56 protein-coding genes and 1 riboswitch (2 of these 57 only partly in view) are annotated in these 56,181 nt (G+C 56.5%); of the genes, 38 read left to right on the forward strand and 18 right to left on the reverse strand.

The window, feature by feature from the left end; translation table 11 throughout:
* A protein-coding gene (locus tag ACR0CW_RS18840; protein WP_480788950.1) for a ribokinase crosses the window boundary here: on the forward strand, positions 1-768 show its 3' portion. It extends 105 nt beyond the left edge of the window; 768 of the gene's 873 nt are visible here — the last part of the coding sequence; the start codon falls outside the window, past its left edge; its stop codon occupies positions 766-768.
* Here ACR0CW_RS18840 and msrA read toward each other — a convergent pair.
* From msrA to ACR0CW_RS18860, 4 genes are all read right to left on the reverse strand, one after another.
* A complete protein-coding gene (gene msrA, locus ACR0CW_RS18845; protein WP_480788951.1) occupies positions 765-1,436 on the reverse strand; it encodes a peptide-methionine (S)-S-oxide reductase MsrA in 672 nt (223 codons plus the stop codon). The genes ACR0CW_RS18840 and msrA overlap by 4 nt on opposite strands.
* Positions 1,437-1,530: 94 nt before the next feature.
* Positions 1,531-1,812, reverse strand: coding sequence for an SCP2 sterol-binding domain-containing protein (locus tag ACR0CW_RS18850; protein WP_480788952.1), 282 nt, complete (start codon positions 1,810-1,812; stop codon positions 1,531-1,533).
* An 82-nt stretch (positions 1,813-1,894) separates the two neighbouring features.
* Positions 1,895-2,299 (reverse strand): DUF1810 domain-containing protein, encoded by a 405-nt coding sequence (locus ACR0CW_RS18855; protein WP_480789003.1) that lies wholly within the window; start codon positions 2,297-2,299, stop codon positions 1,895-1,897.
* A 32-nt stretch (positions 2,300-2,331) separates the two neighbouring features.
* Positions 2,332-3,558: an argininosuccinate synthase gene (locus tag ACR0CW_RS18860; protein ID WP_480788953.1), complete on the reverse strand. Its 1,227-nt coding sequence runs from the start codon at positions 3,556-3,558 to the stop codon at positions 2,332-2,334.
* Positions 3,559-3,698: 140 nt separating this feature from the next.
* On the opposite strand from ACR0CW_RS18860, the gene ACR0CW_RS18865 reads away from it, so the two are divergent.
* Positions 3,699-4,472 (forward strand): hypothetical protein, encoded by a 774-nt coding sequence (locus ACR0CW_RS18865; RefSeq protein WP_480788954.1) that lies wholly within the window; start codon positions 3,699-3,701, stop codon positions 4,470-4,472.
* Positions 4,473-4,530: 58 nt separating this feature from the next.
* Positions 4,531-5,757, forward strand: coding sequence for a threonine ammonia-lyase IlvA (ilvA, locus tag ACR0CW_RS18870; RefSeq protein WP_480788955.1), 1,227 nt, complete (start codon positions 4,531-4,533; stop codon positions 5,755-5,757).
* A 1-nt stretch (position 5,758) separates the two neighbouring features.
* Here ilvA and ACR0CW_RS18875 read toward each other — a convergent pair whose 3' ends face one another.
* Complete coding sequence (locus tag ACR0CW_RS18875; protein ID WP_480788956.1) at positions 5,759-6,088, reverse strand: Hpt domain-containing protein; 330 nt, start codon at positions 6,086-6,088, stop codon at positions 5,759-5,761.
* Between the two features lie 162 nt (positions 6,089-6,250).
* Here ACR0CW_RS18875 and ACR0CW_RS18880 point away from each other — a divergent pair, with 162 nt between their 5' ends.
* Positions 6,251-7,522 carry a PP2C family protein-serine/threonine phosphatase gene (locus ACR0CW_RS18880; protein WP_480788957.1) on the forward strand — a complete coding sequence of 424 codons (1,272 nt, stop codon included), beginning with the start codon at positions 6,251-6,253 and terminating at the stop codon, positions 7,520-7,522.
* On the opposite strand, the gene ACR0CW_RS18885 is transcribed toward ACR0CW_RS18880, so the two are convergent.
* Positions 7,519-7,965: an NUDIX hydrolase gene (locus ACR0CW_RS18885; RefSeq protein WP_480788958.1), complete on the reverse strand. Its 447-nt coding sequence runs from the start codon at positions 7,963-7,965 to the stop codon at positions 7,519-7,521. The genes ACR0CW_RS18880 and ACR0CW_RS18885 overlap by 4 nt on opposite strands.
* Before the next feature lie 76 nt (positions 7,966-8,041).
* Between ACR0CW_RS18885 and hslO the strand changes: the two genes are divergently transcribed.
* The 8 genes from hslO to ACR0CW_RS18925 all read left to right on the forward strand — a co-directional run bounded on the left by hslO (position 8,042) and on the right by ACR0CW_RS18925 (position 17,281).
* Positions 8,042-9,028 (forward strand): Hsp33 family molecular chaperone HslO, encoded by a 987-nt coding sequence (gene hslO, locus ACR0CW_RS18890; RefSeq protein ID WP_480788959.1) that lies wholly within the window; start codon positions 8,042-8,044, stop codon positions 9,026-9,028.
* Positions 9,012-9,617 (forward strand): CoA pyrophosphatase, encoded by a 606-nt coding sequence (locus ACR0CW_RS18895; RefSeq protein WP_480788960.1) that lies wholly within the window; start codon positions 9,012-9,014, stop codon positions 9,615-9,617. The genes hslO and ACR0CW_RS18895 overlap by 17 nt, the downstream gene beginning before the upstream one ends.
* Positions 9,614-10,768 (forward strand): CCA tRNA nucleotidyltransferase, encoded by a 1,155-nt coding sequence (locus ACR0CW_RS18900; RefSeq protein ID WP_480788961.1) that lies wholly within the window; start codon positions 9,614-9,616, stop codon positions 10,766-10,768. Before ACR0CW_RS18895 ends, ACR0CW_RS18900 begins: the two co-directional genes overlap by 4 nt.
* Positions 10,769-10,962: 194 nt before the next feature.
* Positions 10,963-12,801: an ABC transporter ATP-binding protein gene (locus ACR0CW_RS18905; protein ID WP_480788962.1), complete on the forward strand. Its 1,839-nt coding sequence runs from the start codon at positions 10,963-10,965 to the stop codon at positions 12,799-12,801.
* A complete protein-coding gene (locus ACR0CW_RS18910) occupies positions 12,798-14,630 on the forward strand; it encodes an ABC transporter ATP-binding protein (protein ID WP_480788963.1) in 1,833 nt (610 codons plus the stop codon). Before ACR0CW_RS18905 ends, ACR0CW_RS18910 begins: the two co-directional genes overlap by 4 nt.
* Positions 14,631-14,669: 39 nt before the next feature.
* Complete coding sequence (locus ACR0CW_RS18915; RefSeq protein ID WP_480788964.1) at positions 14,670-15,899, forward strand: class I SAM-dependent RNA methyltransferase; 1,230 nt, start codon at positions 14,670-14,672, stop codon at positions 15,897-15,899.
* Positions 15,900-15,919: 20 nt separating this feature from the next.
* Entirely contained in the window at positions 15,920-16,705 is a 786-nt protein-coding gene (locus ACR0CW_RS18920; protein WP_155144194.1) for an ion transporter, read from the forward strand.
* A gap of 57 nt (positions 16,706-16,762) precedes the next feature.
* Positions 16,763-17,281 (forward strand): L,D-transpeptidase family protein, encoded by a 519-nt coding sequence (locus tag ACR0CW_RS18925; protein WP_155144196.1) that lies wholly within the window; start codon positions 16,763-16,765, stop codon positions 17,279-17,281.
* 6 nt (positions 17,282-17,287) lie between these two features.
* Here the strand turns inward: ACR0CW_RS18925 and ACR0CW_RS18930 are convergent, their stop codons facing one another.
* The 7 genes from ACR0CW_RS18930 to cysQ form a co-directional block, all read right to left on the reverse strand.
* Positions 17,288-18,721, reverse strand: coding sequence for a nodulation protein NodH (locus ACR0CW_RS18930; protein ID WP_480788965.1), 1,434 nt, complete (start codon positions 18,719-18,721; stop codon positions 17,288-17,290).
* A gap of 6 nt (positions 18,722-18,727) precedes the next feature.
* Positions 18,728-20,428 carry a DUF5927 domain-containing protein gene (locus ACR0CW_RS18935; protein ID WP_480788966.1) on the reverse strand — a complete coding sequence of 567 codons (1,701 nt, stop codon included), beginning with the start codon at positions 20,426-20,428 and terminating at the stop codon, positions 18,728-18,730.
* Entirely contained in the window at positions 20,425-21,411 is a 987-nt protein-coding gene (locus ACR0CW_RS18940) for a glycosyltransferase family 2 protein (RefSeq protein ID WP_480744184.1), read from the reverse strand. The genes ACR0CW_RS18935 and ACR0CW_RS18940 overlap by 4 nt, the downstream gene beginning before the upstream one ends.
* Before the next feature lie 182 nt (positions 21,412-21,593).
* Positions 21,594-22,637 (reverse strand): glycosyltransferase family 2 protein, encoded by a 1,044-nt coding sequence (locus ACR0CW_RS18945; protein WP_480788967.1) that lies wholly within the window; start codon positions 22,635-22,637, stop codon positions 21,594-21,596.
* The gene (galE, locus tag ACR0CW_RS18950) at positions 22,634-23,617 is read right to left on the reverse strand and encodes a UDP-glucose 4-epimerase GalE (protein WP_480788968.1); all 984 of its coding nucleotides are present in this window, start codon (positions 23,615-23,617) and stop codon (positions 22,634-22,636) included. Before galE ends, ACR0CW_RS18945 begins: the two co-directional genes overlap by 4 nt.
* A gap of 61 nt (positions 23,618-23,678) precedes the next feature.
* Positions 23,679-24,479, reverse strand: coding sequence for a 3-deoxy-manno-octulosonate cytidylyltransferase family protein (locus ACR0CW_RS18955; RefSeq protein ID WP_480744192.1), 801 nt, complete (start codon positions 24,477-24,479; stop codon positions 23,679-23,681).
* The gene (cysQ, locus tag ACR0CW_RS18960; protein ID WP_480788969.1) at positions 24,479-25,276 is read right to left on the reverse strand and encodes a 3'(2'),5'-bisphosphate nucleotidase CysQ; all 798 of its coding nucleotides are present in this window, start codon (positions 25,274-25,276) and stop codon (positions 24,479-24,481) included. Before cysQ ends, ACR0CW_RS18955 begins: the two co-directional genes overlap by 1 nt.
* Before the next feature lie 122 nt (positions 25,277-25,398).
* On the opposite strand from cysQ, the gene ACR0CW_RS18965 reads away from it, so the two are divergent.
* Positions 25,399-26,220, forward strand: a complete 822-nt coding sequence (locus ACR0CW_RS18965; protein WP_209016041.1) for an ABC transporter permease — start codon at positions 25,399-25,401, stop codon at positions 26,218-26,220.
* Here the strand turns inward: ACR0CW_RS18965 and ACR0CW_RS18970 are convergent.
* Complete coding sequence (locus ACR0CW_RS18970) at positions 26,217-26,819, reverse strand: alpha-ketoglutarate-dependent dioxygenase AlkB family protein (RefSeq protein WP_480788970.1); 603 nt, start codon at positions 26,817-26,819, stop codon at positions 26,217-26,219. The genes ACR0CW_RS18965 and ACR0CW_RS18970 overlap by 4 nt on opposite strands.
* 213 nt (positions 26,820-27,032) lie before the next feature.
* Between ACR0CW_RS18970 and dnaK the strand changes: the two genes are divergently transcribed.
* The 13 genes from dnaK to radC all read left to right on the forward strand — a co-directional run bounded on the left by dnaK (position 27,033) and on the right by radC (position 38,593).
* The gene (gene dnaK / locus ACR0CW_RS18975; RefSeq protein WP_155144211.1) at positions 27,033-28,940 is read left to right on the forward strand and encodes a molecular chaperone DnaK; all 1,908 of its coding nucleotides are present in this window, start codon (positions 27,033-27,035) and stop codon (positions 28,938-28,940) included.
* A 74-nt stretch (positions 28,941-29,014) separates the two neighbouring features.
* A complete protein-coding gene (dnaJ, locus tag ACR0CW_RS18980; RefSeq protein ID WP_155144212.1) occupies positions 29,015-30,163 on the forward strand; it encodes a molecular chaperone DnaJ in 1,149 nt (382 codons plus the stop codon).
* 128 nt (positions 30,164-30,291) lie between these two features.
* Positions 30,292-30,397, forward strand: a riboswitch (TPP riboswitch).
* Positions 30,398-30,439: 42 nt separating this feature from the next.
* Positions 30,440-31,243, forward strand: a complete 804-nt coding sequence (thiD, locus tag ACR0CW_RS18985) for a bifunctional hydroxymethylpyrimidine kinase/phosphomethylpyrimidine kinase (RefSeq protein ID WP_155144213.1) — start codon at positions 30,440-30,442, stop codon at positions 31,241-31,243.
* Positions 31,240-32,217: a glycine oxidase ThiO gene (gene thiO / locus ACR0CW_RS18990; protein ID WP_480788971.1), complete on the forward strand. Its 978-nt coding sequence runs from the start codon at positions 31,240-31,242 to the stop codon at positions 32,215-32,217. The genes thiD and thiO overlap by 4 nt, the downstream gene beginning before the upstream one ends.
* The gene (gene thiS / locus ACR0CW_RS18995; RefSeq protein ID WP_170335720.1) at positions 32,201-32,395 is read left to right on the forward strand and encodes a sulfur carrier protein ThiS; all 195 of its coding nucleotides are present in this window, start codon (positions 32,201-32,203) and stop codon (positions 32,393-32,395) included. The genes thiO and thiS overlap by 17 nt, the downstream gene beginning before the upstream one ends.
* A 2-nt stretch (positions 32,396-32,397) precedes the next feature.
* Positions 32,398-33,168: a thiazole synthase gene (locus ACR0CW_RS19000; RefSeq protein ID WP_480788972.1), complete on the forward strand. Its 771-nt coding sequence runs from the start codon at positions 32,398-32,400 to the stop codon at positions 33,166-33,168.
* Positions 33,165-33,761 carry a thiamine phosphate synthase gene (locus ACR0CW_RS19005; RefSeq protein ID WP_480788973.1) on the forward strand — a complete coding sequence of 199 codons (597 nt, stop codon included), beginning with the start codon at positions 33,165-33,167 and terminating at the stop codon, positions 33,759-33,761. Before ACR0CW_RS19000 ends, ACR0CW_RS19005 begins: the two co-directional genes overlap by 4 nt.
* Positions 33,758-34,720, forward strand: a complete 963-nt coding sequence (locus ACR0CW_RS19010) for a HesA/MoeB/ThiF family protein (RefSeq protein WP_480788974.1) — start codon at positions 33,758-33,760, stop codon at positions 34,718-34,720. The genes ACR0CW_RS19005 and ACR0CW_RS19010 overlap by 4 nt, the downstream gene beginning before the upstream one ends.
* 19 nt (positions 34,721-34,739) lie before the next feature.
* A complete protein-coding gene (locus ACR0CW_RS19015) occupies positions 34,740-35,675 on the forward strand; it encodes an ABC transporter substrate-binding protein (protein ID WP_480788975.1) in 936 nt (311 codons plus the stop codon).
* Positions 35,672-36,346, forward strand: a complete 675-nt coding sequence (gene tenA, locus ACR0CW_RS19020) for a thiaminase II (RefSeq protein WP_480788976.1) — start codon at positions 35,672-35,674, stop codon at positions 36,344-36,346. Before ACR0CW_RS19015 ends, tenA begins: the two co-directional genes overlap by 4 nt.
* Positions 36,343-37,071 (forward strand): ABC transporter ATP-binding protein, encoded by a 729-nt coding sequence (locus ACR0CW_RS19025; RefSeq protein WP_480788977.1) that lies wholly within the window; start codon positions 36,343-36,345, stop codon positions 37,069-37,071. Before tenA ends, ACR0CW_RS19025 begins: the two co-directional genes overlap by 4 nt.
* Complete coding sequence (locus tag ACR0CW_RS19030; protein ID WP_480788978.1) at positions 37,068-37,802, forward strand: ABC transporter permease; 735 nt, start codon at positions 37,068-37,070, stop codon at positions 37,800-37,802. Before ACR0CW_RS19025 ends, ACR0CW_RS19030 begins: the two co-directional genes overlap by 4 nt.
* A 35-nt stretch (positions 37,803-37,837) precedes the next feature.
* Positions 37,838-38,593 (forward strand): RadC family protein, encoded by a 756-nt coding sequence (gene radC / locus ACR0CW_RS19035; protein ID WP_480788979.1) that lies wholly within the window; start codon positions 37,838-37,840, stop codon positions 38,591-38,593.
* A 3-nt stretch (positions 38,594-38,596) separates the two neighbouring features.
* Here the strand turns inward: radC and ACR0CW_RS19040 are convergent, their stop codons facing one another.
* From ACR0CW_RS19040 to secA, 3 genes are all read right to left on the reverse strand, one after another.
* The gene (locus ACR0CW_RS19040; RefSeq protein WP_480788980.1) at positions 38,597-40,153 is read right to left on the reverse strand and encodes a phosphate ABC transporter substrate-binding/OmpA family protein; all 1,557 of its coding nucleotides are present in this window, start codon (positions 40,151-40,153) and stop codon (positions 38,597-38,599) included.
* A 24-nt stretch (positions 40,154-40,177) separates the two neighbouring features.
* The gene (locus tag ACR0CW_RS19045; RefSeq protein ID WP_480788981.1) at positions 40,178-41,101 is read right to left on the reverse strand and encodes a hypothetical protein; all 924 of its coding nucleotides are present in this window, start codon (positions 41,099-41,101) and stop codon (positions 40,178-40,180) included.
* Between the two features lie 100 nt (positions 41,102-41,201).
* Positions 41,202-43,907, reverse strand: a complete 2,706-nt coding sequence (gene secA / locus ACR0CW_RS19050; protein ID WP_480788982.1) for a preprotein translocase subunit SecA — start codon at positions 43,905-43,907, stop codon at positions 41,202-41,204.
* Positions 43,908-44,083: 176 nt separating this feature from the next.
* On the opposite strand from secA, the gene ACR0CW_RS19055 reads away from it, so the two are divergent.
* The 3 genes from ACR0CW_RS19055 to mutT are packed head-to-tail and all read left to right on the forward strand — an operon-like array spanning position 44,084 to position 46,559.
* Positions 44,084-44,932 (forward strand): peptidylprolyl isomerase, encoded by an 849-nt coding sequence (locus tag ACR0CW_RS19055; protein ID WP_480744234.1) that lies wholly within the window; start codon positions 44,084-44,086, stop codon positions 44,930-44,932.
* A 5-nt stretch (positions 44,933-44,937) separates the two neighbouring features.
* Positions 44,938-46,164, forward strand: a complete 1,227-nt coding sequence (argJ, locus tag ACR0CW_RS19060) for a bifunctional glutamate N-acetyltransferase/amino-acid acetyltransferase ArgJ (RefSeq protein WP_480788983.1) — start codon at positions 44,938-44,940, stop codon at positions 46,162-46,164.
* On the forward strand, positions 46,161-46,559 hold the full coding sequence (gene mutT / locus ACR0CW_RS19065) for an 8-oxo-dGTP diphosphatase MutT (RefSeq protein WP_368669716.1): 399 nt from the start codon (positions 46,161-46,163) through the stop codon (positions 46,557-46,559). The genes argJ and mutT overlap by 4 nt, the downstream gene beginning before the upstream one ends.
* Positions 46,560-46,691: 132 nt before the next feature.
* On the opposite strand, the gene ACR0CW_RS19070 is transcribed toward mutT, so the two are convergent.
* Positions 46,692-47,066: a hypothetical protein gene (locus ACR0CW_RS19070; RefSeq protein WP_155144233.1), complete on the reverse strand. Its 375-nt coding sequence runs from the start codon at positions 47,064-47,066 to the stop codon at positions 46,692-46,694.
* Between the two features lie 494 nt (positions 47,067-47,560).
* Between ACR0CW_RS19070 and ACR0CW_RS19075 the strand changes: the two genes are divergently transcribed.
* The 9 genes from ACR0CW_RS19075 to ACR0CW_RS19115 form a co-directional block, all read left to right on the forward strand.
* On the forward strand, positions 47,561-49,504 hold the full coding sequence (locus ACR0CW_RS19075) for an AMP-binding protein (protein WP_480789004.1): 1,944 nt from the start codon (positions 47,561-47,563) through the stop codon (positions 49,502-49,504).
* A gap of 78 nt (positions 49,505-49,582) precedes the next feature.
* Positions 49,583-50,401, forward strand: coding sequence for an ABC transporter ATP-binding protein (locus tag ACR0CW_RS19080; protein ID WP_480788984.1), 819 nt, complete (start codon positions 49,583-49,585; stop codon positions 50,399-50,401).
* Between the two features lie 29 nt (positions 50,402-50,430).
* The gene (locus tag ACR0CW_RS19085) at positions 50,431-51,417 is read left to right on the forward strand and encodes a branched-chain amino acid ABC transporter permease (protein WP_155144239.1); all 987 of its coding nucleotides are present in this window, start codon (positions 50,431-50,433) and stop codon (positions 51,415-51,417) included.
* Complete coding sequence (locus ACR0CW_RS19090; RefSeq protein WP_480788985.1) at positions 51,418-51,672, forward strand: hypothetical protein; 255 nt, start codon at positions 51,418-51,420, stop codon at positions 51,670-51,672.
* Positions 51,669-51,926, forward strand: a complete 258-nt coding sequence (locus tag ACR0CW_RS19095) for a hypothetical protein (protein ID WP_155144243.1) — start codon at positions 51,669-51,671, stop codon at positions 51,924-51,926. The genes ACR0CW_RS19090 and ACR0CW_RS19095 overlap by 4 nt, the downstream gene beginning before the upstream one ends.
* A 3-nt stretch (positions 51,927-51,929) precedes the next feature.
* The gene (locus ACR0CW_RS19100) at positions 51,930-53,006 is read left to right on the forward strand and encodes a branched-chain amino acid ABC transporter permease (protein WP_170335688.1); all 1,077 of its coding nucleotides are present in this window, start codon (positions 51,930-51,932) and stop codon (positions 53,004-53,006) included.
* Positions 53,007-53,081: 75 nt separating this feature from the next.
* A complete protein-coding gene (locus tag ACR0CW_RS19105) occupies positions 53,082-54,365 on the forward strand; it encodes an ABC transporter substrate-binding protein (protein WP_170335686.1) in 1,284 nt (427 codons plus the stop codon).
* Positions 54,366-54,479: 114 nt separating this feature from the next.
* A complete protein-coding gene (locus ACR0CW_RS19110; protein ID WP_155144248.1) occupies positions 54,480-55,313 on the forward strand; it encodes an ABC transporter ATP-binding protein in 834 nt (277 codons plus the stop codon).
* Positions 55,314-55,332: 19 nt separating this feature from the next.
* On the forward strand, positions 55,333-56,181 hold the 5' portion of the coding sequence (locus ACR0CW_RS19115; protein ID WP_480788986.1) for a phenylacetate--CoA ligase family protein. 369 nt of this gene lie beyond the right edge of the window; the window shows 849 of its 1,218 coding nt (coding positions 1-849); its start codon is at positions 55,333-55,335; its stop codon lies beyond the right edge, outside the window.

The raw sequence follows: 56,181 nt of genomic DNA on the forward strand, positions 1-56,181 counted from the left end.
CTGGGCGGCAAGGGTGCGAACATGTCCGTTGCCGCGGCACGTGCCGGATCTCAGGTCAGCCATATCGGAGCTGTCGGACCTGACGGGCGCTGGGCCAAGGACCGTCTGACCGAGTATGGCGTGGATACGCGCCATATCACCGAAGTGGATGTACCAACCGGGCATGCAATCATCGCGGTCGATGCCGAAGGTGAGAACCTGATCGTTCTTTACCCGGGGTCCAACCACGCGCTTGAGGTTCAGCAGCTGGAACAGGCGCTGTCTTTGGCCAAATCAGGTGATCTGCTGGTTATGCAGAATGAAACCAATGCACAGGTCGAGGCTGCCCGACTGGGGCATGAACTTGGTCTGACAGTCTGCTACGCAGCAGCGCCGTTTCAGGCGGATGCGGTTCAGGCTGTCTTGCCCTATCTGGATTTTTTGATCCTGAACCAGATTGAAGCGGAGCAGTTACAGCAAGCCACCGGTCTCAGCGCTGCAGACTTGCCGGTCGAGCATGTGGTCGTGACACTTGGTTCCGATGGCGCCCGCTATCATCAGCGCGGCAATGATCCGGTGGAGTTTGATGCCCACAAAGTTCAGGCCGTGGATACGACCGGGGCAGGTGATACCTTTACCGGCTATGTCCTGGCCGGGATGGACCGAGGCATGCCGCTGGCGCAGGCCATAACACAGGCAAACCGTGCCGCAGCTTTGATGGTGACGCGACACGGTACCGCTGATGTGATCCCTGATCTCAAGGAAGTTCAGGCGGCTCGTTTCGATTAGGAACCGACAAAGGGTGCTGCACTGCCCCAAAGCTGTTTTACCCGGGCGTCGCGACCGCAGGCCTTGCGATAGGCTTTGTATGCATTCTTTTGGCGCTTTGGACCAAAACGGGTGAAGACCAGTTTGTCTCCCTTGTAGTAATCCTGGTGATAGGCTTCAGCCGGATAAAAGGTTGATTGTTGCAGGATTGGCGTCACAACCTTTTGTCCCAATGCCTGCTGTGCATTTGCCTTAGCCTTCTGCGCCTGTGCTTTTTCGCCTGCGTTAGAGACGAAAATTGCCGTCCGATAGCTTTCCCCACGGTCACAAAACTGGCCACCTGAATCTGTTGGGTCGACCGAGCGGAAGAACATGTTCAACAGTGTTTCACGTGAGACGCGGGCGGGGTCAAAGGTGATCTGTACGGCCTCGTAGTGGCCTGTACCGCCTTTGGAAACTTGATCGTAGGTCGGGTTCGCAGATTTGCCGCCGGTATAACCCGAGACTGCGCCGATCACGCCAGGTACCGATTCAAAATCGGACTCAACGCACCAGAAACAGCCGCCGGCAACGGTCAGTGTTTCGGTGCCCGCCGCAGGTGCAGGCATCGCGCGTAACAACGCAACCAGAGCAATCAGAACAAACAGAAGAGCGGACTTGAAATGGTCGAAACTGTAATTCCGGGTCATGGCAGATCTCCTTTGAGATCAGGCTGCCGTGCGACCCGGAAGTTGGCAATCCACTGACATCATTTGTCACGTGCTGGTGAGACGAGTTTATCGGTCAGCCCAACAACTGCCCCAGTTTCATCGCGACACCCATGTCGCCTGAAATCTTGAGCTTGCCCATCATCACACCCGTCATCGGGTTCAGTTTACCGGTCAGCAACTTGCCCAGATTGTCACGAGAGATGCGAATGGTGCAGTCGGTATCTCGATCCTGTGTCGTCGCAGTGTTGTCGGCGAGGACGATGACACCATCCTCACCGCAATCGAACTTGAGCGATCCGTCAAAGGTTTTGTCGCCCAGACCCTTTTGGATACCGTCTGCTATTTCCTGAAGCATATGAATTCCTTTCGCAGTTGTGCCCTGCGTAAAGAGAAGTCTCAGCTTCAGGCAAGCATGACCCTACTGGAACCAGCCAGGGCTAGCCGTTGATCAACGCCTGTTTGGTTGGCTCACAGATCTGACCGTCATAAAAAGCTGTCAGGACATCCTGAAACTCGGATGGTGCATCGGGTACAGCCGCAAACAAAGTCATGGACGAGCGTAGCTTCTTGGCATCGACCTTTCCCAGAATACCAGCCGGGTCCGAGCCCTTGTGCGACAGCATCAGGCGGGACACCTGAATCAGGCGTTCACGCAGGACCGGATGCCCAAGATAGGCGGTTGCCTCATCCAGATCTTCGATTCCGTAAAGCTGGGCCATATGAGATTGGCCCAATTCTGCCAGTTGCGGAAAAACGAACCACATCCAGTGACTGGTTTTCTGCCCCTGTTCAAGTTCACGCAGGACATCCGGCCAAACCGTGTCCTGCGCTTCGATGAACATTTCGAGCTCTTCGTTTATGCCTTCGTCTTCAGTCACTTGGACAAACGCTTGTCACGAGCGGCCAGAAGTTTCAGACGCAGAGCGTTCAGCTGGATGAAACCAGCCGCATCGGTCTGGTCATAAGCACCGGCGTCTTCCTCAAAAGTCACGTGCGCTTCGGAGTACAGCGAGTGATCCGACCAGCGGCCCACGGTCGAGGCCAGACCTTTGTACAGTTTCACACGGACGGTGCCGGTGACATGTTCTTGCGACTTGTCGATGGCTGCTTGCAGCATTTCCCGCTCGGGCGAGTACCAGAAGCCGTTATAGATCAGCTCGGCATATTGCGGCATCAGCTGGTCTTTCAGGTGCATCGCGCCACGGTCCATGGTGATGGACTCGATACCGCGGTGCGCTTCCAGCAGGATGGTGCCGCCGGGAGTTTCATAGATGCCACGCGATTTCATACCGACGAAACGGCCTTCGACCAGGTCCAGACGGCCAATGCCGTGCTTGCCGCCATATTCGTTCAGCTTGGTCAGGATAGTGGCAGGGCTCATCGCTTCGCCATTGATGCTGACTGCGTCGCCTTTTTCAAATCCGATTTCGATGAACTCGGGCTCGTTCGGCGCGTCTTCGGGATGGACGGTGCGCTGGTAGACATAGTCGGGCGCCATATCGGCGGGGTCTTCCAGAACCTTGCCCTCGGAAGAGGTGTGCAGCAGGTTGGCATCGACCGAGAAGGGGGCCTCACCGCGTTTGTCCTTGGCGATCGGAATCTGGTGTGCTTCGGCCCATTCGATCAGACGGGTACGGCTGGTCAGATCCCACTCGCGCCACGGGGCGATGACCTTGATTTCGGGGTTCAGTGCGTAGGCGGCCAGCTCAAAACGGACCTGATCGTTGCCCTTGCCGGTGGCACCATGCGCCACAGCGTCGGCACCGGTTTCTTCAGCGATCTCGACCAGGCGCTTGGAAATCAGCGGCCGCGCGATCGAGGTGCCAAGCAGGTACAGACCTTCGTATTGCGCGTTGGCGCGGAACATCGGGAAGACGAAGTCGCGAACGAACTCTTCGCGGATATCCTCGATATAGATGTTCTCGGGCTTGATCCCCAGCATCTCAGCCTTTTGGCGTGCCGGCTCAAGCTCTTCACCCTGACCCAGATCGGCGGTGAAGGTGACAACCTCACAGCCATACTCGGTCTGCAGCCATTTCAGAATGATCGAGGTATCAAGGCCACCGGAATAGGCCAGAACAACTTTCTTGGGCGCGGACATCTGACTTCCCTTTATGCGTAGAACGATTGGCCCCTAGCGGGTTTTCGACCCGGGGGCAAGTTGCGAGCATTGACGCAGGACGGGAATTGGGATGAAACGATTGCAAAGATAACAAGGATTGGTTGAGAGGGCGGTTCAGAATGCTTGGTTGGCAGATTTTCATCCATTCAGTTCGAATGGTGTTCAGTAATCTACTGGAAGCTCTGCAGATTGGATTGGTACCATCAGTTGCCGCCGCAATATTCAGTACCCTCGTCTTGGGCCTGGCGAGTGCGAACGGGATTGATGCGGGTGATCCAGCAATGCACTTGACTGCGAAAGACGCGCTGAACGTCGTTGTAGCAGCGTTGATCAATATCCTAGTGAGCTTGTGGATTTTCGTCGCCTGGCATCGGTTCGTACTGCTCGAAGAGTATCCCAAAGGTTGGATCCCATCGTTCAATTTAGATCGGATAGGGGCCTACATCTGGTGTACCGTCCAGCTTATTGTCGTTTGCGTGATTGCATCGGTGGTAATTCTGGTGCCGTTGCTCTTGGTTGGCTCAATTTTGGCCGCCATCGTGCCGCCATTGGGTTACCTGCTTCAACTTTTGCCGTTTGCCGCCTTCTTTGTTGTCTATGTGCTTTTCATAAGGCTTGGCGCAGCCTTGCCAGCAGCGGCGATTGGGGAACCGCTTGGTTTTATGGACGCAAAAAAAGCAACTGAAGGCTCTAACGGCACCATCACAATTGTTGTGTTGATTCTGGCGTTTGTTCAGGTTGTCCTCAGTCTTCTGATCTTTCAGGCCAGTCAGATCTTGCCTATAGTGGGAATAGCAAGCCAAACGATTATCGGGCTGGTCATTTCACTGGTAAATGTCAGTGTTTTGACCACGGTGTACGGTATTTACGTCGAAAAACGCGAGCTGGCCTAATACCCGTACACATATGTATTCCTTGCCCTTTGGGCAGCGATACGACACTGAGACCGATATGACCGATTTCATGACCCGCGCCCGCGCTGCCGAACAGGCGATGCGCACTGTGTTTCCTGCAACGCCACTGCAGCGGAATGCTCATCTGTCCGATCGCTACGGGGCCGATATCTGGCTCAAGCGCGAAGACCTCAGCCCGGTGCGGTCCTACAAAATCCGCGGGGCGTTTAATGCCATGCGTAAGCAGCAGGGTCAGGAATTGTTTGTGTGTGCCAGCGCAGGCAATCATGCACAGGGTGTGGCCTATATGTGTAAGCATCTGGGCGTAAAGGGCGTGATCTTCATGCCGGTGACGACCCCCCAGCAGAAAATTCAGAAGACCCGGATTTTCGGCGGGGATAACATCGAAATTCATCTGACCGGCGACTATTTTGATGACACGCTGGCGGCCGCGCAAAGTTGGTGTGCGCAGCAGGGCGGGCATTTCCTGTCTCCTTTTGACGATGATGACGTGATTGAAGGCCAGGCTTCGCTGGCGGTTGAGATCGAAGCCCAGTTGGGTGCTGTCCCGGATCACGTAATCCTGCCGGTGGGTGGGGGCGGTATGTCCTCTGGTGTTGCGACATGGTTCGGGGATCGCTCGCATTGCCTGTTTGTCGAACCTGCAGGTGGGGCGTGCCTGCGTGCTGCGCTTGCTGCTGGTCATCCCGTTGCTTTGGATCATGTGGATACCTTCGTAGACGGCGCTGCCGTCGGTCGCATTGGAGCGAAGCCATTTGAGCTTTTGCGTTCACGACACCTCTCAGACGTACTGGTCATGTCCGAGGATCGCATCTGCGCAACCATGATCGAGATGCTCAATGTCGAGGGCATCGTTCTGGAGCCAGCAGGCGCTTTGGCCGTCGAAGCGATAGGTGACGTTCAGAGTTTTGTTCGCGGCAAAACGGTTGTCTGTGTCACCTCGGGCGGGAACTTTGATTTTGAGCGTCTGCCCGAGGTCAAAGAGCGGGCGCAGCGTTATTCCGGTGTGAAGAAGTACTTCATCTTACGTCTGCCGCAGCGTCCGGGTGCACTGAAGGAATTTCTCGGCATACTCGGGCCGGAAGATGATATTGCCCGCTTCGAATACATGAAGAAATCGGCTCGCAATTTTGGTTCGGTCCTGATCGGAATCGAAACTCGCAAACCTGAGAATTTTATGCGCCTGTTTGCTCATCTGGATGAGGCCGGATTTACCTATACGGATATCACAGAGGATGAGACGCTTGCCCAGTTCGTAATCTGATTCACTTCAGATTATCTGCCAGACCTGCCTCGAACACGGATCTGGACTGGTCAAACTCAGAATAGATTTCGGCAAGGTTGACGTCAGAACCTTCCCCGGCCGCGGCTTTTCTTTCCCCGTCCTGACAGAGCTTTGAGAATCTGTCGAAACCCAGGCTCAGTGCGCTGCCTTTGAGGAAATGCAGGTTCTGCTCAATCTCGGTTCTGGAGGTGTCCTCACGCAGTTTCGAGATCACTTCCTGCACCTCGTCCATGAAAATCTGGACAACCTCATCAAACTCATCTGCGCCCACTTCGTTGCGCAGCTGATTTACCCGGGGCCAATGTATCATCATGCCCTCCGTCTGGACCTGCTTACCTCTCTGATAGGGCGCAACGCGTAAACAGCTGATTAAAATCGCTCAGGCGAAGTGGCCAATCTGCTTTCACTCAATTTTAAGCTGCAGATTTTAGCTTCTCCAAATCTCGGTTTCAGGGAATGCGTGGGGTAAAGGGTGACGCCAGCCAGTCAGACAGACACTGTGGGCAAGCCGAAATTTGGTGCAATCCAAAAAGTGCTGGTTGTTGATGACAGCCGCCTTCAACGAAGAATTCTTGTGGCCTCGCTCAAAAAGTGGGGTTTTGAGGTTGTCGAGGCTGACAACGGCGAAGACGCGATCGCGTTGTGTAAGGTTGATCCACCTGATCTGGTGCTCAGCGACTGGGTGATGCCTGGCATGGGTGGGCTTGAATTTTGTCGGGCTTTCCGTGCGTTGGAAATGGATCAGTACAAATATTTCATTCTTCTCACTTCCAAGAGCGAAAAGCAGGAGGTTGCGCGGGGCCTTGATGCGGGTGCAGATGATTTCCTGATCAAACCGTTAGAGGCGGATGAGTTGCGGGCCCGGATTTCCGCAGGCGCCCGTATTTTGGATATGCAGCGCGAACTCTCAGACAAGAACCGGCTGATCGAAAGCGCCTTTGAGGAGTTGCGGTTGGCCCATGATGCCATCGACAAGGATCTGATGCAGGCGCGTAAAATTCAGGATTCACTGGTGCCCGAGCTTCGGCGCGACTTCGGGAACTCGCGGGTCAGTATGTTGCTGAAGCCCTGTGGCCATATTGGCGGTGATCTGGTCGGTATGTTCTCGCCCGGTCCAAACCGTCTGGGATTTTATAGCATCGATGTTTCGGGTCACGGTATTACGTCGGCCATGATGACGGCGCGCTTGGGCAGCTATCTTTCCAGCAAGCATTTTGATCAGAATGTCGCGATGGAGCAGCGATTTGATAAATTCTATGCACTGTTGCCGCCCGAGAATGTTGCCGCGACACTGAACTCGCGCCTGATGGCTGATGCCGGGATCGAAGAATATTTCACGATGGTCTACGCCATCGTCGATTTACGCAACGGTCACCTCAAAATGGTTCAGGCCGGGCATCCACACCCGCTGCTGCTGCGCAAGGATGGCAGTACCGAGTTTCTGGGCACAGGTGGTTTGCCTATCGGTCTGATTGAAAACGCGGTTTTTCAGCAAACGGATGTCTACATGAAGCCGGGTGACAAGTTGTTGCTCCATTCAGATGGATTTACCGAGTGTCGGTTGGCGGACGGCAGCCTTCTGGATGAAGAAGGTCTTCAGGCCATGGCGCAGGACTGTCTTTCCGATGGTGGCGGCTCGGATTTTCTGGACGACATGTTCTGGCGATTAACGCAGGTCATGTCGCCTGATGATGGTATGGGAGACGATGTTTCAGCCGTCTTCTTCGAATACAATCAGCCCTAAAGCCCCTGCATATGACGTGTGGCAAAGTGGCGGTCACCTTCATTTCCCAGCATTCTGGTGGCGTCTGACGTCTCCATCCACACGGCCTCGTGGAATTCTTCGGTGGGCGGTCCCATTGGGCGGACTGGCCGCGCGCGGTATATATAGCAGACTTTCTCGGCCCAAAGATCGTATTCCGGCATATAGGTGAAACGCCGAAATGCACCGACACGTCGCGGTGCCGTTATCAGCCAGCCGGTCTCTTCAAAAACCTCTCGGTGAAGGGCCGTTATCGGAGATTCACCCGGATCAATTCCCCCGCCGGGAAGCTGGAGTTCGGGGTTCAGACCGTCATCATACCAGGTTACGAGCAATGAGCTGCCCCGTGGTAACAAAGCATACACGCCGGGCCGCCGAATGTACCGTCGCCCCGGTTCCGGGGTTTCACCGAACCTTCTGATCATGTATGGCCCCTTTCAACCCGGTTTGTTCGACCTATATGGTGGCGGTATGCCAACCTGTGGCGTGTAAGGAAACCCCATGTCTCTTGGAACGAAAATCGCGTGGGACGATACCGTCCTGCCCTTTCAACTTGATGTATCGGATATGCGTGGCCGTGTGGCGCGTTTGGACGGGGTGCTGGACGGCATCCTGAGACAGCACGACTATCCGGAACAGGTCGAAGCCCTAGTGGCCGAGATGGCCCTGCTGACCGCATTGATCGGCCAGACTGTTGCGCTGCGCTGGAAGCTGTCCCTTCAGGTTCAGTCCAAGGGCGCGGTACGCATGATTGCGACCGACTACTATGCGCCGCAGAAAGACGGTGAGCCAGCACAGATCCGTGCCTATGCCAGCTTTGATCGGGATCGCCTAACCGATGGCGCACCCTTTGACCAGGTGGGCGAAGGGTATTTTGCGATCATGATCGACCAGGGTGAGGGAACCCAACCCTATCAAGGGATCACTCCGCTGGCGGGCGGTTCGCTTCGCGCCTGTGCCGAAGCCTATTTTGCGCAGTCCGAGCAGCTGCCGACCCGCTTTTCGCTGAGCTTTGGCAAATCGACCGAGCCTGGCGTGGGTGAGCATTGGCGCGCCGGAGGCATCATGCTGCAGCATATGCCCAAGGCGTCCCCTTTTGTGGCATCTGGCGAAGGTAGCGGCGAGATTCTCTCGGCTTCGGATCTGGTTGATGGCGATGAAGGTGAAAATTGGGGCCGGGTCAACATCCTGCTCGATACGGTCGATGACCTTGAGCTGATTGGGCCATCGATTGCACCAACTGACTTGTTGATCCGACTGTTTCACGAGGAACAGCCGCGTGTCTATGATGCGCAGATGGTCAAGTTCGGCTGCACCTGTTCCGAAGATCGCGTGCGTCAAAGCCTGTCGATCTATTCGGCGCGGGACATCGCCAAGATGACCACTGACGAAGGAACCGTGACTGCCGATTGTCAGTTCTGCGGTGCCCATTACGTGTTGGACCCAAGCACGGTTGGCTTCGACGCCGAAGATGCGGATCGTGCCTGATCCGATTTCACAACTGACGGCGGCGTTGAACCGCCCCGGTGACGGGTCGAGTGACTTTGATCTGAACCCTGAAACTGTTTTGCCAGCGGGACGCAAGCTGCGCCCCGCTGGTGTTCTGGTTCCGGTGTTGTTGTCTGGTGATAAACCGCGCCTGATCCTGACCAAGCGATCTTCGGCCCTGAAACATCACCCGGGCCAGATTGCGTTTCCCGGCGGAAAACAGGACGAAGGCGATGCAGATGTCACTGCAACAGCCTTACGTGAAGCGCAGGAAGAGATTGGTTTACCGCCAGATCTGCCGCGAATTCTGGGCCACTTGCCAACCCATGAAACCGTAACGTCCTTTACCGTGACGCCTGTCGTGGCGGTGTTAGAGAATGGTTTTGATCCAATCCCGGAACCCGGAGAAGTGGAAGAAGTCTTTTCAGTTCCACTTGCGCATGTTCTGAACCCAGCGAATTATGTCGTCGAGTCGCGTCGTTGGCGCGGCCAAAGACGTTACTATTTCGCTGTGCCTTACGGCCCCTATTACATTTGGGGCGCAACGGCACGGATGCTTCGGGGTTTGGCGGCGCGAGTGAGTGAATGACGCAGATCACAGAAGACTGGATCAGGGTTGAAGCAACACAGGATGTATGCTCGGCTTTGACCAACGCCGGTGCGCAGGCCTTGTTCGTGGGTGGTTGTGTGCGCAACGCGCTTTTGAATGCCCCGGTTTCCGACATTGACATAGCCACGGACGCGCATCCCGAACAGGTGCTGGAGTTGACCAGTAAGGCTGGTCTGAAAGCCGTTCCCACTGGTATCGATCACGGTACAATTACAGTGGTTAGCGGTGGTATCCCGCACGAAGTGACGACTTTCCGCCGCGATGTCGAAACCGATGGGCGGCGCGCGGTCGTTGCGTATTCGGACGCAGTCGAAGAAGATGCCGCCCGGCGCGATTTCACAATGAACGCGCTTTATGCGCAGCCGGATGGAACCATTCTGGATCCGCTAAATGGTCTGCCCGATCTATGGGCGCGCCGCGTCAGGTTCATCGGGAATGCAGAGGACCGGATCAAAGAGGATTATCTGCGGTCATTGCGGTATTTTCGGTTTCACGCCTGGTACGGCGATGCAGATGCCGGGTTTGACCCTGAGGCACTGTCTGCGATCGCCTCGCACCTCGAGGGGCTCGAGAAACTCTCACGAGAAAGGGTTGGGGCTGAAATGCTCAAGCTGCTTGGTGCACCCGATCCCGCGCCTTCGGTGGCAGCGATGCGAAGTGCAGGCGTTTTGGCCCGAATTCTGCCCGGTGCTGACGACAAGGCCCTGCCAATTCTCGTGAAACTTGAAGGGGATGCCGGAGCACCCCCCGACCCGATTCGCCGATTGGCTGCAATCGCGCCACCGGAAGTTGCCCGAACTCTGCGGCTCAGCAAAGCTCAACTGCAACGCCTGACCCGTATGCGGGACGAGGCCATGGGAACCGCAGGTGTTGCTGAACTTGGCTTTCGATATGGTTCAACAGGGGGGCTGCACGAAACACTTCTGCGTTGCGCGTTTCTGGAACAACCCTGGACCGATGATCTTGCCATTGCCCTTGAAAAAGGGGCTGCGGCCAGCTTTCCGATCAAGGCAAATGATCTCATTCCGAAATACAGCGGTCCGGCGCTGGGCAAAAAACTGGCCGAACTTGAGGCGCGCTGGATTGCGTCGGGTTTCCTTTTGGACCGCGATGAATTGCTGGCGGAATAAAATGAAGTCTCAAAAGGGGATGACAAAGCGGATCATTTGTGGCTAGGGTGCGCGTGTCACATGGATGGAGGAATGCGAATGTATTACGGGATCTGGTTCGGCTAAGGCTGGAACACTTTACCCGTTGGGGTGGTGTTCTGACGCCATCTTCTTTCGCATGACTTATTTTGACTCGCTCAATCGGAGCACTCTCCATGTTTCGCTATTTCGAAAACCTCGTAGACCCTTTTGTCGCTTATGACGAAGTAGACACGCCGCCAACGCGGCTGTGGCCCTTCATGCTGGACTACTCGCGCCCATTCGTGCGCGTGTTTGTCTGGGCAGCACTTCTGTCAATCATCGTGGCAGGGGTCGAGATCGGCTTGATCTATTATATGGGCCGCGTCGTCGACCTGCTGTCGGGTTCACCGACCGAAGTCTGGCAGGCGCACGGCACAGAACTGCTGCTGATGGCAGCCTTTGTTCTGCTATTGCGGCCCGCGCTGCACGTGATTGACGTGCTGTTGCTGAATAACGCGATCTTGCCGAATTTTGGGACGCTGATCCGCTGGCGCGCGCATAAACACGTTCTGCGTCAATCGGTTGGCTGGTTCGAGAATGACTTTGCCGGACGTATCGCAAACCGGATCATGCAGACACCGCCCGCAGCGGGAGAGGTGATCTTTCAGGTCTTTGACGCGATTTCCTTCTCGCTGGCCTATCTGATCGGTGCGGCCATTCTGTTGATGGCAGCTGATCCTCGGTTGTTGGTGCCGCTGCTGATCTGGCTGGTGTTCTATGGGCTGCTGGTGCGCTGGACGGTGCGGCGGGTTGGACCGGCCTCGCAGGCCGCATCTGATGCGCGTTCAACGGTAACCGGGCGTGTGGTGGACAGCTATACCAATATCCATTCGGTCAAGATGTTTGCCCATGCGGATCAGGAACTGGACTATGCGCGCGAGGCTATCGAGGCAACGCGCCGAACATTTCAGGTCGAGATGCGCATCTTCACCATCATGGACGCAGTTCTGGTCACGCTGAACGGCCTGTTGATCATCGGTGTTGTAGGTTGGGCGATTGCCTTGTGGATGCAGGGCAGTGCATCGGTTGGCGTTGTTGCAGCTGCAACTGCCCTGACGTTGCGGCTGAACGCGATGACCGGATGGATCATGTGGGCGCTGACCAGCTTTTTCCGCCAACTGGGTGTTGTCGCCGAGGGAATGGAAACCATCGCGCAGCCTGTTGATCTGTTGGATGTCAAAGGCGCACGGCCCTTGCAGCTGACTTCGGGCGAGATCGAAATTCGCGATCTGTCTCACCACTACGGTCGTGAAACGGGTGGTCTGGATCATATCAACCTGACTATCCAGCCAGGTGAAAAGATCGGTCTGATCGGGCGTTCAGGTGCCGGGAAATCGACTCTGGTAAAGCTGCTTTTGCGGTTTTACGACGTCGAACGCGGTGCAATCCTGATCGATGGCCAGGACATCAGTTCTGTTACTCAGGACAGTCTGCGTCAGCGGATCGGGATGGTTCAACAGGACAGTGCGTTGCTGCATCGGTCGGTGCGCGACAATATCCTGTACGGTCGCCCCGATGCGACCGAAGAGCAGATGATCGCCGCCGCCAAACAAGCCGAAGCGCATGAGTTCATTCTGGACCTTCAGGATCCGCAGGGCCGGACAGGATATGACGCGCATGTGGGTGAGCGTGGTGTCAAACTCAGCGGTGGTCAGCGCCAGCGTGTGACGCTTGCGCGGGTGATCCTGAAAGACGCACCAATCCTTTTGCTGGACGAGGCGACATCTGCGCTAGATTCCGAGGTCGAAGCATCGATTCAGGAGACCCTCTACGGCATGATGCAAGGCAAGACCGTGATCGCGATTGCGCACCGGCTGAGTACCATTGCTCAGATGGACCGGATTCTGGTGATGGATGGTGGTCGGATCGTCGAAGAAGGCGCCCATGCGGAATTGTTGTCGCACGGTGGTCTTTACGCTCAGTTCTGGGCGCGGCAATCTGGCGGCTTCATGAACCCGGAGGCCGCTGAATGAGAATCGCAGATCTGATTTATCCGTTCACGGACACCGAAACGCCCCCACCGCAGACGTTGGGGGCGTTTATTCGCTGGTGCCTGTCCGGCGCATGGCCGATGTTGTTTGTCGCCGCCTTCTTTTCCGCCACCGCAGGCGCGATGGAGGCCGGAACGGCATGGATCCTTGGCCATGTTATCGATGTGGCAACCGCAAGCGGACCAGAAGAGTTTTTATCCGCCCGAAATGCCTGGATGATCATCGGGGCGATCGCGTTTTTCATGCTGATCCGCCCGATCCTGTTCGGGCTCTCATCGCTATCGAATAACTACATCGTGATGCCGAACATCACGCCGTTGGTTCTGGCCAAGCTCAATCGCTGGACGCTGGGCCAGTCGGTGACTTATTTCGATGACGATTTCGCGGGCCGGATTGCCCAAAAGCAGATGCAGACCTCGAATGCGATGGCGTCGGTGGTGTCGGAAACCATCAGCGCAATTGTCTTTGCCTTGGCGTCGCTTGTCGGCTCTTTGCTTTTGTTAGGGTCTATTCATCCGCTGGTTATGGTCCCGTTCGCAGCCTGGCTTGCCATCTATTTCTGGCTGATCCGCTGGTATCTGCCGCGTATTCGCAAACGCTCGGCCGCGCGTGCAGGGGCGCGTGCAATGGTGTCGGGGCAGGTGGTCGATACCATCACCAATATCAAAACTGTCAAACTGTTCGCGCATTCCGAGTTCGAGGATCACGCCGCCCGTAACGCCATGGTCGAATTGCGGGAAAGATCGCTGGATTTCGGAAAGCTCTCAGCGAGCTTCCGCTTTATCCTGATGACGCTTGCCGGGGTTCTGCCTGTGTTGTTGTTGGGTGCCACGGTACTGTTGTGGCAGGCCGGCAGTGCGACGACCGGCGACATCGTTGCTGCCGGCGCTGTGTCCATTCGCATCGCTCAGATGACCGGTTGGGTCAGTTTCACGCTGATGGGCCTTTATGCCAATGTTGGCGAGATCGAAAATGGCATGAACACTCTGGCCAAGCGAAACCGCGTTGAAGATGCGGCGCGCGCTGCTGATCTGAAAGTTGCCGAAGGCGGGATCAGGTTCGATGACGTCAGCTTTGCCTATGGTCGGAATATCGGAGGTGTCACAGATCTGGATCTGACGATAAGGCCCGGTGAAAAGCTGGGTATCGTCGGGGCTTCCGGTGCAGGTAAGTCGACCCTGGTTTCTCTTCTGTTGCGGCTCTATGACAGGGAAAACGGTGCGATATTGATTGATGGTCAGGATATCTCACAGGTGACTCAGGACAGCCTGCGCCGTCATATCGGCATGGTCACGCAGGAAACTGCCATGTTCAATCGCTCGGCGCGCGAAAACATCCTGTATGGACGCCCGGATGCTACGGAAGAAGAAATGATCGCGGCCGCACACAAGGCCGAAGCGCATGAGTTTATTCTGGGCCTGCAGGATGCTCAGGGCCGGACAGGGTATGACGCCCATCTGGGTGAGCGAGGCGTGAAGCTGAGCGGAGGACAGCGTCAGAGGATCGCTTTGGCCCGCGCAATCCTTAAGGACGCGCCGATCCTTGTATTGGATGAGGCAACCTCAGCCCTTGATTCAGAAGTTGAGGCGTCCATCCAGACCGCCCTGCATCGCGTGATGGAAGGCAAAACGGTTCTGGCTATTGCGCACCGCTTGTCGACGCTCAGCGAAATGGATCGGATCATCGTTCTGGATCAAGGCCGCATCGTCGAGGACGGTGCACATGACACTCTGCTGGCACAGGGCGGGCTGTATGCGCGGTTCTGGCATCGCCAGTCCGGCGGCTTCATTCAGACCGAAGCTGCGGAATAGGGGTTCTTTTACAGCGTAAGCCCGGCTATCAGGCCCCCCATGACGCAGGAATACACCATTCTCCGCCTTGGTCATCAGGGCGACGGTATCGCCTATGGCCCCGTTTACGCCCCTCGAACCCTTCCGGGCGAGGTGGTCAGTGGCACGCTTGTTGGCACCCTGCTGAATGATATTCGCGTCAACACGCCATCAGACGACCGGGTTAAGGCGCCCTGCCGCCATTACAAAGCCTGTGGCGGGTGCCAGTTGCAGCACGCATCAGATACATTCGTTGCCGACTGGAAAGTTGAAGTGGTGCGGACAGCGCTCGCAGCACAAGGGTTGGAGGCACCGATGCGTCCGATCCATACCTCACCTGAACGATCCCGCCGCCGTGCAACCGTTGCTGTAAGGCGCACGAAAAAGGGCACCCTGGCTGGCTTTCACGGTCGTGCGTCTGATACGATCACCGAAATCCCTGACTGTCACCTGCTGGACCCAGCGCTGATTGCCGCCATTCCCGTTGCCGAGGCGTTGGCAGTGCTGGGTGGCAGCCGTAAGGGTGTTCTTGCCGTTACCCTGACCCTGTCCGAGGCGGGTCTTGATGTGTCGGTCAAAGGTGGCAAGCCGCTGGATGGGCCGTTGGAGCTGGCGCTGGCGCAAGCGACGGAACAGCATGGGCTGGCTCGTCTGACTTGGGATGATGAGGTGATCGCAATGCGCCAACCGCCAGTACAGCGGTTTGGCAAAGCGCAGGTTGTTCCACCCCCCGGAGCATTTCTGCAGGCGACAAAAGATGGAGAACAGGCTCTAACACAGGCTGTTCTGGAAATTGTCGGATCATCTAAACGGGTTGTCGATCTGTTTGCTGGTAGTGGTACCTTCTCGCTTCCACTGGCTGAAGGATCTGAGGTCCATGCTGTCGAGGGAGAAGCGGCCATGACCCGTGCGCTGGATCAGGCATGGCGCAAGGCAGAAGGCCTCAAGAAAGTGACAACCGAGGCGCGCGATCTGTTTCGCCGCCCCCTGATGCCAGATGAACTGAAATCCTTTGACGCAGTAGTCCTGGATCCACCACGTGCCGGTGCCGAAGCGCAGGTTCAAGAGCTGGTGCAAGCCAAACGCCCTGTCATCGCCTATGTATCGTGCAATCCGGTCAGCTTTGCGCGTGACGCAAAAATTCTGGCTCAGGCCGGTTACACCCTTGAATGGGTGCAGGTGGTTGACCAATTTCGGTGGTCGTCACACACCGAACTCGTAGGCCACTTCAACATGTCGAAAAAATCATGAATCAACAGGAGAGCGCCCAAATGGGGATCAGGCAGCGTTTGCAAGGCTTTGTCGAAAGCGCTGGATTTTCGCAATTCATCACCGGTGTGATCCTTATCAACGCCGTCCTGCTGGGTATGGAAACCTCTCCCAGTCTCATGGACAAGGCTGGCCCAGTGATCGTGTTTCTGGACAGCGTCTGCCTTACTATCTTTGTGGCTGAAATCGCGATGAAGCTGATTTCGACCGGGCGCCGTTTTTTCAGCAATGGCTGGAATGTCTTTGATTTTGTGATCGTCGGTATCGCTCTTGTGCCGGGCGCTGGCGGCTTGTCGGTCTTGCGTGCACTTCGGATTTTGCGGGTCCTGCGCGTGATCTCGGTGGCGCCACGCCTGCGTCGCGTGGTCGAGGGGTTTATCTCGGCACTGCCCGGCATGGCCAGCGTTTTCCTTTTGATGGCCATCCTGTTCTATATCGGTGCGGTGATCGCGACCAAGCTGTTCTCACAGTCCTTTCCTGAATGGTTCGGTGATCTCGGGCTGTCTGCCTATACCTTGTTCCAGATCATGACGCTGGAAAGCTGGTCGATGGGTATCGTGCGCCCTGTGATGGAAGTGTACCCCTATGCATGGATGTTCTTTGTTCCGTTCATCATGGTGACGACCTTTGCGGTGGTGAACCTTTTGGTTGGTCTTATCGTGAATTCGATGCAGGACGCGCACCATGCCGAGGATGGTGAAAAGACCGATGCCTATCGCGATGAGGTGCTGGAACGGCTTGAGATCATCGAGAAACACCTGATTGCGCAGTCAAACAGCAAAAAGTGATTTCAGTTTTTAGCTTTTTTGGCATAATAGCCAAAAAAAGCAGCAGGCAGTGAAAATATGGATCGTCGAGCATTTGGTTTGGGGGCAATGGCAACGCTGAGCCTTTCAGCATGCGCATCAGCAGGCCCCAGATTTCTTTCCTACAACGGACCCGAGGTGACATCGCTGGTCGTCAACAAGGGCGCACGAAAACTCTATCTTTTGCACCATGAACAGGTTCTGAAGGAGTATGACGTGGATCTTGGGTTTGCGCCGAGCGGCACCAAGTTTAAGCGTGGGGATGGCCGTACACCGGAAGGGTCGTATCTGATCGACCGCCGAAACCCACGCAGCCGGTATCATCTGTCGCTAGGCATTTCCTATCCTGACTCGAAGGATATCGCCCAAGCCAAGGCCGCAGGCGTTGATCCGGGTGGAGATATTTTTATCCACGGGCAACCCAATCTTCGTTCCGAGTTCAAGCGAGCAAGGAAGACACCTGATTGGACAGCTGGTTGCATCGCGGTCAAGAATGAAGAGATCGAAGAGATCTATGCAATGGTCAACGAAGGTACGCTGATCACGCTACGGCCCTGAACCGGCTCACAGCGGCTTCCAGTCCTTGAACCCATAGAGCACGTAGTCGCGCTGGTAGGTTTCGGCCGCCAGCGCTTCAAGCTCAGCATCATAGATATCCGACAGCAAGAACGGAACGTCCGCTTCAGAAGTGCCGAGTATTGGCGGATTGGTGTGCCCAACCTTACGGGCCAACTCGGGTAGTGCGGTTTCGATTTCTTCTTCTCGCAGAATGAAGTCGGGCATGGCAAAAACAGACATCCCCTCAAGCGTGCTTACCTGACTGCACCACAGACCGTCGACGCGGATGGGTGTTTGGCCTGCCAGAATATGGCGCAGAAAGACCAGAAAGGCCGAGAACGCCTCATAGTGCTGTTCTTTTGAATAGTTGTTTTTTCGAACCTGGCCGGGAAAGGGGATCTTGTACTTGTTCCGCAGCATGTTGCGGATGTTGAGATATGCGCCCGGGCCTTTGTTGAGGATGTGACTGCAAAACACCGAGTGCGCGCGCGCCAGCGGATGCCTTAGCACCGTGAACTTGCGATGCCCGGGGTTGGCTTGCATCCATTGGCGCATCTGCTTGCGGTTACGATCGGTCAACAGGTCCCGCGCATCCACGGTATCCAGACCAGCCAGCCATTGTGCAACAACAGCTTCTGGTCCGCCGCGGATCGGCAAATACATCAATGGCGTCTTTGGGGCTGCAATGTACCGCGAGACCGCTGGACCGCGGCGCGGCTCAAAAATTGGAACTCGATGCAGATTGAAGCCGTCGATTTTCGACAGCGCATTTTCCATCTCAACCGGATTTGTCACTTTCGACAGGGCCGGAGCAGGATTCTGAGGCTTCAGCCTGTCATCAAGTGCATCCAGCCGGGATCCAACTCCCAGCCATGCGGCCAGACCATTCAGAATCTCTAACTGGTTCAGATCATCATAATTTATATGAAATGCTGTCTGGCCGGTCTTCTGCAGATGGTTCTGCAGCATCTCTTTGAATTCCTGCTGCTCATCCAGGTAGCTGGCAAAATCCACCGGATCAAATTCGATCTGAGCGTCTTTTCGTACCTTTATGTTGGTCAGCTGCCATTGCTTGGTTTTGCGAGCGATTTTCAGCGACACATAGCTGTCCAGTGGGTTACGCGACAGAATGATCTTGGCGCATCGCGGATCATCCAGTGCCGACTGCAGCACCCGTGGATCGTGTTCCTGAAAATAGCGAAAACCATTCAAGGCATCCGGTGCAGCCCGGATCGCATCAAGCAGACGCATAGGGTCTTTGTCGCGTTCCTCCAGCGAAACCCCAAACAACTCATCAGATTTTAGCCGTCCGATAAAATGGGGATTGAATGCCTCGCCATGGCACGCCACGCCGTCTAGCGCATTCAAGTTGGCTTCCAACAGGTTCGAGCCGGTACGCATAGCAGCCAGAACAATGAAATAGTCGAACTTTGTGCTCATATCCGACTATTGAACCAGATATGGTTTGCGGAATTGCCGTGTCTGAGCACCAAAAACATCATCCACCGGAAAATCACCGACCAGATACGGGTGCATACCCTGATTTTTGAGGTTTTGCAGGAATTTTCCGAAGCCGGTCAGATCAACCATGGTTGGGGCTTCGGACAAATGAGCCGGTTGACCGGTTCCGATTTCATCAATCACCGTCTGAAGCGGCTCCATCGGAGATTCAACGAACTCCGCCATCGTCCAGATGCGGACCTTTGCCTTGGTCCAGACTGAATCCAGCACTTCAAGCTGCTTGGTTTCAATCTGCTGCAGACGCGCTGCTTCATTTCTGATGTCGGCAAAATTCATGTTCGAGCGGAACAGCGGTACGGCCCAAGCGCCGGTGACCACCGAAATCTGCGCGTTCTTGTCCCGTGCAAGGAACCAGTTGATCTTTTGCGTATCGGCCGGACCGAACTGAAAGCACTGTCTCTCTCCACGCGTGTTCCAGATCAGGTTAGAGACAAAAGCGGTCGGATTGTAATCCCGCAGTTTTGCACCATCGCTCAATGCACCGTTGATCGTGGTTTCTCCGCCTGCAAATTCAGCTCTTTCAGGTCCGAACAAGTGGCCATGGACGCGCGTTCCCGTCGCGTTGCCCAGCCAGGATTCGAAATCCTCGAACAATTCAGAGAAGCCCTGAAAGACGGAATAGGGAAACGAAGTCAGGCCGTTTTCACTACCGTGTCGCGGAAAACGGCTTTGCATATACAGGCCGTCGCGACCCCGGGTTCGACGCTCGACTGCTTTGGCAAAAACCCGGTCAATCTTGCCGGGGTTTGGTTCAGCCAGTTTCATTGCCTCTGTCTGATCGGTCAGAAATGTCTGGTACAACCGATCCGCATGAGGCCAGATCTTCCGTGCTACAAAGCAATCGGATCGGCGCAGCAACTGCAAATGGTCGTCGTAGAAAATGTGTGGGCGGCCCTGATAGTCGAATTTGGACAAGGTCAGTGACCGGCTTTCGATATGGATCGAGTACAGGCGAGCCAGCGTCTGAAAATAGCTTTCGTCCGGTATCCAGACACGCCGGAAATAGCGATCATACACCTTCCGTTTCGGGTCCTGCAGAATCGCCGTGAGGGTCTGTCGCGTCAGACACCACCATTGGCTGCCCATATGTGGAACCAGCCCATCGGGTATTTTGCGTCGAAAACCCAGAAGGCGTTGCAGTTTGACATAAGAATCGAACAGTTTCCGGTGTTTGCGCCATGAAAACGGAAAGCGTAGCGTAAACCTCTCAAGATCCAGGCCACCGACGGTCCAGCTCACATCAGCCGTGGTCGCGCTCTCGATAAAGTCTTCGCGCGGCCGTTCGGACAGGTAGTCGACCAGTTCCTGCACTGGCCGCAACGGCAGGCAGGAACCCGAGGACAAATAGACATGGCGCACATCTGGGAACCGTTCCAGTATCAAGGTCGCAGCCGATTGTGAGGCCGCAACGATCCCCCAACCGCCCCATTCGCAGACGTGCCGTTCGCTAAACAATATCAGCGGATCATCGGAACAGGATGAGACGAAATTGGTATAGGTCTCTTCATGTACTTTACGGTCTACGTGAATGACCACCGGGCAGCCCGCAGCGGTCCAGTGACGGGCGACCTGTTCCGCCCGATCCAGCGCAGTGTGAACCAGCATGACGATGCCCAGAGTGCTCATGCCCAGTTCCCCTTTGACATCAGACCAAGGATCTCAAGCTGCCGCCAGTTGATGTACTTTTCGGACCACTTGCACCAAAAGACTGGCTGGTCTTCCAGCTGTTCCAGATAGGCACGATACTCTCCCGACGCGCGATAATGCTGGTTTCGTGTCATTTCCTCGCGCGCTTTTTCGCCCAGAATATCAATCAGTTTAGCATGCAGCAGCGCGCCACTGGTTTTCTCACCACCCCACTCGTCGTAAACTTGGTTCAAGCCACGAGGCAGAAGAGAGTGGGTCGAGCTGACATAGACATAGCGCTTGTCCCACTTTACCAGCGGGATTTTGTTTAGTGCAGGCGCCTTTTCCGGATTGTCCTGAAAGAAAACGCGGCTGCGAGGGCCACCCTGAATCCACAAATTCCCGTAGGTCGGATTCTTGGAGATCATGTAGTTTCCCGAGTCGAACCAGGGAGAGATTTCAAACGGATCCTGCCCTTCGTGATACACCGCCTCCTGAACCGGACCTTCCGGATACATGTCAATCAGCATCGTGCCGAAGCTGCGAACACCTGTGCTATCCAGCCAGTCGGTCAGGGCCCGGATCGGGCGCGTGTCACAGAATGGGTAAATGAAGAACTCGTCCGGATCGACCGTCAAAACCCAATGATCACGTGCGTATTTGCGCAGCAGGTAGTTTGACCAGTCGAGACCGAAAGAAGCGCGCTTGTAGCTGGCTCTGGCGCTCCAGAGCGAGACATCTGGCTGTTCGCTCAGATACTCAGCAGTGCCATCATCACTGTTGTTGTCGACAAAGAGAAAGTGATCGATGCCCAATTTACGATAATAGGACAAAAAGTAGGGCAGCCGGATCTTTTCGTTGCGTACAACGCTCATCAACAGAACGCTGTCGCTTTGGATGTTCGCGGTGTTGTCTTTGAAAGGTTTCAACTCGCGTCGTTTACGCACACAGCGCAAAAGGCGGCGCTTGCGCCGCAATCTCATCCGATAAGAATCCAAAAGGCTCACGCGACTGCCTAACCTTCTATGACGCGAGCATGCCCGGGTTGGCCTGAGCCGAGATCGTACCGGGCAATTACCGTTTTATGACACTTTAGCACCTTGAGAAGCAATGTATTTAAAAGGTGTTAGCCTGAAACGGGTTTTCCAACGGGATCGTTCCCCATTCAGTTCCAGCCTTTTGAATTCATCAAACCCAGCCCCTCAAGCTGCGCCCATCCGGTGTAGCGGACAGAGTGTGCGTTCCACAGGTTGGGCGCTGCGACGATTGCATCATAGTATGGCCCGAATAGGTCGGGATCATGAAAATGCTGCCGCCTCTCTTTTTCGGTTTCCGCGTTTTTGATGACCTGAGGCAAGAATTTTGTATGCAACAACACGCCGGCGGGTGTGTCGCCCCCGGGCCCGTCATAGGCAAAATTCAAGTGCCGTGGCAGGGCAGAATGGCATGAATTTACATACGCATAGCGTCTGGACCAGTGAACCAACGGGATCTTGTTGAGTGTCGGTGAACGGTCAGGATGATCGGCAAAAAACACTCTCTCCCGCACACCGCCCTGAACCCAGAGGTTTCCCAATGGGTTTTGACGCTGTGCGCGATAGGGGCCGTTGTCGAACCAATTCAGGAGGTCCAGTGGATTGGACTGCAGATCGTATTCGTGCTGATCCAGGTGACCCTTGGGATACATGTCCAGCATCAAGGCACCAAAGGCGTTATGGCCACGGTTTTGAAGCCATGCCGTCAGATCCTTCAGTGATCTCGTGTCGTGATGGGCGTAGATCAGTAACTCGTCGGCATCCACCATCAGGGTCCAATGGTCGTGGCCGTACCGCATTTGCAGCCAAGTCAGCCAGTCCAGGCCAAAGCGAGAACCGCGATAGCTGGCATCGGTTCGCCACAGGGAAACGTCCGGTTGTTCCAGCAAATACGCGACCGTTCCATCGTCGCTGCCATTATCCACCATCAGAAAGTGATCAACGCCAAGGCTACGATAGTGACGAAAGAACCAGGGCAGGCGCTCGAGTTCATTGCGCAGGGTTGTGAAGGACAGGATGTCGCCCTTTGCGATCAATCGGGTTCTGTCCGACAGGCTGTTCAACTGGTGACGGCTGCGAAAGGATCGCCATAGAAGCCGTCGTCTTTTCATGCGCAACCGATACATCTGCAGCCACCCGATAGAGTCGTGCATCTGTTCCGCTGCGTGGCTCATTTTTGATAGTCGCCAGTCTGATGCCAGCGCCAGGCGTCGGCAATCATTGTCTCTAACGTTGATCTTTTCGGCTGCCAGCCCAGTTCGGTTTCAGCGCGGGCAGAGCCCGAAACCAGCTTGGTACAGTCACCTTCACGACGTGGTCCGGTGATATAGGGCACCGTACGATTGGTGACCGCTTTCGAATGGCTGATCACGTCCAGTACCGAAAACCCTGAACCGGTTCCCAGGTTGAATACTCGGCTGCCCTTATCCTGTTCCAGCCAATGCAAACCCAGAACATGCGCGTCCACCAGATCGCAGACATGCACATAATCACGAATGCAGGTGCCATCCGGTGTATCGTAATCCGTGCCATTCACGGTCAGCGCATCACGTTTGCCATCGATCGCATCCAGCATGAGCGGAACCAGATGAGTTTCCGGTCGGTGGAATTCACCAACTTCGCTGTCCGGATCGGCGCCAGCCACGTTGAAATAGCGAAAGATCACGTGTTTCAGCCGGTGCGATGCCTCGAAATCGCGCAGGATATCCTCGATCGCGCGTTTTGATGCGCCATAGGCATTCAGCGGATGCTGTGGCGTGTCCTCGTCCAGAACCACATTGTCATGTTCTCCATATGTGGCACAGGTCGAGGAGAAGACGAAATTCAAGCAATCCGCTGCAACAGCGGCTTCGATCAGGTTCAGTGATCCGGTGACGTTGTTTGACCAGTATCTGCCCGGTTCTGACATGGCCTCGCCAACCTGACTGAGTGCGGCAAAATGCATGACGGCAGCCGGTTTGTATTTGGCAAAGACCTCGTCCAGCCGCTCACGATCCAACAGGTCTCCGCGTTCGAACGGGCCGAATTTCACCGAATCCTGCCATCCGGTAACGAGATTGTCGTAGGTGACCGGAACATAGCCCGCGCGCGCCAGAGCCTTGCAGGCATGTGATCCGATATACCCGGCGCCGCCGGTTACGAGTATGTTGTTCATTTTTGGTCCCACAACATCCGGTCAGAATGTCGATTTGGTTATTCGGAGGCACGTAAGGGGGCTATTCCAGCCCCATCGCAGCCATCATCTCTTCGATCTTTGCTACGTCCTGCGGATTGTTCAGTTCCCAGAACTGCCGACCCTTGGCTTCAACCTCGACACACAGAACTTTGCGCCCGTTTTCCATGAAACGCAGCTGTTCAAGCCCTTCCAATGTCTCAAGCGGCCCGGTTGGCCAGCCTGGATAGGCCGACAGAGCGTCTGGTCGATAGGCGTAGACGCCAACATGATGAAACACCGGGGTTGGTTCGGTACTGGCATAGGTTTCCGAGGTGAAAGGAATGACCTCTTTCGAAAAATACAGTGCGCTGTGATCTGTGCCGAAAACGGCGGTTGTGCCCCCGACGCGGTCATGCTTACGGTCATTCAGCAAACCGTTCAGGGCATCCCCGTCGCAGCGCAACACAGGGGTCGCAACGCCCGCCTCGGGTGCGGCGCGCAAGCCTTCAATCAGATCTTCGACAAACCAGTGCGGCGTCAGGGGTGCGTCCCCCTGCAAATTCACAACGATGTCATACCCATTGCCCAGAACCGAGTGCGCCTCGGCACAGCGTTCGGTGCCATTGGCACAGTTCTCCGAAGTCATTGTGACCTCGGCCCCGAAACCTTCCGCAACTTCGCGAATGCGGTCGTCATCGGTGGCCACCACAACGCGGTCGACGCCAGCGACCGATTTTGCGGCACGCCAGGACCGTTCAATCAGCGTCATCGAGTTACCGGTCGCACCGGTCAGCGGCACAAGAGGTTTGCCCGGATAGCGCGACGAGGCATAGCGGGCAGGGATCGCAATCAGAACGGACATCAGGCCTCCTTCAGCTCAACACCCGGAGCATAGGCGATGAAGAACGGGTTGGCATAGCCGTCCTTGCCATATGTCAGCGGGGAGTGATCGTCGAACCGCACGACATCACCACCGGCACCGGCCAGCACTGCGTGCCCGGCGGCCGTGTCCCATTCCATAGTGCGACCCACACGGGGATAGATGTCGGCCTCGCCGGTGGCGACCAGGCAGAACTTCAGTGACGAACCCGCGCTTTTGCTGTCCTGCACCTGATATTTGTTGATGTAATCGTCTGTTGCCTGATCACGATGGGATTTTGAGGCGACGACCAAAAGTGCCGTATTGTCCGGGTTAGAGACTGATATTGGTGTCAACTCGCCTGTCTGCTCCTTGTTCAGAGCACCGGTTTCTTCAACCGATTGCCCATCAGCCTGAGTATAGAACATACGCCCTCGCGCAGGGGCATAGACCACACCGCGGGTCGGGACACCATTCTCCACCAGTGCAATGTTCACCGTGAAATCACCACGGCGGTTGATGAATTCTTTGGTTCCATCCAGCGGGTCGACAATCAGGAACGTATCGCCCTTTTCCGAATGCGAGGCGGCCTGTTCTTCGGTCACCAACAGGATATCGGGGAATGCCGTCCGCAGTCCTGCCGAGATCAGGGCGTCTGCGGCTTCGTCTGCCTCGGTGACGGGGCTGGCATCCGATTTGACCTTCACGTCGAAATCATCCGCCTCGTATATCTCCATGATCTTGTCGCCTGCTTCCAGGGCCAGACGTCGGATGACGGGAATGAGGGCGTCGTAGGTCACAAAAATGCTCCGTTCCTGAGGTTTGTTGATCCGAAAACCTGACCGACTTATGATGTGCCGGATACGGAACGGCAAGAATTTCATGCCAGGTTGCAGGCGATAAAGCAGGAAAGAACGTTCGAGTGTTCTATTACAAGCGAAATCAATCGCTGCTGGGCGGTGCATTCACGACGGCGGAACTCGTGTTCCATGCCGTTGTGCGCAACGTTCGATCACAGCATTCCAATGCGGTGATCGCCATCGTGATGAACATCATACAGGTTCTGGCGCTCGTGGTTGTCTTCTATCTGATCATGTCGCTTGTCGGGACGCGGGTGGCAAAGATCCGGGGTGAATATGTCCTGTATCTGTTGTCGGGTGTCTTTTTGTTCCTGACGCATATCAAGGCTGTCGGTTCGGTCGCCGGTGTCGGTATCGGCAACAACCCGATGATGCTGCATTCGCCAATGAACATCATGGTGATGTTGCTGGCCGCTGCATTCGGTTCGTTTTACACGCAAATTGTTTCGTTGATCGTGATCCTGTTCCTCTACAGCGTGACGATCTCCCCAATCGAGATTCAGGATCCGGGTGGTGCATTCGCGATGCTTGTTTTGGCCTGGTTCACTGGGTGTACGGTTGGTCTGATCTTCATGGCACTGAAACCATGGATTCCGCAGACTTCGGAGATACTCAACAATGTCTATCGCCGGATGAACATGATCTTTTCCGGAAAGATGGTTGTGGCGAACGCGCTCGGGGGTGCTTGGTTGGCGGCATTCGCATGGAACCCATTGTTTCACGTAATCGACCAATGCCGGGGGTTCGTATTCCGGAACTATTTTCCAAGAAACACAAGTTGGGAATACGCTCTTTGGGTCGGGCTCGCGTTGATGATGATCGGGTTGCTGGGCGTGTTCTTTACCCGCAAACACGTATCGCAGAGCTGGAGTGCGCGTCGCTAGGTTGCAACGCGCAGGGTTAGGTTGATGCGGCCACCTTTGGGCAACAACCGGGATGAACCAAACCGGATCCGGTCGACCCCGTGATATGCAAGACGCGCCGGACCGCCCATGATCACAATATCACCTGAGTTCAGCCAGATGGACTCGGTCTTGCCGCCCCGGGTCGTGTTTCCAATTCGAAAGAGTGCATCATCGCCCAGCGAGACAGACAGTACGGGCCAAGAGAAATCCGCTTCGTCCTTGTCCTGGTGAAGGCCCATCCGGGCACCCTCGCCATAATAGTTGATCAGGCAGCAATCGGGATCGCGATCGGGACTGCACAGGTCTTTCCACATCTGCAGGATAACATCCGGAATAGCAGGCCATGCCGCGCCTTTCGGATGGGTGTCCTGATACCGATACCCGGCTTTGTCTGACACCCAGCCCAGACCCCCGGCCGAGGTCATGCGTACGGACATCTGCTTGCCCGATGGGGTGGTGGGATGGAACAGGGGCGCGGATTTCAGAATCGGACGCAAGACATCGATCAGCTGCGTCTGCGCGGCCCCGTCCAGATAGCCTTTTCTGATATCGAACCCCCGCAAAAGCAGCCGTGCCATTCAAGAATCCCCAATCCTTGCCAAAACCTTGCCAAAAAAGGCTACAGAATCCCGAAAACCTGCATTTCAGAACGCTTGCAGGCCTCTTGTCCCGCCCTTATATACGCCGGGACGCGCGATGGTGTAGTGCTGTCGCGCAGCACTGATCGGGGCCGGATGCCATAACGGGTCCGGACCTCGGGACATCGCCTTGAAGAGAAAGGGATTGAAAATATGGGAAAAGTAATCGGCATTGACCTCGGTACCACAAACTCGTGCGTTGCCATCATGGATGGCTCGCAGCCGAAGGTCATCGAAAACGCAGAAGGGGCGCGGACCACGCCCTCGATCGTCGCCTTCACCGAAGATGAGCGACTGGTCGGTCAGCCTGCAAAACGCCAGGCGGTCACCAACCCCGACAACACCATCTTTGGCGTAAAGCGTCTGATCGGTCGTCGTGTGGATGATGCAGAAGTCGAAAAAGATAAGAAAATGGTGCCGTACGCCATCGTCGATGGCGGCAATGGCGACGCGTGGGTTGAAGCCCGCGGTGAAAAATACTCCCCAAGCCAGATCTCGGCCTTCACTCTGGGTAAGATGAAGGAAACCGCCGAGAGCTATCTGGGTGAGGAAGTCACGCAGGCGGTGATCACCGTTCCGGCATACTTCAACGACGCACAGCGTCAGGCCACCAAAGACGCCGGTAAAATCGCCGGTCTGGAAGTGCTGCGGATCATCAACGAGCCGACAGCAGCTGCGCTGGCCTATGGTCTGGACAAGGAAGAAACCCAAACCATCGCGGTTTATGACCTTGGTGGTGGTACCTTCGACGTAACCATTCTGGAAATCGACGATGGCCTGTTCGAGGTTAAGTCGACCAACGGCGACACCTTCTTGGGTGGTGAAGACTTTGACATGCGCATCGTCAACTACCTGGCGGATGAGTTCAAAAAGGAACACGGTGTCGATCTGTCTCAGGACAAGATGGCCCTGCAGCGTCTGAAAGAAGCTGCTGAAAAAGCCAAGATCGAGCTGTCCTCGACCTCGCAGACCGAAATCAACCAGCCGTTCATCTCGATGGGTGCAAACGGTCAGCCGCTGCACATGGTCATGAAACTGACTCGTGCCAAGCTGGAATCGCTGGTTGGCGACCTGATCAAGAAGTCGATGAAGCCTTGCCAGGCTGCTCTGAAAGACGCAGGCCTGTCGGCTGGCGACGTGGACGAGGTTGTTCTGGTCGGTGGTATGACCCGGATGCCGAAAGTGATCGAAGAGGTCACCAAGTTCTTCGGTAAAGAGCCGCACAAGGGTGTGAACCCGGACGAAGTTGTTGCCATGGGCGCCGCCATTCAGGCCGGTGTTCTGCAGGGCGACGTCAAAGACGTGGTTCTGCTGGACGTGACCCCGCTGTCGCTGGGCATCGAGACGCTGGGTGGCGTGTTCACCCGCCTAATCGACCGCAACACGACGATCCCGACCAAAAAGTCTCAGGTCTTCTCGACCGCTGAGGACAATCAGAACGCCGTGACCATCCGCTGTTTCCAGGGTGAGCGCGAAATGGCCGCGGACAACAAGATCCTGGGTCAGTTCAATCTGGAAGAGATCCCGCCCGCACCGCGCGGCATGCCTCAGATCGAGGTGACTTTTGACATCGATGCCAACGGCATTGTCTCGGTTTCGGCCAAGGACAAAGGCACCGGCAAAGAGCAGAAGATCACCATCCAGGCCTCGGGCGGTCTGTCGGACGAAGATATCGACAAGATGGTCAAGGACGCCGAGGAAAACGCCGAGGCAGACAAGGCCCGCAAAGAGCTGGTCGAAGCCAAGAACCAGGCCGAAAGCCTTGTTCACGCGACCGAGAAATCGATCGAGGAACATGGCGACAAGGTCGACCCGTCGACCGTCGAAGCGATCGAGCTGGCCGTTGCCGCGCTCAAGGATGAGCTGGAAACGGACAATGCGGACAAGATCAAGTCGGGCATCCAGAACGTGACCGAAGCGGCCATGAAACTGGGTGAAGCCATCTATAAGGCGCAAGCGGAAGAGGGCGAAGATGAGCCTGCCGCCGCGGATGCCGCACCGGGTGATGACGATATTGTCGATGCCGAGTTCGAAGATCTGGACGACGACAAGCGTAACTAACGGGTAACCGGGCCAATTTGGGCCGGTCCGGTTGCCGGGCCGGCCCGATTACGTTGAGGCATAAGGAAATACTGATGTCAAAACGCGACTATTACGAAGTGCTCGGCGTGTCCAAGAGCGCTTCGTCGGATGAAATCAAAAAGGGCTTTCGCAAAAAAGCCAAAGAGCTTCATCCAGACCGCAACAAGGACAATCCGGATGCTGAAGCGCAGTTCAAAGAGGCCAACGAGGCCTATGATGTGCTGCGTGATGCCGACAAAAAAGCAGCTTATGACCGCTTTGGTCATGCTGCGTTTGAGAACGGCATGGGTGGCGGTGGTCGTCCCGGTGGCGGATTTGGCTCTGGTGATTTCTCCAGCGCGTTTTCGGATGTCTTCGACGATCTGTTCGGCGATTTCATGGGTGGCCAGCGTGGCGGCGGCGGTGGACGTCGTGCGGCACGTGGATCGGACCTGCGCTACAATCTGCGCGTAACGCTGGAAGAAGCCTATTCCGGCCTGCAGAAAACTATCAATGTACCCACTGCCGTGGCCTGTTCATCCTGTGATGGCACCGGTGCGGAAAGTGGTGTTGAGCCAACAACCTGTCCGACCTGTTCGGGTATGGGCAAGGTGCGGGCGCAACAGGGCTTCTTCACGGTCGAACGAACCTGTCCGACCTGTTCTGGCCTTGGTCAGATCATCAAGAACCCCTGTAAATCCTGCAACGGCGCGGGCCGTGTCGAAAAAGAGCGTGCTCTTTCGGTCAATATCCCTGCCGGTGTTGAAACCGGTACTCGTATTCGCCTTGCTGGCGAGGGTGAGGCCGGAATGCGGGGTGGCCCTCCGGGGGATCTCTACATATTTGTCGAAGTCGCGCAGCATCAGCTGTTCGAGCGTGACAGCATAAACCTTTACTGCCGCGTTCCGGTAAGCATGGCCAAGGCTGCGCTGGGCGGTTCGATCGAAGTACCGACCATTGATGGTGGTCGTGGTCGCGTGCAGATCCCGGCCGGCAGCCAGTCTGGCCGCCAGATGCGTCTGCGTAGCAAGGGTATGCCCGCGCTGCGTGGTGGCGGAGTTGGCGACATGTTCATCGAACTGGCCGTCGAGACACCGGTGAACCTGACCAGCCGTCAGAAAGAACTGCTGCGTGAGTTCGAGGATCTGGGCGAAGACAACCACCCGGAATCAAAGAGCTTTTTCTCATCTGTCAAATCCTTTTGGGATGGGATGAAGGGCTAAGAGCCCAGCAATCAAGAATGTCAGGCCGGTTCGTCAGAGCCGGCCTTTTTTTGTTCCTTAGGTCCAGTTTGATCTGAAACCGGTTCAGATTGGCCCTTGAAACCCGGTCCAAGCCCTGAGATTGTCCGCGCGAACCGTTGGGGTGCCCCGTCTTGGGGCTGAGAGGCGTGAATGCGCTAACCCATCGAACCTGATCCGGGCAATACCGGCGTAGGGAACGGTCTTAGTGCACAGACGTTTTCCATGCCCGTTGCCCTTTGAATATGGAGCAACGACATGGCGCATATTGCCCTGACAATCGCAGGATCGGACAGCGGAGGTGGTGCCGGAATTCAGGCCGACCTCAAGGCGATGTCCGCGCTGGGTGTCTATGGCGCCAGCGTTCTGACCGCAGTGACGGCGCAAAACACTCAGGCGGTGACCGCGGTACACGGCATCCCGTTGGAGGTGATCTCCGCGCAGATCGAAGCGGTTCTGAGCGACCTCGACGTCGGTGCGATCAAAATCGGGATGTTGGCAACACCCGAAATCATCCAGACAGTGGCTCAGGGGATTTCTGGTTTCGAAGGTCCGGTTGTGCTTGACCCGGTGATGGTCGCTAAATCCGGTGATGCCCTGTTGGCCGCTGAGGCGGTTCAGACCTTGCGTGACGTGCTGTTGCCCCGTGCAACGGTGATAACGCCCAACCTGCCCGAAGCAGCCTGTCTGCTGGAACAAACCGCAGCCAGGACGCCCGAAGATATGATCGCCCAAGGTCTTGGCCTTTGTGAGATGGGTGCACGTGCCGTTCTGATGAAAGGCGGTCATGGAGAGGGCGAAATCTGCCACGACTTACTGATTGATGCGTCGGGTAAAGTGGCTGATTTCAAAGCGCCTCGCAAATCCACAAGAAACACTCACGGCACCGGGTGCACATTGTCATCTTCGATTGCCGCCGGACTTGCACAGGGATTGAACCTGACAGAAGCAGTGACTCAGGCGCATGGATATCTGCAGGGCGCAATTGCCCGCGCAGATGACCTTTGCATAGGGCAGGGCCATGGTCCGGTGCACCATTTCCATCAGGTCTGGTCGGCGTGACGGTCTGGTCTGTCATAGGTGCCGGTGTTGCCGGTCTGGCGGTCGCGAGTGAACTGGTTTCCCGCGGCGCACGCGTTCAGGTCTTTGATCCTGGCGGCCCGCCTGGCCCACATGGGTGTTCCTGGTGGGCTGGTGGCATGCTGGCACCATGGTGTGAATACGAGAACGCCGAGGAACCTGTGCTGCGACTGGGTCAACAGGCCATCGATTGGTGGGCGGGCCGGACGCAGGTACACCGATGCGGAACCCTTGTTGTTGCCAATGCCCGGGATTTGCCGGATCTGCGTCGTTTCGCACGTCGTACCGAAGGTTTTGAACAGGTTGAACAGGCGAAAATTGCCGCATTAGAGCCTGACTTACATGGATTCGGAAAGGGCTTGCATTTTAGCGCAGAGGCGCATGTCGATCCCCGGCAGGCGCTGAACTATCTCTATCGTCAGCTGCGCGAACAGGGGGTGGAGTTTCATCAGAAACTCGCACCTGCGAAGTTGGAGAATCCAATCGACTGCCGCGGGCTGCATGCGCGTGAGTACTTGCACGATCTGCGCGGCGTGAAGGGTGAGATGCTGGTAATCCGCTGCCCGGATGTGGCGCTGAACCGCCCCGTACGCCTGCTGCATCCACGCATGCCGCTTTACATCGTGCCGCGCGGCGACGGCATTTACATGCTGGGTGCCACGATGATCGAATCCGAAGACAGCAGCCGTATCACTGCGCGTTCGATGCTGGAGCTGCTGAGCGCGGCCTATGCCCTGAACCCAGCCTTTGGAGAGGCAGAGGTGTTGGAAATCGGTGTCGATCTTCGCCCAGCCTTTCCTGACAACCTGCCACGCATCCGGCGGCTGGGTCGGACAATCTATGCCAATGGCCTCTATCGCCACGGCTATCTGCTGGCGCCTGCATTGGCGCAGGGCGTTGCCGATCTGGCGTTGGAAAACAAACACTCGGAGATGGTTGATGAAGATCGTCCTTAACGGTGAATCGCGCGACGTGCGCGCGGAAACCTTGTCTGAACTGCTGAAGGAATGCGGGTTCTCTGGTCGCGTTGCCACGGCAGTGAACGAAGATTTCGTCCCGTCCAGTCTGCGCATTGCCCACAAACTGGCCGAAGGCGACCGGATCGAAGTTGTTGCGCCAATGCAGGGGGGCTGAGCATGAAACGGTTTTACGGCACCGATTTGCCAACCCCCCTGATGCTGGGAACAGCGCAATATCCCAGCCCTGCTATTCTGGAACAGGCTTTTCGCCAAAGCGCAGCAGGCGTGGCCACGGTTTCGCTCCGCCGTGAAGGGGCGGGCGGCGCGGGACAGACGTTCTGGTCCATGATCCGTGAGCTTGGCGTGCTGGTTTTGCCGAACACGGCTGGATGCCACACGGTCAAAGAGGCAGTTACCACGGCTCATATGGCACGTGAGGTGTTTGATACGCCCTGGATCAAGCTGGAACTGATCGGTCACACGGACAGCCTGCAGCCGGATGTGTTTCAGTTGGTCGAGGCCGCTCGCATCCTGACCGAGGATGGGTTTCAGGTGTTCCCGTACACAACGGACGATCTGATCGTCGGAGAACGGTTGCTGGCCGCCGGCTGCGAGGTCCTGATGCCCTGGGGCGCGCCAATCGGGTCAGGTCGCGGGCTGAACAACGAATACGCATTGCGTGCCATGCGTGCTGAATTCCCGGATGTGCCACTGGTTGTTGATGCAGGCATCGGTCTGCCAAGCCATGCGGCCCACGCAATGGAACTGGGCTTTGATGCCGTTCTTCTGAACACAGCCGTTGCCCGTGCGGGTGATCCGGCTGCGATGGCCAAGGCGATGGCACTGGCGGTTCAGGCCGGACAATTGGCCCATCAGGCCGATCCGATCGAAGCGCGCGACATGGCCGAGGCCTCTACTCCCGTTATTGGAAAGGCGTTCCTGTCATGACCCTTGATCGATTTTATCCAATCTTTGATCACTCTGACTGGTTGCGCCGAATGCTGCCTTTGGGGGTCAAGCTGGTACAGCTGCGCATCAAGGATCAGCCAGACGACGTCGTGCGTCACGAGATCGAAGTGTCACAAGCTCTGTGTCGCAAACATGGTGCTGTGCTGGTGGTGAATGACTACTGGCAGGCAGCTATCGAAGCGGGCTGTGACTGGATCCACTTGGGTCAGGAAGATTTGGACGACGCCGATCTCAAGGCGATCCGTAAGGCCGGTCTGAAACTGGGTGTTTCAACCCATGATGATGACGAGCTTGAGCGCGTATTGGCAATGGGCCCGAATTATGTCGCGCTGGGCCCAGTATACCCGACCATCCTGAAAAAGATGAAATGGCATCAACAGGGCTTGCCGCGGGTGACCGAATGGAAAGCACAGATAGGTGACACCCCCTTGGTCGGTATTGGCGGCATGAGTGTTGAACGCGCACGCGGCGTATTCGAGGCTGGCGCGGATATCGTTTCAGTTGTCACCGACATCACACTCAACGACGATCCCGAAGGGCGTGTGCGTGAATGGATCGAGGTCTGCAAATGACGCGCTATTCCCGACAGATGATCCTGCCCGAGGTCGGCGATGATGGGCAAAAACGCCTTTCCAGATCGCGGGTTCTTGTGATCGGAGCTGGTGGTTTGGCAGCACCTGTTTTGCCATTGTTGGCCGGGGCGGGGGTTGGTCATCTGTCGGTGATGGATGGGGATGTTGTTGAGCAATCGAACCTCCATCGCCAGACCTTGTTTACAGAGAAAGACTGCGGCCGCTCAAAGGCAGAGGCGGCGGCTCAGCGTTGCCGAGAACTAAACAGAGAAATCGAAATCTCGGAATTGAATCAGCCTCTAACAAGCGAAAATGTGGCAAACCTGGTATCCAAACATGATTTGGTGTTGGACTGCGCGGACAGCTACGCGGCCAGCTACACCTTATCAGACAGTTGCCTGGAGCTGAGAAAACCCCTGATCAGCGCGTCTGTTCTGGGGCTGTCGGGATATGTCGGTGGGTTCTGTGGCAGAGCCCCCTCATTGCGCGCGGTTTTCCCCAAAGCTCCTGATAGTGGTGCAAGCTGCGCCACAGCAGGGGTGCTGGGTCCCGTGGTTGCGATGTTGGGTTCGCTTCAAGCGCAGATGGCGTTGGGCGTCATCCTTGGTCTTGAGCCGAGCCCTCTGGGGCATCTCGTGCAGTTCGATGCGCGTACGTTCCGCAGTACCGGATTTCGCTTTGATCAAGCACCCGAGCCAGCACAGGCATTCCGCTTTGTTTCCGCCAGTCAGCTGAACGAGGCTGACGTGATTGTTGAGCTAAGGGATGCGCCGGAGGCGCCGGAGCTTATTCATCCGAACGCCAAACGGACGACTCCTGAAGATCTCATATCAGAGCCTAACAAAGGAAAAAGACTGGCCCTGTGTTGCTCGACCGGCCTGCGGGCATGGCGCGCTGCTGAACGTATTCAACCGGATTGGCCAGGCGAGATTGTCCTCGTCGCGGCCTCAACCTCGTGAACAGAAGGAAACGCGAGACATGAAAAAGCTGATTACAGCTGTTGCCCTGCTGGTCGCTACGCCTGCATGGGCCGAAGACAAGATGACTTTGTTGCTGGATTGGTTCGTGAACCCGGATCACGGACCGATCATCATTGCGCAGGAAAAGGGTTACTTTGCCGATCAGGGGCTTGAGGTTGAAGTCATTCCGCCTGCAGACCCGTCAGCCCCGCCGCGTCTGGTTGCAGCCGGACAGGCCGATCTGGCGGTATCCTATCAACCGCAGCTGCACTTGCAGATCCACGAAGGCCTGCCGCTCAAGCGTGTCGGTACGCTGGTTGCAACACCGCTGAACTGTCTTCTGGTGCTCAAGGATGGTCCGATTGAAACGCTTGCCGATCTCAAGGGTAAGAAGGTTGGTTTTTCGGTAGCGGGTGTCGAAGAGGCTGTTTTGTCCGCGATGTTGGGCGTGCATGACGTCGCCTTGGATGACATCGAAATGATCAACGTCAATTTCTCTCTGTCTCCGTCGCTGATGACCGGGCAGGTCGATGCAGTTATCGGGGCATTCCGCAACTTTGAACTGAACCAGATGGATATCGAGGGTGTCGCCGGCCGTTGCTTCTATATCGAAGAAGAAGGTGTGCCGCCCTATGATGAACTGATCTACGTCGCCAATCCTGATACGATGGACGCCGACAAAGTCGCCCGCTTTCTGGCCGCAACCGAGAAGGCCACGCAGTTCATCGTCAACAACCCGGAAGAAAGCTGGGAAATCTTCGCCGCAACCTCAGTTGAGTTGCAGGATGAGCTGAATGCCCGCGCCTGGGTGGATACATTGCCCCGCTTCGCGCTGCGCCCTGCGGGTTTTGACGCAGGCCGCTATGCCCGGTTCGAGGCTTTCCTGAAAGACAGCGGCATGATCGACAGCATCAACCCCGTCAGCGACATCACTATCGATGTGACTTCACAATGAGCGATTATGGCAAAGCCTTCACGTTGATGCGTGATGCCGCACAGGGGCCGTGGCGGGATTACACCCGCCACGCCTTTGTCGAAGGGATGAAGGATGGAACGCTCCCACGTGAGGCGTTCCTGCACTATCTGCGACAGGATTATGTGTTTCTGATCCACTTTTCTCGCGCTTGGGCGCTGGCGGTGGTGAAATCTGAAACGCATGACGAGATGCTGGCTGCATCCCGCACCATGAATGGTTTGATCAGCGAAGAGATGAAGCTGCATATCGGCATTTGCGAGGCCGAAGGCATCCCGCAGCATCAGCTGTTCGCCACGCCAGAGCGGGCCGAAAACCTCGCTTATACACGCTATGTGCTCGAGGCGGGTTACAGTGGTGATCTGCTCGATCTGCTTGCGGCCCTTGTACCTTGTGTGATGGGGTATGGTGAAATCGGTACCCGCCTTGCTGCCGAGGCGACCTCTGAGACCTATCGTGACTGGATCGACGCTTATTCGAGTGATGAGTATCAACAGGCCTGTTATGCGGTTGGAGAGTTGCTGGATTCGGCTCTAACACGGCGTATTAGTGCAGATTTTGAGGCATCCCCACGCTGGGATCGCCTGTGCCAGACGTTCTGTACCGCGACTGAGCTTGAGGTCAACTTCTGGCAGATGGGCCTCACCCCATGACACCAGCGCCCGATCTGAACTTCAAGGGCCAGGCGTCTATCGGCAGCGCGAGCCTTTTCGCGCCATTGTCGCTGTCGCTGGCGTCTGGGCAGTGGACCTGCCTTTTGGGTGGATCGGGCGTTGGAAAAACCACAGTCCTGCGGTTGATCGCGGGGCTGGACACAGGCGCTGATTTTTCTGGCCAGATCGCCGCCAGTGACGGGAAACCAGTCGCTGAGCGTGTCGCCTACATGGCGCAGAACGATCTTTTGCTGCCGTGGGCGACCGTTGCGCAGAACGTCTCGCTTGGTGCACGGCTGCGGGGCGAGAAAATCGATCGGAATCGGCGGGATCGTTTGATCGCGCGCATGCGATTGACGGACCACATGAACAAGAAACCTGCTGAACTTTCGGGTGGTCAACGTCAGCGCGTGGCTCTGGCCCGCACGTTGATGGAGGATCGACCGATTGTCCTGTTGGATGAACCTTTTTCCGCCCTCGATGCAAGAACCCGGGCCGATATGCAGGATCTGGCAGCAGAGGCCTTGCAGGGCCGGACCGTTCTGCTGGTTACCCATGATCCGGCCGAGGCGGCACGGTTGGGACAAACAATTGTGGTCATGACCCAGCACGGATTGACCCATTGCCAACCCCCGCACGCGCCCGCCCCGCGTAAAGTCGACGATCTGGAGACGTTGGAAACACAAGGCTCGTTGCTCAGATTGTTGCGAGAGGAAGCCGCGTGAAATACCTTTCCGCCCTTGCAGCAACCTTGTTTGCCCTTGGCGTGTGGCAGGCAATTGTCAGCCTGACGGGTTTGCCCAAGTTTATTCTGCCCGGCCCCGCGCTTGTGGCCGAGACTTGGTGGCAGAATCGCTGGTTAATCGCGGAACACACCTGGATCACGGCGGTCGAGGTTCTGATCGGACTGGCCTGCGGAACATTTCTGGGCGTGATCACTGCGTTGCAGCTTGCAAATTCACGGGCTGCGCGCGTTCTGGTCCAGCCTATGTTGGTGTTTACGCAAGCTTTGCCGGTCTTTGCGTTGGCACCGTTACTAACACTGTGGCTGGGCTATGGCCTCTGGTCCAAGGTCGCGATGGCGGTGTTAATCATCTATTTTCCGATCACCTCATCATTCTTTGACGGATTGATGCGGACGCCCGCCGGATATCTGGATCTTGCACGGACAATGCAGGCCAATTCACGCTCGGTATTGTGGCATATTCGGATACCTGCTGCGTTGCCCTCACTCGCCTCTGGTATGCGGCTGGCGGCGGTCTACGCGCCAATCGGTGCCGTGATTGGTGAATGGGTCGGATCATCGCAAGGGCTAGGTTATCTGATGCTGCTGGCCAATGGCCGCGCCAAGACCGATCTGATGTTTGCCGCGATGCTGACCCTGGGTGTGTTTTCCATTGTCCTGCACATGCTTGTGCGCCACGCAACAGCTCGTATGGCAGGTGAGGCCCATTAACCAATCGGAAACCTATTCTGAGCCAGTCTGAGCGCATGACTCAGGACGCCTTTGCTGAAGCCCCGATGCTGTTTGAAAGTGACGAAGCCCCGGTGGCGCCGCTGCCCTCGGGTCGATTACCGTCTTATATCAAGGACCATCGTAAACGCCTGCGTGAACGCTTCATGTCGGGTGGATCTGCGGCGATGCCGGATTATGAGCTGCTAGAACTTGTGTTGTTTCGCTCGATCCCCCGGCAGGACGTGAAGCCACTGGCCCGGGCGTTGCTTGACGCGTTTGGAGATTTCAACCGCGTGCTGACCGCACCCGAAGAGCGGCTGCGCCAGATCAAGGGGGTGGGTGAAACGGTGATCACCGACCTGAAGATACTCGAGGCCTGCGCCCACCGCATGGCCCGCGCGCGGGTGATGCAACGCCATGTGATCTCGGGTTGGGATGCGCTTATAGACTATTGCCACACCACAATGGCGCATCGCGAAACCGAACAATTCCGGGTGTTCTATCTGGATCGCAAGAACGTTCTGATCGAGGATGAAGAACAGGCCAAGGGTACGGTGGACCATGTGCCCGTTTATCCGCGAGAGGTGGCGAAACGAGCATTGGAACTGAACGCCTCAGCCCTGATCCTGGTGCACAATCATCCCTCAGGCGATCCGACGCCGTCACAATCGGATATCGATATGACAAACCGTATTCAGGACGCCTGTACGGCGCTGGGACTGACCCTGCATGATCACCTGATTATCGGAAAATCAACTGAATTGAGTTTCAGGTCGCAAGGCTATCTATAGCGGTCACTCGACCCAGATCTCGACCCTGCGATTGACCTTCCGGCCCCAATCCGTGTCATCGCAGGCCATCGGCATGGCTTCGCCGAACCCTTCGACATCGATCTCGACACTTTCCGGAACTGCAGTTTCAACGGCATTCAGTACCGCATTCCGCACGGTCTGCGCGCGGCGAAGCGCGATGCGTGCATTGGCCGAGGCCGCACCGTCCCCGTCACTGAAACCCACAAAGATCAGCTTGCGCGCATCAAACGTCCCGCTTTCAAGCGCCTGCGCGAGGTGCTGAATGTTCGAGCGTGATTGTGCATCGGGTCGGGATGAACCCGTTTCGAACCGAAAGGATAGCGAAAGGCGCGACAAGGGCCTTAGCGTTTCGATCATCCGTTGCAGCTCTTCCATGCCCACTTCGGCCCCGCCAGCGGTGATGGCGTTTGCCAACCGATCCCCTTGCAATCCGATGCGGATCGTTTCGGGTGACTGATCAACAAACCCGGCTTGCCGGATCACCATCTGCGCCTCGGCGCTTTGAGTGTAGGCCAGAAACTGCCGGACAATCTTTGGCAGCCGGCGCTGCGGCAAATACATGAACATCGGTGACGTCAGAGGATAATCCTCGGTTTTGATCGATTGCCGTGTTGCCGTCAGAGCGTATCCGCAGCCGCCAGATAAAGGCAAAGCTTGTGCCGGACCAACCCCGGCATGACTGGCGATACCAATGGCAAAGGGGTCATCTGCTACGGCTTTCACCAGATCGCTACTGCGGGCGTGCCGTTCGATAACCACCTCAGGCGGCGCATCGGCAGAGACTAACAGCAAATCTTCTGCGGCCTGTGCAAGTCCACCACCCGCATCCGGCAGATGCAACGCTATCGGCGCATCCGGCCCGCCCAGCTCAGCCCAGTTTGTGACCTCACCGGCAAAAACCCGAGCCAGATCGCTTGGTAGAATCTGACGGATCGGATTTTCCCTTGATACAACAGGGACCATGGCATCCAGTGCCAGGACCCGCGATCGGCGAGGCCGGGTCAGATCACCAATCCCAACCTCTTGAGCTGCTTCATTTTCCTCAGGGCGGATTTCGCGCAAGGCCATGACGATGTCAGCCTCATCCCCGATCAGGTCAGCGAAACCCCGCGCGGTGTTTCCAGCGTGAAATGTCAGGCGACCCAGCGGTGCCTGACGCCCCGGCTGTTGCAGTGCGTAGACAAATAGACCTTCCTCTAAATCCGTGCGGTTCGTCTCCAGACCTTCTTGTCGGGCGAAGCCTTCGATCAAGGCAGGCATCAGAGCGTCAGCTATGACCGAGGATCCCGAAAAACTGACTTCAGCAACGAAATCGATGAGATTGGGACAGGCGAGACCATCACAGGTGACACCGGATCCATCCACGGTCAGCTCGCCAAATTGCGTATCAACGCGATAAAACTCGCCATCATAGCTTAACAGATTGCCTGTGACCTCGACCTTACCGTCGTGTGAGGTCAGGGTAATGTCCTGCGCCGCGACACCTGCAGCACCTGCAAAAAACGACAACATCGTAGTTGCCGCGCGAAGAAAATACATAGGGGACCGTTAAACTGCCTGCGGTTACTTTGCCGCGATTGTCAGGTCTTCGAACAGATTATTCAACACCAGAAAATTCTGGTCTGCGGAACAATCCGGCATCGGCAGTGTCAGGTCACGCGACCGCAGACGGCGATCCGCGCGGATTTCCAGCGATTGAACGCTCAGTTTTCGCCCGCAATTTGCCTCTGTCACTTCTGCTTCGACGGTCAGTGCGATCTCACCGTTCTGATCCGTTTGACCGGCCGGAAAGGTGTATAGTTCGACATTGTGTGCACTTGTTGAGCCTGCGATACCCAAGTGAACCACATTACCTACACCCTCAGCTTTCGGGTTTGCCCAGACATGCCCAGCCTCGCCATAGCTTGCGCCAAACTCCAATGCATGTAGCTGAAGCTCGGTGTTTCCCCGCCATTGCAGGGCAACGCGGTTGTATGCCGCGAAATCCGGGACGTGAGTTGTGGCGACTGTTCCGGCATTGTCCTCGAAGGAAATCAGGAAAATCGCATATTCGGAAAGCACCGGGATGGTCAGGTCAATACGGCCGTCCTCATCTGTCCTGGCTGTGAATGTCATTCCGCTGTGGTGAAGCTCGACATTCTGGCTGGGCTTACAGGGGGCCTTTAAGGTCAATCGGGCAGCGGCCTGCGGTGCGGCGACTGCGCGTGCGCTCAGATTACAGTCTACCTGCTGTTGAGGGTCTGTAGGCTTGGCGCGAAGTGTTCGGTTTGCCGGGGATGTCACTGAACTCTCAGTGTCTGCCGGTGAAGAAGAGGTCAGAACAACACTTTCGAGTCCGGGGATTACAGAGCTTTCGTTTGTCACCGAGGCATGTTGAATGGTCGCGCCTTTGTGTTGCGCGTTCGGACCGTTCTGCATCAGGTAACCAATCGCAAGAGCACAGGCCACTGTGCCACAGGTGGTCACGTAGTTCTTAATGACAAACAAGACACCCTCCCCAGTTGAAGGAGCGAGTCGCAATTTCATTAACAATCGCGGCCAATATGTGGCCGCGAAGCGGAGTCATTGTGTCCGAGATTGGGTGACGTTAGGTCAAACGGCCGTGGCAGTGTTTGAACTTCTTACCCGAACCGCAGGGACATTTGTCATTGCGTGACGGGTTACCCCAGGTTTCAGGGTCATCTTCGACAAAACCTGGGCGCGGATCACCCGAAGCTTCGGCCTCGGCCACGGCTTCGGCCTGATCGGTAGCCTCTTTGATCTGCGCCTGCTGTGCCGCCATCTGAGCCATCATTTCGCGCTGTTCTTCTTCGGACAGCGGGCGAACACGGGCCAGTTGCTGGGTCACGGTTTCCCGCAGGCCTTCCAGCATCGATTCAAACAGCTGGAAGCTTTCGGTCTTGTACTCATTCAGCGGATCACGCTGAGCGTAACCGCGGAATCCAACAACCGAGCGCAGATGCTCAAGCGTCAGCAGATGCTCGCGCCATTTGCCGTCAATGGTCTGCAACAACACCTGTTTTTCGATGTTGCGCATGTTTTCCGGGCCGAAAGCGACGGCTTTTTGCGCCATCATATCGTCAGTGGTCTTGATGAGGCGTTCGCGAATTTCTTCGTCATCAACACCTTCTTCGGCAGCCCAGTCCTGAACCGGGACATCCATGTTCAGCTTGTCTTTGATCGCCTCATGCAGACCATCGGTATCCCACTGATCCGCATAGGTCTTTGGTGGCATGTACTGATCGATCAGGTCATCGATCACCTGTTCGCGCATATCCGATGCGATATCCGACAGATCGTCCGCCGACATGATCTCGCGGCGCTGGTTAAAGATCACCTTCCGCTGGTCGTTCATGACATCGTCGAACTTCAGAACGTTCTTACGCATGTCAAAGTTGCGACCTTCGACCTTGGCCTGAGCGCGCTCAAGCGACTTGTTCACCCATGGGTGAATGATCGCTTCGCCCTCTTTCATGCCCAGAGTGGTCAGGACCTTGTCCAGACGTTCTGAGCCGAAGATGCGCATCAGGTCATCTTCGAGGCTCAGATAAAAGATGGTTCGGCCGGGGTCGCCCTGACGGCCCGAACGGCCGCGCAACTGGTTGTCGATCCGGCGGCTTTCGTGACGTTCCGAGGCCATGACGTAAAGGCCACCGGCCTCCAGTACTTTTTGCTTTTCTTCTGCGTGGCGGGCTTCTTCCTGGGCGCGCAGTTCCGCCGGATCTGCATCCGGATTTTCGGCCAACGCCTGCAGGACTTTCATTTCCACATTGCCGCCCAGCTGAATGTCGGTTCCGCGACCGGCCATGTTGGTCGCGATAGTAACCGCACCCAGACGACCGGCATCTGCCACGATCTGCGCTTCCTGCTCGTGCTGACGGGCGTTCAGAACGTTGTGCTCGATGCCTTCCTTGACCAGCAATTGACTCAGCAACTCGGATTTTTCGATTGATGTTGTGCCCAGCAACACCGGTTGCCCTTTTTCAGAGGCTTTCTTGGTTTGCTTGATCATCGCATCGTATTTTTCGGCAGCGGTACGATACACCTGATCGTTTCGGTCTTCACGCGCGATTGGTTTGTTGGTCGGAACCTCGACCACGCCCAGACCGTAGATTTCGGCAAACTCTTCTGCCTCGGTCAGTGCGGTGCCTGTCATGCCGCCCAGTTTATCGTAGAGGCGGAAGTAGTTCTGGAACGTCACGCTGGCCAGTGTCACGTTTTCGGGCTGAATCTGCACGCCTTCCTTGGCCTCGATAGCCTGATGCAAGCCCTCGGACAGGCGGCGGCCCGGCATCATGCGACCAGTGAATTCGTCAATCAGAATGACGTTCCCATCGCGCACGATATAATCCTTGTCGCGCTGAAACATCTTGTGCGCGCGCAGGCCCTGGTTGACGTGGTGCACAACAGTTGTGCTTTCGGGATCATACAGCGAATGGCCTTCGGGCAGCAGTCCCGCATCCAGCAATTGCTGTTCGAGGAATTCGTTGCCTTCGTCGGTGAAGGTCACGTTGCGGGATTTTTCGTCCAGCGTGAAATGATCATCCTGAAGCAAGGGGATCAGGGCGTCGATGGCCGTGTAAAGGTCCGAACGGTCCTGCGACGGGCCCGAGATGATCAGCGGTGTCCGCGCTTCATCGATCAGGATCGAGTCCACCTCGTCCACGATCGCGAAGTTGTGGTACTTTTGGTAGATTTCGGCCAGATCCGCCTTCATGTTGTCGCGCAGATAGTCGAAGCCCAGCTCGTTGTTGGTCGCATAGGTGACGTCACACGCGTAAGCAGCCTTCTTTTCGGCATCAGGCTGGCCGGACCAGATCACACCGGTGGTCATACCGACGGCGGCAAACACTTTGCCCATCCATTCCGAGTCACGCTTGGCCAGGTATTCGTTGACCGTCACTACGTGCACGCCCTTGCCCGTCAGCGCATTCAGATAGGCGGGGAAGGTGGCTACAAGCGTCTTGCCCTCACCCGTTTTCATTTCCGAGATGTTGCCCTGATGCAGGAAGGTACCGCCCATCAGCTGCACATCAAAGGCGCGTAGACCCAGCGCTCGCTTTGCACCCTCGCGGACGTTGGCAAAGGCTTCGGGCAGCAGAGCGTCCAGACTCTCGCCGCCCAGCGCACGTTTGCGCAGCTCTTCGGTCTTTTCGATCAGGCCCTCGTCGGACAGTTTCTCGAACTCGGGCTCCAGCGCGTTGATCTTTTCGATCAGGGGGCGGGTCGCCTTGATCTTGCGGTCGTTCGGTGTTCCGAACACCTTTTTGGCGAGCGTTCCGAGTCCCAGCATGTTCACTCCAGCGGATCTGTTCTTGTCTTGGTTGCGACAGGCTTGCCCACCTTGCGCGCAACCCATAGATACGGGGGGTGAAAGGCGGCCCTGTCCAAGGCTTCAAGGCGATGTAAGCGGCAGGTTCCAGAGTGTCAACGCCACGCCCCGTCGCGGCAAGAAAATAGGATGATTCAATGCCAAAAGGCCTCACTTTTTTGCCATCGCTCGCTCTCGCTGCTGTGATGGCACTGCCTGTTGCCGCCGAAACCAAGCCTGATGTGGACACCGTCGTGGCACGGGTCAACGGTGATGAAATCACACTGGGTCACGTCATCGCCACCGCTGCCGCTCTGCCGCCGCAGTATCAGCAACTGGAAGATGATGTGCTCTACGAGTTCATCCTGGAACAGCTGGTGCAACAGCAGTTGCTGGGCCAGCAGCAGGATGGCCTGTCGGCCCTGAACGAACTGGCGCTGGAAAACGAAACACGTTCGCTTCGGGCAGTTCAGACCGTCAACGAGGTTACCGAGGCCACCGTGACCGATGAGGCGATCCAGGCGGCCTATGACGCACAGTTCGCTGATTTCGAGGGTGAGGATGAGTTCAACGCCAGCCATATTCTTGTAGAAACCGAAGAAGAGGCGAAAGAGCTCAAGTCGCAACTGGACGACGGTGCCGATTTTGCTGAACTGGCAAAGGAAAAATCCACAGGTCCTTCCGGCCCCAACGGCGGTTCGCTGGGTTGGTTCGGTAAGGGACAGATGGTTCCGGAATTCGAACAGGCCGTTGTTGCGTTGGAGAAAGACAATGTATCCGACCCCGTTCAAACTCAATTCGGCTGGCATGTCGTCAAACTGAATGACAAGCGAAAGTCCGAAGCTCCTGAACTGGCGGTGGTTCGCGAAGAGCTTGCCCAGACCATTCGTCAGGATGCAATTCAGGCCCGGATCGATGAATTGACCCAGCAGGCACAGATCGAACGCCCCGCTCTTGAAGGCACTGGCCCCGAGGTCATTCGCCAGCTGGACCTGATTCAGGAGTAACTCTCGTGGCCACGATCACCAAGGTTTCGCCGCTTGCACCAGCGGCTTTCCCCGAATTGCCGGTTATTGACGGCGTGCGCTTTGCTACTGTCGAGGCAGGTGTGCGCTATCAGGGCCGCACGGATGTCATGCTGGCGGTCATGGACCCGGGCACATCGGTGGCCGGTGTGTTTACCCGATCAGCGACCCGGGCGGCTCCGGTGCTGGATTGTCAGGAAAAGATCGGCGGCTCCAGCGAGGGGCCAGCGGCGATCCTTGTGAATTCGGGCAACGCCAATGCGTTTACAGGGCATTACGGTCAGAGCTCGGTCGCTGAAGTGACGCAGGCCGTGTCTTCGGTTACCGGCGTGGCTGTGGATCGCGTATTCACCTCATCCACCGGGGTGATCGGCGAGCCGCTGCCGCATGAACGCATCGTGGCGCAGCTGGATGTGCTGAACGGCGCCCTGCGGGATGACAAGCTCGAAGACGCTGCTCGTGCCATCATGACAACGGATACCTTCCCGAAAGGCGCCAGTGCACAGGTCGAGATAGAGGGCACAACAGTCTCTATTTCGGGGATTGCCAAGGGTTCCGGCATGATCGCGCCAGATATGGCAACGATGCTGGTCTACATCTTCACGGATGCCAAAGTTGACCAATCGGCACTGCAGGCCATGCTGGGCGCCCAGACGGATCGAACGTTCAACTGCATCACTGTGGACAGCGATACATCGACCTCGGACAGCTTGTTGTTGTGTGCGACCGGTGCGTCGGGTGTTGATGCAACAGACAACGCCGATTTTGCCGATGCATTGGAAGGCGTCATGCTGGATCTGGCCCAGCAGGTGGTACGCGACGGTGAAGGCGCAACAAAGTTCGTGGAAATCCGGGTGACCGGAGCAGTCTCGGGTGCTGATGCCAAAGTGCATGGGCTGGCGATCGCGAACTCTCCACTGGTCAAGACCGCAATCGCAGGTGAAGACCCGAACTGGGGTCGGGTGGTCATGGCGATCGGTAAATCGGGAGCTGCAGCCGACCGCGATCTTCTGAGCATTTCGTTCGGTGACATTCTGGTGGCCGAAAAGGGGTGGGTCAGCCCTGATTATCGTGAGGAAGATGCCGCAGAATACATGAAGGGTCAGAACCTTATGATCACCGTTGATCTAGGTTTGGGGGACGGTGAATCCACTGTCTGGACCTGCGACCTGACCCACGGTTACATCGAAATCAACGCGGATTACCGGTCGTGAAGACAGTTCTTGTATCCGCCGTCGCCCTGATCGATATCGAAGGCCGGGTGCTGTTAGCGCAACGCCCGGAGGGTAAATCCATGGCTGGCCTGTGGGAATTCCCTGGTGGCAAGATCGAACCCGGCGAAACGCCCGAAGCCGCGCTGGTCCGCGAATTGCATGAGGAACTGGGTATCGATACCTGGGCCTCTTGCCTCGCCCCGCTGACCTTCGCCAGCCACAGCTATGACGATTTTCACTTGCTGATGCCGCTGTTTGCCTGCCGCAAGTGGGAGGGTATTCCGCAATCCAAGGAAGGGCAGGCACTCAAATGGGCGCGTGCGAATGAGTTGCGGAATTATCCCATGCCTGCTGCTGACGTGCCACTGATCCCGATTTTGCGGGATTGGTTGTAGGCTTGGGTTGGGGCGGGCTTTTCGGAAATCTGTCTGAGTAACAACATGCGATGGGCAACAAACCCGATTCTGCATGTTTCCTTGAATTGGTTTGCCCGCCTTAATTGGATGGAAAATTCACTCAGTGTTTGATCACGCGAATGTTTGTGGCGCTCTACCAGAGTTCGATGATTGAGGTACTAAGAATATCGAAATCATTGCCGATAAGGCGAACCAAAGCTGCGTTGCAACAATAATCAGCAACCCTATGTTGCCCAATAGGGGTATGCCCGACCCAGCAGGGCTACTGTCAGTGAATGCCGCGAATACGAACACCAGAAGCCCCAAAGCCCAGCCAATGCCAGCTATCCAGAACCTGCGAATTTGTTGGTCGTAAACAACTTTGTAACCTGGATCAGTCTTGCGCCAAGAATAAGCTAAACTAACTGCAATGAATGAGGTCAAAAGCGCGACGAGGCTTGCGGCATAAAGCGCCCAAATAATTGTAGGCTTTGTTTTGGATGACATGTGGCCCTCTAAGATTTTTTTGAATTAGCTTCTTGCTAGTGGGGCTTGAACAGGCCGTTTTTTGGACTGCTTCGCGCCATTTATTTGACGGCCTTCCAAAGAGAACTCTTGTCGCAAGAGGGGTGGCAGGACAACGAGTTTGCAAAACAGGTCCAAACTCCAATTCTCGACACTTCGTATCGATGCCCGACTTTTCGCTTCATATCTCAGTGAACAAGGATGCAATCAGTCCTCATGATTTATCAGGCGGCCAAGCACTCTAATCATATGGGTTGTACATCTTGTACAATTCATAAGACGGCCTTTGTATCCCTGTTACAATTCGTAAGAATTGAGAAAACATCAGGAAAAAGTTGACGCTGATCGTGTCCATGTCCCTAATCGGGGCGTTGGCGTCCGGGGTTGATCCTCGGGTCCGCCGTTTCCGGCCCGGAGGAGGGGTCGGATGGGGAGGAGAAAAGAGATTGGCTCAGACGCAGTCGGGCGCCGAGGGGATGACCTCCCTTCCGGCGCTTCTACACCGCAATGTCATCCAGTTCGGGGACGCCCCGGCCTATCGGGAAAAGGAATTCGGTATCTGGCAATGCTGGACCTGGGCCGAAGCGGCTCGGGAAATCCGTGCGATTGCCCTTGGTTATCTGGAACTCGGTGTTGAGAAGGGCGACCATATCGCAGTGATCGGGCGCAACCGCCCCGCGCATTACTGGTCGATGGTCGCGGCGCAGATGGTAGGCGCGGTTCCGGTGCCGCTCTATCAAGACTCGGTGGCCGAAGAGATGGCCTACGTGCTGGAACACTGTGGTGCAAAATACGTGGTCTGCGGTGATCAGGAGCAGGTCGACAAGGTTATCGAGATTCAGGAAAATCTGCATCAGGTCAAACACATCCTCTACACTGACAAGCGCGGGATGCGGAAATACGATCATTCCCAGATGAACGCGCTTGAGGACATCATGGCCGAAGGCAGCGCCGGTCATGCCCGGTTTGACGCCGAACTGGACAAGCGCATCGCTGAGATCACCTATGACGACACCTGCGTGATGCTTTACACCTCGGGCACCACGGGCAAGCCCAAGGGCGTGGTTCTGTCGAACCGCAATGTGATCGAAAGCGCCAAGAACTCGGCCGATTTTGATCATCTGACCCGGAACGAAGACATCCTGTCCTATCTGCCGATGGCGTGGGTAGGGGATTTCATCTTCTCCATTGGGCAGGCCTATTGGTGCGGCTTCTGTGTGAACTGCCCCGAAAGCGCCGACACGATGATGACGGACCTGCGCGAGATCGGGCCGACCTATTTCTTCGCTCCGCCGCGTGTGTTCGAGACCCAGCTGACCAATGTGATGATCCGGATGGAGGACGCGGGCAAGCTGAAGCAACGCATGTTCCACCACTTCATGGCCCATGCCAAGAAAGTTGGTGGCCTGCTGCTGGACGGCAAGCCAGTAGGCTTTGGCGACAAGCTAAAATACGCGCTGGGCAACCTGCTGGTCTATGGGCCGCTTAAGGATACGCTGGGCTATGGCAGGTTCCGTGTGGGCTATACCGCGGGCGAGGCGATTGGGCCCGAGATTTTTGATTTCTACCGCTCACTGGGCATCAACCTGAAGCAGCTTTACGGCCAGACCGAAGCCACCGTTTTCATCACAGTGCAACCGGATGGAGAAGTGCGGGCCGACACGGTTGGTGTTCCTGCACCCGATGTAGAGTTGAAAATCGATGACAGTGGCGAGATTCACTACCGCTCGCCCGGCGTTTTCGTCGAGTACTACAATAACCCGGATTCAACGGCCTCGACCAAAGATGCCGAGGGTTGGGTGGCGACTGGCGATGCCGGATTCATCGAGGAAAGCTCAGGCCATTTGCGGATCATCGACCGCGCCAAGGATGTTGGTAAAATGGCCGATGGCTCAATGTTCGCGCCGAAATACGTCGAGAACAAACTGAAGTTCTATCCCGACATTCTTGAGGTCGTGCTGTTTGGAAACGGCAAGGACCGCTGCGTGGCCTTCATCAATATCGACCTGACCGCGGTTGGTAACTGGGCCGAGCGTAACAATGTGGCCTATGCGTCTTATCAGGAACTGGCGGGACATCCCCGTGTGTTAGAGACGATTCGCAGCCATGTTGAAGCAGTGAACAAATCCGTTGCTGCAGATGAGATGCTGTCGGGTTGTCAGGTCCACCGCTTCGTTGTGCTGCACAAAGAGTTGGATGCTGACGATGGTGAGATGACCCGGACCCGCAAGGTGCGTCGTCGGTTTGTCGAGGAGAAGTTCCAGGACATCATCGACGCGCTATACGATGGGTCAGAGACGATCTCGACCACAACCGAAGTCACCTATGAAGATGGGCGCAAGGGATCAATCAGCGCTAAGCTTGAGATTGTAGATGCACCGGTTGTTCCGGTTGTTCAGCACAAGGTGGCCGCAGAATGAGGGCCGGTCATGCGCCGCTCGACCTGCGGTCATCGCCCCGCCCACCGTCCCGTTTTTGCGTAAGTCAAGGAGTGACTGATGCTGGATAACTCCGAAGGATATGTCACCGAAGACGGCCGCAAGATCGGCGGCGTGGTGATGGAGATGAAAAACATCACTCTGCGCTTTGGCGGTGTGGTGGCGATCAAGGATATCTCGTTCGACATTCGTGAGGGTGAGATCCGCGCCATCATTGGGCCGAACGGGGCTGGCAAGTCCTCCATGCTGAACGTGATTTCGGGGTTTTATGTCCCGCAGGAGGGCGAGGTCTGGTTCCACGGATCAAAGCGCCCGCCGATGCGCCCCTATGAAGTGGCCCGGCAGGGCATTGCACGGACGTTCCAAAACATCGCCTTGTTTGAAGGCATGAGCGTTTTGGACAACGTGATGACCGGTCGTCTGAACTTCATGAAGACCAACATCTTTCAGCAAGCCTTTTGGAAGGGCAAAGCCGAGGCGGAAGAGGTTGCGAACCGTGAAGCCGTTGAGAAGATCATCGATTTCCTCGAAATCCAACACATCCGAAAAACGCCGGTCTCGCGTCTGCCTTACGGTCTGAAGAAACGGGTCGAACTGGCGCGCGCGCTGGCGGCGGAACCCAAGCTGCTGCTTCTGGATGAACCAATGGCTGGCATGAACGTCGAAGAGAAAGAGGACATGAGCCGCTTTATCCTCGACGTGAACGACGAGTTTGGAACCACGATTGCGCTGATCGAGCACGACATGGGCGTTGTGATGGACCTGAGCGACCGGGTGGTCGTGATGGATTACGGCAAGAAGATTGGTGACGGCACGCCGGATGAGGTGCGCAGCAATCAGGAAGTCATCGACGCCTATCTGGGGGTCAGCCATGACTAAAGGCCGGACAGAATTGGGGAGGGGCTGACATGCCTGAACAACTCGTATTTGCGATGGAAGTCATCCTCAACGGTCTGATGGCCGGGGTGCTTTATGCGTTGGTCGCGCTGGGCTTTGTGCTGATCTACAAGGCGTCCGGCATTTTTAACTATGCCCAAGGGGTTATGGCCCTGTTCGCCGCCATGACTCTGGTTGGGATCATGAACGGGCAGGTGCCGTTTGCGCATCTGATCAACGCGATCCTTGGCACTCATGTCCACTATTTTGGTTGGAACGTCCCGGCGTTGCTGGCGATCATTCTTACGATGGCGGTCATGGTGCTGCTGGCCTGGGCAGTGCAGCGTTTCGTGATGCGCCATCTGGTCGGACAAGAGCCCATCATTCTGTTCATGGCGACCATTGGTCTGGCCTATTTCCTTGAAGGTGTCGCCGACCTGATGTGGGGGTCCGAGATCAAGACGCTGGATGTGGGTCTGCCGCAGGGCATCAATCTGTGGATCGACGAGACCACGTTCAACATCTTTGGCTACGGCTTCTTCATCGACAATCTGGATATCGTCGCGACGATCATCGCAGCACTGCTGGTGGCCGCACTGGTCGCATTCAGCCAATATACTAAGCAGGGCCGAGCGATGCGCGCGGTGGCTGATGACCACCAAGCGGCGCTGTCGGTTGGCATTTCGCTGAATTTCATCTGGATCATGGTCTGGTCGGTCGCCGGGTTTGTGGCTCTGGTCGCAGGCATCATGTGGGGCACCAAGTCGGGCGTTCAGTTCTCACTGTCGCTGATTGCGCTCAAGGCGCTGCCTGTGCTGATGCTGGGCGGGTTTACTTCGATCCCCGGAGCCATTGTCGGCGGGCTGATCATCGGTGTGGGCGAGAAACTGTTCGAGTTCGCAATCGGCCCGCTGGTGGGCGGCGCGACTGAGAACTGGTTCGCTTATGTACTGGCGTTGATCTTTCTGGTGTTCCGGCCCCAAGGTCTCTTCGGTGAAAAAATTATCGAGAGAGTTTAGATGGATAAGCTGGAACACCTCTTCAAAACACTGCCGATTGTCTTGCTGGCCTACGGGGGCGCTCGAACATTGGGCGAGTGTTTCGAAGTGCGATTAGCCGGGGCAGGTCCTGAGCTTTATGGAGAAACTGAGTGGCAGCTGAGAATGCTGATTTACACGGCATATCTGCGGGCTTTTGACTCACTGTTCTTTTACGCCGCAATCGCTGCGGTCGTGCATTGGATGAACGTGAGAGGCAGAGGTGCTCCGGCATGACCAAGCTGATCGCCATCATCAACGTGATCGCATGGGCAGGTTTCTGGGCCTTTGGCTATATTGCCCTGACCTCGGATGATCTGACTGACAGTCAATTGACGATCGCCGCGATCCTGGCTTTTGCCGGGCTGATCATGGGGGTTCTGGCCTATCTGAAACTGGTGCGCGCCTCAGAGGCGAGCGGATACGCCAAGGGATCCAACCAACTGGACGCCGAAGCTCGCAATCGGGCGCAGGAAGAATGGGGAAAGTAAGACATGTTCTATCGTGAGGCCGGAGATTTCAAAGTCTCCTACAGGGACGACAGCCAGACTTTCCCGATCAAGTTTGACCGGTATCGCTATTATGCTGTGCTGGCAGTGGCGTTCGGGATCATTCCGTTCATCATCAACGACTATTGGGCCAATGCTCTGCTGCTGCCCTTCCTGATCTACGCCATCGCTGCAATCGGGCTGAACATTCTGGTTGGTTATTGCGGTCAGGTCAGCCTGGGTACCGGCGGGTTCATGGCTGTGGGGGCTTATGCCTGCTACAAGCTGATGACAGCGTTTCCGGATGTCAGCATGTTTATCCATGTGCTGCTTGCGGGCGGCATCACGGCGATTGTCGGCGTTCTGTTTGGCCTGCCATCGTTGCGCATCAAGGGCTTCTATCTGGCGGTTGCAACGCTGGCGGCGCAGTTCTTTCTGGTTTGGCTCTTCAACCGCGTGCCGTGGTTCTACAACTACTCGGCCTCGGGCCAGATCAACGCACCCGAGCGTGACGTGTTCGGCATCATCATTACCGGTCCGAACGCTCCGGCCTGGGCGACCTATCTGTTCTGCCTGATTTTCCTGACGCTGTGCGCCATCATCGCGCGCAACATGACGCGTGGAACCACCGGACGTACCTGGATGGCGATCCGCGACATGGATATTGCGGCCGAGATTATCGGGGTGAACCCGCTGAGGGCCAAGCTGTCCGCCTTTGCCGTCAGCTCGTTCTTTGTCGGTATCGCGGGTGCTTTGTTCTTTGCCGTCTATCTGGGCGCGGTCGAGGTTGGCGAAGTGTTCGGTATCCAGAAATCGTTCCTGGTGCTGTTCATGGTGATCATCGGTGGTCTTGGCTCGATCTTCGGATCCTTTGCCGGCGCGGCCTTCCTTGTGCTGCTGCCTGTTGTTCTGAAGGTCGTGGGCGTTGATGTACTGGGCTGGCCCACAGATATCGTCGCACATCTGCAGTTGGTGATCGTCGGGGCCCTGATCATCATGTTCCTGATCCTCGAACCACACGGTCTGGCGCAGCTATGGCGTGTGGCCAAAGAGAAACTCAGACTCTGGCCTTTCCCCCACTAAACGGGGCGGGCCCAACTAAAGAAAGGGTGCAAAGCCCGTAACCAACATCGGATCAATCAAGGGAGGAGACACCCGATGAACAAGAAACTGGCAACCGTGGCGCTGGGCGCCCTGATGGCAGCAGGGCCGGCAATGGCCGACCTCGTGTTCCCATCGCTCAGCTACCGGACCGGGCCTTACGCAGCGGGTGGCATCCCGTTCGCAGATGGCTACGCTGACTATTTCACCCTGCTGAACGAGCGTGATGGCGGCATCGGCGGCGTTGCTGCCAAGGTGATCGAATGTGAAACCGGCTATAACACCGAAAAAGGTGTGGAGTGCTATGAATCCACCAAGGGTGAAGGCGCTCTGGTTTATCAGCCGCTTTCGACTGGTATTACCTATCAGCTGATCCCCAAAGTGACCGCAGACGGAATTCCCCTGCACACGATGGGTTATGGTCGTACCTCTGCTGCGAACGGCAAGGTGTTCAGCAACGTATTCAACTATCCGGCCAACTACTGGAACGGTGCCTCGGGTGCGATCAACCACCTGCTGGACGTCAACAATGGTGACCTGAGCGGCAAGAAAATCGCGCTGGTCTATCACAACTCTGCTTACGGCAAGGAACCGATCCGCACGCTGGAAACGCTGGCGGAAAAGCATGGTTACGAGCTGACCCTGCTGCCGGTTGACCACCCGGGTCAGGAGCAGAAGTCGCAATGGCTGCAGATCCGTCGTGAAAAGCCGGATTATGTTGTCATGTGGGGCTGGGGCGTCATGAACCAGGTCGCCGTGCAAGAGGCTGCCAACATCCGATTCCCAATGGAAAACTTCATTGGCGTCTGGTGGTCCGGTGCTGAATTTGACGTGGAACCTGCTGGCGAAAAGGCCAATGGCTACAAGGCACTGACCTTTACCGGTCTGGGTGCCGACTATCCGGTCTATGACGATCTGAAGAAATATGTTGTCGATTCCGGCAAGGCCGCAGGTGCGGGTGATCAGCTGGGCACAGTTCAGTACAACCGTGGTCTTTATGCTGCGATGCTGGCTGCCGAAGCCGCGAAAACCGCGCAGGAAATGCATGGCACTGCCGATATCGATGCGGCGATGATGCGTGATGGCATGGAAGCGCTGGAAATGACCAATGCCAAGATGGAAGCATTGGGCATGTCAGGCTTTGGCCCCGAGTTTACCGTGACCTGTGAAAACCACGGCGGCCCGGGTCTGGTTGGCGTCGTGCAGTGGGATGCATCGGCGAAGACCTGGAACAATGTTCAGGACTTTAAACCGACCGACACAGAAGTGATCGCAACGCTGATCGATGAAGACTCGGGCGCGTATGCGGCTGAGAACAACATCTCACCGCGCTGCGAATAAGACAGGTCCGTCCCGGAGCCAATCCGGGACTACCATATTTTGGAGCGGCGGCCTGCCCGCCGTTCCACCCCCTAACCAGCCCGGATACCGGGACAGGCACGAGGACATGCGCTGATGCTGGATGCAGCACAAACCACTGACGTGCAGGCGGAAACCCTGCTTGAGGTCAACAATATCGAGGTGATCTACAACCACGTCATCCTCGTGCTCAAGGGCGTCAGCCTGACAGTTCCCAAGGGCGGCATCACGGCCCTTCTGGGTGGCAACGGTGCTGGCAAGACAACTACGCTCAAGGCGGTCTCGAACCTGCTGCATTCAGAGCGCGGCGAGGTCACCAAAGGCACCATCAAGTATCGCGGTCAGAGTGTGCACGAAAGCGATCCGGCCGATCTGGTGGAAAAGGGTGTCATTCAGGTGATGGAGGGTCGTCATTGCTTCGAACACCTGACGGTCGAGGAAAACCTGCTGACCGGCGCCTATACCCGCAAGGATGGCAAAGCAGCGATCCAGCAGGATCTTGAACTGGTCTACAACTACTTCCCGCGCCTTAAGGAGCGTCGCCGCTCGCAGGCGGGTTACACCTCGGGCGGTGAACAGCAGATGGTTGCGATGGGTCGCGCATTGATGTCGCGCCCCGAAACGATCCTGCTGGACGAGCCTTCAATGGGCCTAGCGCCACAGCTGGTCGAAGAGATCTTTGGTATTGTGAAGGATCTGAACGAACAGGAAGGCGTGTCTTTCCTGCTGGCTGAACAGAACACCAACGTGGCTCTGAGGTTCGCACATTACGGCTATATTCTGGAATCCGGCCGGGTGGTGATGGATGGCCCGGCTGCCGAGCTGCGCGAGAACCCCGACGTGAAAGAGTTTTACCTCGGCATGTCCGAAGAGGGGCGTAAGAGTTTCCGCGACGTGCGTTCATATCGCCGCCGCAAGAGGTGGCTGTGAGCGGATGGAGGATCTGGCGATGACCTATTTCGACGCACTCGAAACCCGAACCGCAGATCAGCGTGCTGCCGATCAGGCTCAGGCATTGCGCATTCAGATCGAAAGGGCGAAATCCGCACCTGGCTTTGCAACCCATTTTGCGGGGGTGGATACCGATGCAGTCACCTCGGTGGCCGATCTGCCGAAATTGCCTGTATTGCGGAAGTCCGATCTGACCAAAGCGCAGGCAACGCGCCCACCGTTTGGTGGCTTTACCGTGAAGCCAGCGCGGCATTTCCACCATGTGTTTCAATCCCCGGGTCCGATCTATGAGCCGGGCAGTACGGATCACGACTGGTGGCGGATGGGACGGTTTGTTCATGCGGCAGGCGTGGGGCCGGGCGATATCGTGCAGAACTGCTTTGGATATCACCTGACACCAGCTGGCATGATCTTTGAAAACGGCGCGCGAGCGGTGGGAGCCGCCGTTCTGCCCGCCGGAACCGGACAGACTGAACTGCAGGTCACGGCTGCCCGTGATATTGGCTGCACCGCTTATGCGGGTACGCCAGATTATCTGAAGGTGATCCTGGATAAGGCCGACGAGATGGGCGTAACGCTCAACTTTTCCAAGGCAATCGTGGGCGGTGGGGCGCTGTTCCCCAGTCTGCGACAGGATTATGCCGACAGGGGAATCTCCTGTCTTCAATGCTACGCGACCGCTGATCTGGGCAACATCGCTTATGAAAGCGCCGCGATGGAGGGGATGATCATCGACGAACATGTGATCGTTGAGATCGTCACTCCGGGCACCGGGACGCCGGTGGCGGAAGGTGAGGTGGGTGAGGTTGTGGTGACCTCCCTGAATCCCGACTATCCGCTGATCCGT

Source organism: Ruegeria sp. CH6 (genome assembly GCF_056537005.1).

What these genes read in the sequence shown, in the direction of transcription:
- galE (WP_480788968.1), bottom strand. Translation starts at nt 23,617, where the DNA reads ATGAACAACATACTCGTAACCGGCGGCGCCGGGTATATCGGATCACAT.
- ACR0CW_RS18925 (WP_155144196.1), top strand. Translation starts at nt 16,763, where the DNA reads ATGGATCGTCGAGCATTTGGTTTGGGGGCAATGGCAACGCTGAGCCTT.
- msrA (WP_480788951.1), bottom strand. Translation starts at nt 1,436, where the DNA reads ATGACCCGGAATTACAGTTTCGACCATTTCAAGTCCGCTCTTCTGTTT.
- ACR0CW_RS19055 (WP_480744234.1), top strand. Translation starts at nt 44,084, where the DNA reads ATGCCAAAAGGCCTCACTTTTTTGCCATCGCTCGCTCTCGCTGCTGTG.
- ACR0CW_RS18865 (WP_480788954.1), top strand. Translation starts at nt 3,699, where the DNA reads ATGCTTGGTTGGCAGATTTTCATCCATTCAGTTCGAATGGTGTTCAGT.
- tenA (WP_480788976.1), top strand. Translation starts at nt 35,672, where the DNA reads ATGAGCGATTATGGCAAAGCCTTCACGTTGATGCGTGATGCCGCACAG.
- ACR0CW_RS18850 (WP_480788952.1), bottom strand. Translation starts at nt 1,812, where the DNA reads ATGCTTCAGGAAATAGCAGACGGTATCCAAAAGGGTCTGGGCGACAAA.
- ACR0CW_RS19070 (WP_155144233.1), bottom strand. Translation starts at nt 47,066, where the DNA reads ATGTCATCCAAAACAAAGCCTACAATTATTTGGGCGCTTTATGCCGCA.
- ACR0CW_RS19025 (WP_480788977.1), top strand. Translation starts at nt 36,343, where the DNA reads ATGACACCAGCGCCCGATCTGAACTTCAAGGGCCAGGCGTCTATCGGC.
- ACR0CW_RS19085 (WP_155144239.1), top strand. Translation starts at nt 50,431, where the DNA reads ATGCCTGAACAACTCGTATTTGCGATGGAAGTCATCCTCAACGGTCTG.
- ACR0CW_RS18905 (WP_480788962.1), top strand. Translation starts at nt 10,963, where the DNA reads ATGTTTCGCTATTTCGAAAACCTCGTAGACCCTTTTGTCGCTTATGAC.
- radC (WP_480788979.1), top strand. Translation starts at nt 37,838, where the DNA reads ATGACTCAGGACGCCTTTGCTGAAGCCCCGATGCTGTTTGAAAGTGAC.
- ACR0CW_RS19100 (WP_170335688.1), top strand. Translation starts at nt 51,930, where the DNA reads ATGTTCTATCGTGAGGCCGGAGATTTCAAAGTCTCCTACAGGGACGAC.
- ACR0CW_RS18955 (WP_480744192.1), bottom strand. Translation starts at nt 24,479, where the DNA reads ATGTCCGTTCTGATTGCGATCCCTGCCCGCTATGCCTCGTCGCGCTAT.
- thiS (WP_170335720.1), top strand. Translation starts at nt 32,201, where the DNA reads ATGAAGATCGTCCTTAACGGTGAATCGCGCGACGTGCGCGCGGAAACC.
- ACR0CW_RS19010 (WP_480788974.1), top strand. Translation starts at nt 33,758, where the DNA reads ATGACGCGCTATTCCCGACAGATGATCCTGCCCGAGGTCGGCGATGAT.
- ACR0CW_RS18860 (WP_480788953.1), bottom strand. Translation starts at nt 3,558, where the DNA reads ATGTCCGCGCCCAAGAAAGTTGTTCTGGCCTATTCCGGTGGCCTTGAT.
- ACR0CW_RS19105 (WP_170335686.1), top strand. Translation starts at nt 53,082, where the DNA reads ATGAACAAGAAACTGGCAACCGTGGCGCTGGGCGCCCTGATGGCAGCA.
- ACR0CW_RS18900 (WP_480788961.1), top strand. Translation starts at nt 9,614, where the DNA reads ATGACGCAGATCACAGAAGACTGGATCAGGGTTGAAGCAACACAGGAT.
- ACR0CW_RS18940 (WP_480744184.1), bottom strand. Translation starts at nt 21,411, where the DNA reads ATGAGATTGCGGCGCAAGCGCCGCCTTTTGCGCTGTGTGCGTAAACGA.
- dnaK (WP_155144211.1), top strand. Translation starts at nt 27,033, where the DNA reads ATGGGAAAAGTAATCGGCATTGACCTCGGTACCACAAACTCGTGCGTT.
- hslO (WP_480788959.1), top strand. Translation starts at nt 8,042, where the DNA reads ATGTCTCTTGGAACGAAAATCGCGTGGGACGATACCGTCCTGCCCTTT.
- ACR0CW_RS19040 (WP_480788980.1), bottom strand. Translation starts at nt 40,153, where the DNA reads ATGTATTTTCTTCGCGCGGCAACTACGATGTTGTCGTTTTTTGCAGGT.
- ACR0CW_RS19015 (WP_480788975.1), top strand. Translation starts at nt 34,740, where the DNA reads ATGAAAAAGCTGATTACAGCTGTTGCCCTGCTGGTCGCTACGCCTGCA.
- secA (WP_480788982.1), bottom strand. Translation starts at nt 43,907, where the DNA reads ATGCTGGGACTCGGAACGCTCGCCAAAAAGGTGTTCGGAACACCGAAC.
- ACR0CW_RS18935 (WP_480788966.1), bottom strand. Translation starts at nt 20,428, where the DNA reads ATGAGCACTCTGGGCATCGTCATGCTGGTTCACACTGCGCTGGATCGG.
- ACR0CW_RS18885 (WP_480788958.1), bottom strand. Translation starts at nt 7,965, where the DNA reads ATGATCAGAAGGTTCGGTGAAACCCCGGAACCGGGGCGACGGTACATT.
- ACR0CW_RS18920 (WP_155144194.1), top strand. Translation starts at nt 15,920, where the DNA reads ATGGGGATCAGGCAGCGTTTGCAAGGCTTTGTCGAAAGCGCTGGATTT.
- ACR0CW_RS18915 (WP_480788964.1), top strand. Translation starts at nt 14,670, where the DNA reads ATGACGCAGGAATACACCATTCTCCGCCTTGGTCATCAGGGCGACGGT.
- ACR0CW_RS19110 (WP_155144248.1), top strand. Translation starts at nt 54,480, where the DNA reads ATGCTGGATGCAGCACAAACCACTGACGTGCAGGCGGAAACCCTGCTT.
- thiD (WP_155144213.1), top strand. Translation starts at nt 30,440, where the DNA reads ATGGCGCATATTGCCCTGACAATCGCAGGATCGGACAGCGGAGGTGGT.
- ACR0CW_RS18945 (WP_480788967.1), bottom strand. Translation starts at nt 22,637, where the DNA reads ATGAGCCACGCAGCGGAACAGATGCACGACTCTATCGGGTGGCTGCAG.
- ACR0CW_RS19095 (WP_155144243.1), top strand. Translation starts at nt 51,669, where the DNA reads ATGACCAAGCTGATCGCCATCATCAACGTGATCGCATGGGCAGGTTTC.
- ACR0CW_RS19090 (WP_480788985.1), top strand. Translation starts at nt 51,418, where the DNA reads ATGGATAAGCTGGAACACCTCTTCAAAACACTGCCGATTGTCTTGCTG.
- ACR0CW_RS18930 (WP_480788965.1), bottom strand. Translation starts at nt 18,721, where the DNA reads ATGAGCACAAAGTTCGACTATTTCATTGTTCTGGCTGCTATGCGTACC.
- ACR0CW_RS18910 (WP_480788963.1), top strand. Translation starts at nt 12,798, where the DNA reads ATGAGAATCGCAGATCTGATTTATCCGTTCACGGACACCGAAACGCCC.
- ACR0CW_RS19075 (WP_480789004.1), top strand. Translation starts at nt 47,561, where the DNA reads ATGACCTCCCTTCCGGCGCTTCTACACCGCAATGTCATCCAGTTCGGG.
- ACR0CW_RS18895 (WP_480788960.1), top strand. Translation starts at nt 9,012, where the DNA reads ATGCGGATCGTGCCTGATCCGATTTCACAACTGACGGCGGCGTTGAAC.
- ACR0CW_RS18855 (WP_480789003.1), bottom strand. Translation starts at nt 2,299, where the DNA reads ATGTTCATCGAAGCGCAGGACACGGTTTGGCCGGATGTCCTGCGTGAA.
- ilvA (WP_480788955.1), top strand. Translation starts at nt 4,531, where the DNA reads ATGACCGATTTCATGACCCGCGCCCGCGCTGCCGAACAGGCGATGCGC.
- dnaJ (WP_155144212.1), top strand. Translation starts at nt 29,015, where the DNA reads ATGTCAAAACGCGACTATTACGAAGTGCTCGGCGTGTCCAAGAGCGCT.
- ACR0CW_RS18875 (WP_480788956.1), bottom strand. Translation starts at nt 6,088, where the DNA reads ATGATACATTGGCCCCGGGTAAATCAGCTGCGCAACGAAGTGGGCGCA.
- ACR0CW_RS19005 (WP_480788973.1), top strand. Translation starts at nt 33,165, where the DNA reads ATGACCCTTGATCGATTTTATCCAATCTTTGATCACTCTGACTGGTTG.
- ACR0CW_RS18970 (WP_480788970.1), bottom strand. Translation starts at nt 26,819, where the DNA reads ATGGCACGGCTGCTTTTGCGGGGGTTCGATATCAGAAAAGGCTATCTG.
- ACR0CW_RS19080 (WP_480788984.1), top strand. Translation starts at nt 49,583, where the DNA reads ATGCTGGATAACTCCGAAGGATATGTCACCGAAGACGGCCGCAAGATC.
- ACR0CW_RS19000 (WP_480788972.1), top strand. Translation starts at nt 32,398, where the DNA reads ATGAAACGGTTTTACGGCACCGATTTGCCAACCCCCCTGATGCTGGGA.